Annotated in this window: 45 protein-coding genes (2 of these 45 only partly in view); 24 read left to right on the top strand and 21 right to left on the bottom strand. The window is 66.0% G+C overall.

Annotated elements, in window-relative coordinates; all coding sequences use genetic code 11:
• Positions 1 to 478 carry the beginning of a beta-glucosidase gene (locus tag AC0IYS_RS15845; protein WP_471706049.1) on the bottom strand. It extends 1,802 nt beyond the left edge of the window, so 478 of the gene's 2,280 nt are visible here — the first part of the coding sequence; its start codon is at positions 476 to 478; its stop codon lies off the left edge, out of view.
• A 277-nt stretch (positions 479 to 755) separates the two neighbouring features.
• Between AC0IYS_RS15845 and AC0IYS_RS15850 the strand changes: the two genes are divergently transcribed.
• On the top strand, positions 756 to 2,906 hold the full coding sequence (locus AC0IYS_RS15850) for a Sip1-related alpha-galactosidase (RefSeq protein WP_471706050.1): 2,151 nt from the start codon (positions 756 to 758) through the stop codon (positions 2,904 to 2,906).
• Positions 2,907 to 2,960: 54 nt separating this feature from the next.
• Here the strand turns inward: AC0IYS_RS15850 and AC0IYS_RS15855 are convergent, their stop codons facing one another.
• From AC0IYS_RS15855 to AC0IYS_RS15895, 9 genes are all read right to left on the bottom strand, one after another.
• A complete protein-coding gene (locus AC0IYS_RS15855) occupies positions 2,961 to 4,103 on the bottom strand; it encodes a cellulase family glycosylhydrolase (protein ID WP_471706051.1) in 1,143 nt (380 codons plus the stop codon).
• A 221-nt stretch (positions 4,104 to 4,324) separates the two neighbouring features.
• Positions 4,325 to 4,732 carry a type II toxin-antitoxin system VapC family toxin gene (locus tag AC0IYS_RS15860; protein WP_471708889.1) on the bottom strand — a complete coding sequence of 136 codons (408 nt, stop codon included), beginning with the start codon at positions 4,730 to 4,732 and terminating at the stop codon, positions 4,325 to 4,327.
• Positions 4,733 to 4,740: 8 nt separating this feature from the next.
• Positions 4,741 to 4,971: a type II toxin-antitoxin system VapB family antitoxin gene (gene vapB, locus AC0IYS_RS15865; protein WP_471706052.1), complete on the bottom strand. Its 231-nt coding sequence runs from the start codon at positions 4,969 to 4,971 to the stop codon at positions 4,741 to 4,743.
• Positions 4,972 to 5,212: 241 nt separating this feature from the next.
• Positions 5,213 to 5,860 carry a PEP-CTERM sorting domain-containing protein gene (locus AC0IYS_RS15870; RefSeq protein ID WP_471706053.1) on the bottom strand — a complete coding sequence of 216 codons (648 nt, stop codon included), beginning with the start codon at positions 5,858 to 5,860 and terminating at the stop codon, positions 5,213 to 5,215.
• 147 nt (positions 5,861 to 6,007) lie between these two features.
• A complete protein-coding gene (locus AC0IYS_RS15875; RefSeq protein ID WP_471706054.1) occupies positions 6,008 to 6,403 on the bottom strand; it encodes a hypothetical protein in 396 nt (131 codons plus the stop codon).
• 123 nt (positions 6,404 to 6,526) lie between these two features.
• Positions 6,527 to 11,962: a two-component regulator propeller domain-containing protein gene (locus tag AC0IYS_RS15880; RefSeq protein ID WP_471706055.1), complete on the bottom strand. Its 5,436-nt coding sequence runs from the start codon at positions 11,960 to 11,962 to the stop codon at positions 6,527 to 6,529.
• Positions 11,959 to 13,125, bottom strand: a complete 1,167-nt coding sequence (locus tag AC0IYS_RS15885; protein ID WP_471706056.1) for an ATP-binding response regulator — start codon at positions 13,123 to 13,125, stop codon at positions 11,959 to 11,961. The genes AC0IYS_RS15880 and AC0IYS_RS15885 overlap by 4 nt, the downstream gene beginning before the upstream one ends.
• 38 nt (positions 13,126 to 13,163) lie before the next feature.
• Positions 13,164 to 13,796, bottom strand: coding sequence for a response regulator transcription factor (locus AC0IYS_RS15890; protein WP_471706057.1), 633 nt, complete (start codon positions 13,794 to 13,796; stop codon positions 13,164 to 13,166).
• A 367-nt stretch (positions 13,797 to 14,163) separates the two neighbouring features.
• Positions 14,164 to 15,207, bottom strand: a complete 1,044-nt coding sequence (locus AC0IYS_RS15895) for an AraC family transcriptional regulator (RefSeq protein WP_471706058.1) — start codon at positions 15,205 to 15,207, stop codon at positions 14,164 to 14,166.
• Positions 15,208 to 15,415: 208 nt separating this feature from the next.
• On the opposite strand from AC0IYS_RS15895, the gene AC0IYS_RS15900 reads away from it, so the two are divergent.
• The 11 genes from AC0IYS_RS15900 (at position 15,416) to AC0IYS_RS15950 (ending at position 24,072) form a co-directional block, all read left to right on the top strand.
• Positions 15,416 to 16,093 carry an SDR family oxidoreductase gene (locus AC0IYS_RS15900; protein ID WP_471706059.1) on the top strand — a complete coding sequence of 226 codons (678 nt, stop codon included), beginning with the start codon at positions 15,416 to 15,418 and terminating at the stop codon, positions 16,091 to 16,093.
• On the top strand, positions 16,069 to 16,221 hold the full coding sequence (locus tag AC0IYS_RS15905; protein WP_471706060.1) for a hypothetical protein: 153 nt from the start codon (positions 16,069 to 16,071) through the stop codon (positions 16,219 to 16,221). Before AC0IYS_RS15900 ends, AC0IYS_RS15905 begins: the two co-directional genes overlap by 25 nt.
• 27 nt (positions 16,222 to 16,248) lie before the next feature.
• Positions 16,249 to 16,545, top strand: coding sequence for a YciI family protein (locus AC0IYS_RS15910; RefSeq protein ID WP_471706061.1), 297 nt, complete (start codon positions 16,249 to 16,251; stop codon positions 16,543 to 16,545).
• Between the two features lie 190 nt (positions 16,546 to 16,735).
• Positions 16,736 to 17,479, top strand: coding sequence for a GntR family transcriptional regulator (locus AC0IYS_RS15915; RefSeq protein ID WP_363495616.1), 744 nt, complete (start codon positions 16,736 to 16,738; stop codon positions 17,477 to 17,479).
• 34 nt (positions 17,480 to 17,513) lie between these two features.
• Entirely contained in the window at positions 17,514 to 19,250 is a 1,737-nt protein-coding gene (locus tag AC0IYS_RS15920; protein WP_471706062.1) for a fumarate reductase/succinate dehydrogenase flavoprotein subunit, read from the top strand.
• Between the two features lie 10 nt (positions 19,251 to 19,260).
• On the top strand, positions 19,261 to 19,494 hold the full coding sequence (locus AC0IYS_RS15925; protein WP_090318490.1) for a 4Fe-4S dicluster domain-containing protein: 234 nt from the start codon (positions 19,261 to 19,263) through the stop codon (positions 19,492 to 19,494).
• 17 nt (positions 19,495 to 19,511) lie between these two features.
• Complete coding sequence (locus AC0IYS_RS15930; RefSeq protein WP_471706063.1) at positions 19,512 to 20,924, top strand: ABC transporter substrate-binding protein; 1,413 nt, start codon at positions 19,512 to 19,514, stop codon at positions 20,922 to 20,924.
• Between the two features lie 10 nt (positions 20,925 to 20,934).
• Positions 20,935 to 21,801, top strand: a complete 867-nt coding sequence (locus AC0IYS_RS15935) for an ABC transporter permease (RefSeq protein WP_471706064.1) — start codon at positions 20,935 to 20,937, stop codon at positions 21,799 to 21,801.
• Positions 21,798 to 22,631: an ABC transporter ATP-binding protein gene (locus AC0IYS_RS15940; RefSeq protein ID WP_471706065.1), complete on the top strand. Its 834-nt coding sequence runs from the start codon at positions 21,798 to 21,800 to the stop codon at positions 22,629 to 22,631. Before AC0IYS_RS15935 ends, AC0IYS_RS15940 begins: the two co-directional genes overlap by 4 nt.
• Before the next feature lie 155 nt (positions 22,632 to 22,786).
• Positions 22,787 to 23,776, top strand: coding sequence for a HEAT repeat domain-containing protein (locus AC0IYS_RS15945; protein ID WP_471706066.1), 990 nt, complete (start codon positions 22,787 to 22,789; stop codon positions 23,774 to 23,776).
• The gene (locus AC0IYS_RS15950) at positions 23,776 to 24,072 is read left to right on the top strand and encodes a DUF971 domain-containing protein (RefSeq protein ID WP_471706067.1); all 297 of its coding nucleotides are present in this window, start codon (positions 23,776 to 23,778) and stop codon (positions 24,070 to 24,072) included. The genes AC0IYS_RS15945 and AC0IYS_RS15950 overlap by 1 nt, the downstream gene beginning before the upstream one ends.
• Here AC0IYS_RS15950 and AC0IYS_RS15955 read toward each other — a convergent pair.
• Both AC0IYS_RS15955 and AC0IYS_RS15960 read right to left on the bottom strand, forming a co-directional pair.
• Positions 24,069 to 25,244, bottom strand: a complete 1,176-nt coding sequence (locus AC0IYS_RS15955) for a hypothetical protein (RefSeq protein ID WP_471706068.1) — start codon at positions 25,242 to 25,244, stop codon at positions 24,069 to 24,071. The two genes, AC0IYS_RS15950 and AC0IYS_RS15955, sit on opposite strands and share 4 nt — an antisense overlap.
• A gap of 106 nt (positions 25,245 to 25,350) precedes the next feature.
• Positions 25,351 to 26,253, bottom strand: a complete 903-nt coding sequence (locus AC0IYS_RS15960; RefSeq protein WP_471706069.1) for an AraC family transcriptional regulator — start codon at positions 26,251 to 26,253, stop codon at positions 25,351 to 25,353.
• A 99-nt stretch (positions 26,254 to 26,352) separates the two neighbouring features.
• On the opposite strand from AC0IYS_RS15960, the gene AC0IYS_RS15965 reads away from it, so the two are divergent.
• From AC0IYS_RS15965 to AC0IYS_RS15985, 5 genes are all read left to right on the top strand, one after another.
• Positions 26,353 to 27,105, top strand: a complete 753-nt coding sequence (locus tag AC0IYS_RS15965) for an SDR family oxidoreductase (protein WP_471706070.1) — start codon at positions 26,353 to 26,355, stop codon at positions 27,103 to 27,105.
• Between the two features lie 344 nt (positions 27,106 to 27,449).
• Positions 27,450 to 30,671, top strand: coding sequence for a di-heme oxidoredictase family protein (locus AC0IYS_RS15970; RefSeq protein ID WP_471706071.1), 3,222 nt, complete (start codon positions 27,450 to 27,452; stop codon positions 30,669 to 30,671).
• Between the two features lie 205 nt (positions 30,672 to 30,876).
• Positions 30,877 to 34,758 carry a beta-galactosidase gene (locus AC0IYS_RS15975; protein WP_471706072.1) on the top strand — a complete coding sequence of 1,294 codons (3,882 nt, stop codon included), beginning with the start codon at positions 30,877 to 30,879 and terminating at the stop codon, positions 34,756 to 34,758.
• Positions 34,755 to 37,229: a glycosyl hydrolase 115 family protein gene (locus AC0IYS_RS15980; RefSeq protein WP_471706073.1), complete on the top strand. Its 2,475-nt coding sequence runs from the start codon at positions 34,755 to 34,757 to the stop codon at positions 37,227 to 37,229. Before AC0IYS_RS15975 ends, AC0IYS_RS15980 begins: the two co-directional genes overlap by 4 nt.
• 87 nt (positions 37,230 to 37,316) lie before the next feature.
• Positions 37,317 to 38,171: a class I SAM-dependent methyltransferase gene (locus AC0IYS_RS15985; protein WP_471706074.1), complete on the top strand. Its 855-nt coding sequence runs from the start codon at positions 37,317 to 37,319 to the stop codon at positions 38,169 to 38,171.
• 172 nt (positions 38,172 to 38,343) lie between these two features.
• On the opposite strand, the gene AC0IYS_RS15990 is transcribed toward AC0IYS_RS15985, so the two are convergent.
• The 9 genes from AC0IYS_RS15990 to AC0IYS_RS16030 form a co-directional block, all read right to left on the bottom strand.
• The gene (locus tag AC0IYS_RS15990; RefSeq protein WP_471706075.1) at positions 38,344 to 39,903 is read right to left on the bottom strand and encodes a TerC family protein; all 1,560 of its coding nucleotides are present in this window, start codon (positions 39,901 to 39,903) and stop codon (positions 38,344 to 38,346) included.
• 94 nt (positions 39,904 to 39,997) lie between these two features.
• The gene (gene paoC / locus AC0IYS_RS15995) at positions 39,998 to 42,199 is read right to left on the bottom strand and encodes an aldehyde oxidoreductase molybdenum-binding subunit PaoC (RefSeq protein ID WP_471706076.1); all 2,202 of its coding nucleotides are present in this window, start codon (positions 42,197 to 42,199) and stop codon (positions 39,998 to 40,000) included.
• A gap of 4 nt (positions 42,200 to 42,203) precedes the next feature.
• The gene (locus tag AC0IYS_RS16000) at positions 42,204 to 43,157 is read right to left on the bottom strand and encodes an FAD binding domain-containing protein (RefSeq protein WP_471706077.1); all 954 of its coding nucleotides are present in this window, start codon (positions 43,155 to 43,157) and stop codon (positions 42,204 to 42,206) included.
• The gene (gene paoA / locus AC0IYS_RS16005) at positions 43,154 to 43,807 is read right to left on the bottom strand and encodes an aldehyde dehydrogenase iron-sulfur subunit PaoA (RefSeq protein WP_471706078.1); all 654 of its coding nucleotides are present in this window, start codon (positions 43,805 to 43,807) and stop codon (positions 43,154 to 43,156) included. Before paoA ends, AC0IYS_RS16000 begins: the two co-directional genes overlap by 4 nt.
• A 152-nt stretch (positions 43,808 to 43,959) precedes the next feature.
• Entirely contained in the window at positions 43,960 to 44,784 is an 825-nt protein-coding gene (locus AC0IYS_RS16010; RefSeq protein WP_471706079.1) for a ferritin-like domain-containing protein, read from the bottom strand.
• Positions 44,785 to 44,835: 51 nt separating this feature from the next.
• Positions 44,836 to 45,900 carry a S66 peptidase family protein gene (locus AC0IYS_RS16015; protein WP_471706080.1) on the bottom strand — a complete coding sequence of 355 codons (1,065 nt, stop codon included), beginning with the start codon at positions 45,898 to 45,900 and terminating at the stop codon, positions 44,836 to 44,838.
• Entirely contained in the window at positions 45,900 to 48,665 is a 2,766-nt protein-coding gene (locus tag AC0IYS_RS16020; RefSeq protein WP_471706081.1) for a TonB-dependent receptor, read from the bottom strand. Before AC0IYS_RS16020 ends, AC0IYS_RS16015 begins: the two co-directional genes overlap by 1 nt.
• Positions 48,666 to 48,901: 236 nt before the next feature.
• On the bottom strand, positions 48,902 to 49,792 hold the full coding sequence (locus AC0IYS_RS16025) for a LysR family transcriptional regulator (RefSeq protein ID WP_471706082.1): 891 nt from the start codon (positions 49,790 to 49,792) through the stop codon (positions 48,902 to 48,904).
• Positions 49,793 to 49,821: 29 nt separating this feature from the next.
• Positions 49,822 to 50,706 (bottom strand): N-acetylmuramic acid 6-phosphate etherase, encoded by an 885-nt coding sequence (locus AC0IYS_RS16030; RefSeq protein WP_471706083.1) that lies wholly within the window; start codon positions 50,704 to 50,706, stop codon positions 49,822 to 49,824.
• A gap of 213 nt (positions 50,707 to 50,919) precedes the next feature.
• Here AC0IYS_RS16030 and AC0IYS_RS16035 point away from each other — a divergent pair, with 213 nt between their 5' ends.
• From AC0IYS_RS16035 to AC0IYS_RS16065, 7 genes are all read left to right on the top strand, one after another.
• Positions 50,920 to 52,155 carry a D-amino acid dehydrogenase gene (locus AC0IYS_RS16035; protein ID WP_471706084.1) on the top strand — a complete coding sequence of 412 codons (1,236 nt, stop codon included), beginning with the start codon at positions 50,920 to 50,922 and terminating at the stop codon, positions 52,153 to 52,155.
• A 225-nt stretch (positions 52,156 to 52,380) separates the two neighbouring features.
• Entirely contained in the window at positions 52,381 to 53,022 is a 642-nt protein-coding gene (locus tag AC0IYS_RS16040; protein ID WP_471706085.1) for a PRC-barrel domain-containing protein, read from the top strand.
• A gap of 200 nt (positions 53,023 to 53,222) precedes the next feature.
• Positions 53,223 to 54,653 (top strand): circularly permuted type 2 ATP-grasp protein, encoded by a 1,431-nt coding sequence (locus AC0IYS_RS16045; RefSeq protein ID WP_471706086.1) that lies wholly within the window; start codon positions 53,223 to 53,225, stop codon positions 54,651 to 54,653.
• Between the two features lie 9 nt (positions 54,654 to 54,662).
• Positions 54,663 to 55,616, top strand: a complete 954-nt coding sequence (locus tag AC0IYS_RS16050) for an alpha-E domain-containing protein (RefSeq protein WP_363495708.1) — start codon at positions 54,663 to 54,665, stop codon at positions 55,614 to 55,616.
• Positions 55,617 to 55,631: 15 nt separating this feature from the next.
• Positions 55,632 to 56,435 (top strand): transglutaminase family protein, encoded by an 804-nt coding sequence (locus tag AC0IYS_RS16055; protein WP_471706087.1) that lies wholly within the window; start codon positions 55,632 to 55,634, stop codon positions 56,433 to 56,435.
• A 46-nt stretch (positions 56,436 to 56,481) separates the two neighbouring features.
• Positions 56,482 to 57,354, top strand: coding sequence for a proteasome-type protease (locus tag AC0IYS_RS16060; protein ID WP_471706088.1), 873 nt, complete (start codon positions 56,482 to 56,484; stop codon positions 57,352 to 57,354).
• Between the two features lie 115 nt (positions 57,355 to 57,469).
• On the top strand, positions 57,470 to 57,671 hold the beginning of the coding sequence (locus tag AC0IYS_RS16065) for an Hpt domain-containing protein (protein ID WP_471706089.1). Its footprint extends 209 nt past the window's final position; only the first 202 of its 411 coding nucleotides appear in the window; the start codon lies at positions 57,470 to 57,472; the stop codon falls past the right edge of the window.

The raw sequence follows: 57,671 nt of genomic DNA on the forward strand, positions 1-57,671 counted from the left end.
CCTCCGCGCCGATCATCACGCCGCCGGCATACGCCTGGCGGCGGTCCCAGGTCGCGGCGGTGGCCAGGCCCGACGCCAGCGACGTGCGCTCGCGCGGCGTGCCGGTGGCCTGCGTCGCGACACCGAGCCCGCCATCGGTTTCGAACAGCCCGGGCAGGCCAAGGCGCGGCACGCCGGCGACATACCCGGCCGAAAACGGCAGCGCGTCCGGGTGCTTCTTGTACTTCGTGCCGAAGTCGGCGCCGCAGTGGCCCAGCACCCACAGCAGCTTTTCCTGCAAAGTCATCGCCTCCACCGCCAGCGAGGCGCGCTGGTCGGCGCTGAGCGCGATGTTCATCCAGGGGCGCGGTGGCGAACCGGCATCGGCGGCGAACACGGTGGCGCCGGCGGTCGCCAGCAGTGTCGCCACCGTGAGCCGCTTGACGGCGGTGAAAGAGGGTTGGGCGCTGCGGCGTGCGGCCGTGGTCCGGTGTGTCATGCGGTTGTCTCCAGCTCGGCGATACGGCCGCCGCTCACGCACCGACCGGTCGCCTGTTAATAATCCGCCGATTCTGCATGGCGAGGACGGCCGGGTCAAACCGCCGGCGTGCTTTTGGCAAGAGTTTAGCGACCGCCATTAAACACGCAGGCGCGTGTTGCGTGGATTCCCACTAAATAGCGGTGGAACGGGATTGTCCGTCATTGAGCACAGGCACGCCGGTGCTAGTATCGGCACCGCCTGCCAGAACCACCATTATAAGATTGGAGACTACAACATGTTACGCCGCTCGTTTCTTGCCACCCTGCCCGCCTTTGCGGTCTCGACAACCCTGGCGCCGGCGGCGCTGGCCGCCACCAAGGGCGATGCCGGCGCACCGGCGTTCGGCGGACGCAGCCGGATGGCGGCGCCCTCGGTATGGAGCGATCCGTCCGGTCCCGCGCTGCACGTCGTGAGCGCGCAGGGCAGGCGCGGCACGCGTATCTTCAGCCTCGAAGCGAGCGAGACGGTGGAACTGCCCGGCTCGGCGGCCTTCGGCCTGAGTTTCGCCGCCCTGCCCGGCTTCCGCCAAGGCGTGGCCTCGTTCCGCTACGCGCCGTGGAAGTCCTGGACCAAGCCGATGGCGATGCGCCACGCCGCAGACCTGCAAGCGGACGACGTCCAGTTCGCCTACTGGCAATACGACGATGGCGTCTACGGCGCCGCGTTGCCGCTCGGCGGCGGCGGCTTCCGCGCGACCATCGGCGCGCGCGCGGGTGCGTTCTCCACCGTCTGCCGCTCGCTGGGGCCGGCCAAAACCGACCGCGCGATGCCGCAGCTGGCCGTCGCCTTCGGCAAGGATTTGTACCAGACCATCGCCGCCCTGTTCGAGGATGCGCTGGCCGCACTCGGCAGGGAAGACAACCTGCGGCGCAAGAAAACCTTGCCGGAATCGCTTAGCTGGCTGGGCTGGAACACGTGGAACGCCTCCAACGAGGGCAAAGACTTGTCGGCGCAATGGGTCATCGCGCAGGTCGACCGCATCCGCGGCGCCGGCGCGCCGGTGCGCAGCGTGGTGCTCGACGACGGCCACTTCGACCAGCTCGACAGCGCGCTGCGCTCGCAGCAGCCGGACCCCGGAAAATTCCCCGGGGGCTTCAAGCCGGTGGTCGACGCGCTGCGGCAGGAACACGGCCTCAAGCACGTCGGCCTGTGGCACGCGTTCAACGGCCTGTGGAACGGCATTGCCGCCGGCTCCCCGCTGGGCAAGCGCTTCGACGGCAAGCTGTTCACCTGGACCCAGACCGCTGCCGCCGACGACCCGACCGGCAAACTGGTCACCTACAGCTTCCTCAAGCCGGAGCCGGCGCTGGTCGACAGCTATTTCGACGCCTACCACGCCGACCTGAAGGCGGCCGGTTTCACCATCCTCAAGGTCGACAACCAGCTGGTGGCCGAGCGCATGGCCAAGAACAATTACCCGATCTGGGATTTGTCGACCACTTTGCACAACGCCATCAACAGCGGCGCCGCCAAGCATTTCGATAACGCCCTGATCAATTGCATGGACATGACCAACGATGCCTTCCTCAATTTCGGCGCCACGGCCGTCGCGCGCTCGGTCGAGGACTACTTCCCGCACAAGGCCGGCGAGACCTACGATCTGCAACGCGGCAACGCCGCCGCCCACGTGCTGCAGGCCATGTACAACGCGCTCTACTTTGGCGAAATGGTGTTCCCCGACTTCGACATGTTCGAGAGCACCAACCCGAACGCGTGGCTGCACGCGGCCGTGCGGGCGGCGAACTGCGCGCCGATTTACGTCACCGACAAGGCCGGCGAGCACGACATCAAGCTGCTCACCGCGCTGGTCGATTACGACGGCCGCACGCTGCGCGCGGACACGCCGCTGCGTCCGGCGCCGGACAGTCTGTTCCAGGTTCAGCAGGCCAGGCTGTTCAAGGCGTGGTCGCGCGTCGGCCAAGGCGCGCTGCTGTTGCTGGCCAACCTGGCCGACGCGGAAGAAGTGTCCGGCACGTTCAGCCTCGGCGACGTGCCCGATCTGCCGCGCGGCGATTACGTCGTCTGGGCGCATTACGCGCGCACCCTGTCGCCATTGAAGCATTCCGCGAGCACCCCGGTCAGATTCAAGCGCTTCGGTCACGAGCTGATCCACGTCGCACCGGTTCGCCACGGCCGCGCCGTGATCGGCCTGGCCGATAAACTGAACGGCCTGGCATCGGTGCGCGACGTGGTCGATACGGCAGCCGGCCTGTCGTGCATCGCCCGCGATCAAGGCACCCTCGTGCTCTGGTGCCGAACGGCGCCGGCGACGGTGCGGGTCGACGGCAAGGAGGCGCCGTTCGCGTTCCGGGACGGCCGGCTGGACATCCGCCTCGACCAAGGCGCGCGCGAGTACACCGTGCAACTGCGCGACAACGTCGGCTAAACGCAAAACGCCCGCAAACGGCTGCCGGTTGGAAGCGGCAGCCGGCCTGCGCGATTAGTAGATCGTCGCCTTCTTCGCGGTGTTGCTGATGCCGTTCTGGTCGTACCATACCGTGTTGCCCCAGCTGGTGGTGCTGGACCAATTGCTCATCAGATCGAGCCAGGCGTTGCCGGAATCATTGCCCTGCGTCGACCACGCCACGTAGCCGACGCCGAACTGCTGGGCATACTGCATCAGCAAGGGCGCATTGACCTTGGAACCCAGGTTGTTGTTGCCGTTGTTGTAGTTGTAGCCGAACTCGCCGATCAACAACGGCAAGTTGTTGCTCTTGTAGTTGTTCATCATGTTGTAGATGTCGTTCGGGTTGTTGAAACGCAGGTAGGCGTGCACCGAGAACAGCAGGTTGTGCTTCGGGTCGTGGTTGAGCAGGTCCCAGCCGTACAACAAGCCGGCGCTGGCGTCCTGTCCCCAGGCGGGACTGTCGATGACGATGGTGGTGGTGAAGCCGGCGTTGCGGATGGTCGTGATCGGCTGCATGTAGGCGTTGCGCCACTGCAGCGGCGTCATATCGTTGTCGCCCCACTCGTTGGCGATGTTGATCATGGTGCTGCGCTCGTGTTTCTTGAGCACGGCGGCCACGTCGCTGCGGGCAAAGTAATTGGCCATGTTCTGCAGCAAGGTGGTGCTATTGCTGCCGGTGCCGTCATGCAGTTCGACGATCGATACCATCTTCTGCGCCTCGATGGCGGTCAGGATCTGGTCGAGGCGCGTGGCGGAGCCGCTCAAGGTCCACACCACGCGGATCAGATTGGTGTTGCGGGCCGCCAGATTGGGCAAGACGTTGTAGGCTTGGGTGTCGAACCAGGCGTGTGGATTGTTCACGCCACGGGCGATGAAGGTGTTGCCGTTGGCATCCTTCAGCACACTGCCGGACACCGTGAAGCCCTTCGATGCGGCGGCGACCACCATGCACGATTGATTGTTCTCCCAGCCCCAACCGTCGCCATCCGGGTCCGAGGCCGCGCTTGCGCACTTCGGCGCCACCTTGCAGGATTGGTTGTTCTCCCAGCCCCAGCCATCGCCGTCCGGATCGGACGCCGCGCTCGAACAAGTCGGCGTGGTCTGGGCGTGGGCCTGCCCGACCGCCGACAACACGATCGCGCCGGCGATCAACAGCTGCTTGATATATGTTTTCATCCATGATCTCCAGTATTGTTATTCAGGGGAAGCCCCTGGTTTTCATTATATGGAAGCACATGGTGTGAATTTTCGATGGGACGGTTTTTACAATCAGTTTAGCGTGGGGTGTGCTAAACGCCGGCTGGACCGGGGCGTACACTAAACGTGAGCACAGCAACCGCCTTACACCGGCTCACCACGTTACGCCCGACTGGCCTGGCGCCGGCTATGAAGCCTACTCATGTTGATGCCCCCCAATCCTCATACGACAGACCAGGTACGCGGCTGAATTCACGTACGTTATTTGTAACCACCACACAACCCGTAGAAATAGCGTGCCCGGCAATTGCGATGTCGTTCTCGCCAATGACCGATCCTGCCTTGGTTAGTTGGGTCTTCACCTCTATCGTCGCATCAACGGCGGCCTGATCCCATGGCAAGACCGCGTCCAGGCGCTTCACGAACTCATCAACCAGGTTTTTATGCTTGGGCGATGCCTTCTTGCCGATCTGCCCGTAGCGCATTTCGGCATAGGTAACTGCCGAAATTACGATCCGATTGTTCTGCGCCACCTTTTCGGTCAATCGTTGCAAAACAGACACTGGGTGCTCGCGCATAATGAACGAGCAGATGCAGGTATCCAGCATGTACGTGGTCACAGACCAAACCTGCCTTCGTCATTGACAACGGCCTGACGCTCTTGCAGAAAGTCGGCATCGGCCTTGGGCAATTCAGCCAGCGATGACCAACTCGGGCGAACAGGACGCAGTGTAATGGTGTCACCGCTGCGCGTGATTTCCAGCTCGCCGACACCCTCATAAGACATGTCGGCAGGGAGGCGGATTGCTTGATTCTTTCCGTTTTTGAAAATTGAGACAGTACGCATAAGGCAACTCCCAAATATATGGCGGACATCTTCTATATAGCAGCCGATCATAGCATAGGCAAGACATATGCCTCACCGGCCGCGCCGTGACGGCATGGCGCAGCTGCTCGATGCCGCTGCGGAAGGCGACCGCTGCGCCGCGCGAGAAGCCCATCACGCCGATGCGGGCGGGATCAATGCGGCCTGCGGGACCGCGACCCACCTTCTGGTGTTCGCTTCGATACCTGCGCTACCGTCCTGGTCAAATTGCCAGTCCGGACCCGCGGCGGGCGCTGCGGCGGCGCGCCACGGCGCCGACCAGGGCCATGCCCGCCAGCATCATCGCGTAGGTTTCCGGTTCGGGTATCGGGGCCGCGCCCATGGTCCAGGTGCCCGGCATGGTGGCGGCGCCGTTGAACGTCGTATAGGTTTCGTAGCCGCCCCATGCACGGTCGCCGGTATTGGAGACGAGCAGATTGCTGAGGTCTTCAAAGCCCGGCGGCGTGCGAAGCTGGCGCTGCAGGCTGATGTCGAACACCGTCGGCAGGCCGTTGGCATCGACGGCGCCGATGTTCATCGTCACCGTATAGTTGGGATTCCACACCGAGCCAGGCGGAAAGGTCGGGTCTGCGCTCGGGTCCGGGTAGATCAGGGCCTGCTGCGCGAAATTTTCACTGAAGCGGTACATGTGGATCTGGGTACCCGGCGCCCAGGTGGAGCCGGCGGTGAGCAGCGTCGGCGTAAAGACATGGGCGGTGATGACGCTGTACTGGATATACGTGAAGTCACCCCGAATGGAGGTGAACTCGACCGGGATGACCTCGCTGATATAGTTGTACTGGTACGCATGGGCGGCGCCGCCGAACAAGCTGGCGAGCGTAAAGCAAATAGCGAAGAACAAGTTGCGCATAGTGCCTCCTGTATTTTTCGAGCGCGCCAAATTGACGCAACGCGAGCTTAATACAGTTAGCAATTCTGCATGATAGTTTTTTTAATTAGAATCAGCGCGGTCCTAAGAATCGGGCAATCGAGCTTGGCCTTAGCCGGCGCAGGGGCGTCAGACGCCCTGCTTGAGCAAACGCTGGCAAGCCCCGTGGAACAGGCGCCCGGCCGGCGAAATCACGCCTTGCCGGCGCTGGCCGCACTCCTTTTCGGCATGCCCGCCTCCGCCGTTTTCCTCGTCCGCCAGCGTCAGCTTGTCGCAACATTCGTACACCAGCGCCGCCAGCACGACATCGACCTCCAAGCGCCCATGGGAGACCTCCGCCTGCATGCGTTCGGTGACCTGGACGAAGGCCGCCAGCGCGTCCCGGCCCAACAGATCGCGCCGCGCCCGCACCGCGCCGACCGGGTCCGCGCCCCGGCGCTCCAGTCCCTGGTCGATCAGTTGCAGGACCGTCCGGTACTCCCTGACGTACAGCTCGTAGTGCTCATATCGTGACGCCGTCCGCATTTTGACTCCTTGTGCCTTGGTCCAGACACAATGCCTCAAGGCCCGGCCCGGCACCATCAGGCGGGGACGAAAATGGGGTAGGGATTTCCCCACATTGGCGTAGGGCAAACCTGGCGGCCGGGCTTACAAGTCCAGCGCGTGCTTGTGCGCGACCCAGCGCAGCGCCGCCTGGGCGCCGTCGAAGTCCCGCTCGTCGAGGCTGCGCTGGATCGCTTCGGCGTCCCAGCTGCCGAAGCTGGCCGCGAAGTCGGCGGCGCCGGCGGCGAACAAGGCGATCGCCCCGGTGTCGCCGGCAAGCATGAGCTGGTCCAACCTGCGCAGCTCGGCCAGCCAGTCGCCGGGGGCGCGCACGGTGCCGGTGGCCGCTTCCGCCGCCGGCGGCAGGCGCCGGTCCAGTTCGGCGCACAAGGCGGACAGCGCGCCGTCGAGCGCGTCGAGCGCGGCGGCCACCGCAGACGCCGGCGGCCCCTCCTCCATCGGCTGCCGCGCCGCGCGCTCCAGATCGCCGGCGAGCCGCGCCACGCGCGCCGCCCCGATGCTTTCGGCCAGGCCGCGCAGCGAGTGCGCGTGGCGCTCGGCGTCCGCATGGTCGCCTTGCGCGAGCGCGGCACGGATGCGCCGGGCGCGGTCGCGTTCGTCGCGGCTGAACATGCGCAGCACCTTGCCCAGCAAGGCCTCGTCGCCGTCGACGCCCCGGCGCGCGGCGGCCAGGTCCAGGCCCGGCACGGCGCCGTCGAACACCGCCTGCTGTTCGCGCCGGCCGCCGGGGGCGCCGGCCGTCAGGTAGCCGGCCAGCAGCCGGTGCAGCTCGTCCGGTATCAGCGGCTTGCTCAGGTGGCCGTCGAAGCCTTCCTCACGACAGCGCTGCCGCTCGGCAGGCATGGTGTTGGCGGTCATGGCGATGATCGGCAGCGCGTCGAAACGGCTGTCTTGCCGCAGCCGCACGGTGGTGGCGTGGCCGTCGAGCTCTGGCATGTGCAAATCCATGAACACCAGCTGGTAGCGGCGCGCGGCGTCCACCGCGTGCAGCCGGTCGAGCGCCTCGGTGCCGTTGTTCGCCAGCTCGACCACCACCCCGCACGCCTCCAGCAGGCCGACGGCGATCTCCTGGTTGATTTCGTTGTCCTCGACCAGCAGCACGCGCGCGCCGTCGAAACGGGGCGGCGCCCGCCGCTGGTCCGGCGCGACCTGGCGCTGGTCCGGTGCGTACAGGCCCAGCAGCATGTCGACCATGGCGGCCCGCGTCACCGGCTTGACCAGGCAGGCGTCGACGCCGCCGTCGCACGGCGTGCGGTCCGGCTCGTCCCCTGCCACGTTGGTCAACAGCGCCACCTTGGACGGCGCGCCATGGGCCGCTTCCAGCTGCGCGCCCCACTCGCGGTCCAGTCCCGGCATGCCGGCGTCGACCAGCACCAGGTCGTAGCGCGCCGCGCCGGACAACAAGCGCGAGACTTCCTGCCGGCAGGCGGCGGCTGCGGCGTCCAGCCCCAGGCTGTCCAATGTTCCCAGCAGCCCGGCGCGCGCGGTGGCGCTGTCGTCGACCACCAGCACCCGCAGGCCGTCCAGGGCCGCCGGCAAGCCCGGGGCGGGCGCCAGCCCTTCGCCGGCGGGCTCGAGCGACACCACGACGACGAAGCGGCTGCCGACACCGGGTTCGCTGTCGACGGCGATCGTGCCGCCCATCAGATCGACCAGGTTCTTGCAGATGCTGAGCCCAAGACCGGTGCCGCCGAAGCGCCGCGTTGACGAATTGTCGGCTTGCGTGAACGCCTGGAACAACTTGCCCAGTTGCGGCGCCGACATGCCGATGCCGCTGTCGCGCACGCTGAACTCGAGTTGCACGCGCGCGTCCTGCCCATCGAGCGCGCGCACCGCCAGCGCGACCTCGCCGCTGGTCGTGAACTTGAGCGCGTTGTTGAGCAGGTTGATCAGCACCTGGCCGAGCCGCTGGGCGTCGCCGCGCAGGCGCCGCGGCACGGCCGCCGGCACGTCGAAGTTGCATTCGAGCGCCGGGCCGCGCGCGCCGCCGGCGATCGCGGCCACGTGGGCCAGCAGGTCGTCGAGGTCGAAGTCGGCGCTTTCCAGATCGAGCTTGCCGGCCTCGATCTTGGAAAAATCGAGGATGTCGCTGATGATGCCCACCAGCGAGTTGCCGGCATTGTGGATTTTTTGCAGGTAGTCGCGCTGGCGCGACGGCGAGCCGGTGCCCAGCGCCAGGTACGACAGGCCGATGACGGCATTCATCGGCGTGCGGATCTCGTGGCTCATGTTGGCCAGGAACATCGACTTGGCCTGCGTGGCCTCCTCGGCCCTGGCGCGGGCCGCCTCGGCCTGCTGGAACAGGCGGGCGTTTTGCAGCGCCGCGCCGAGGTGGGCGGCGATGGTGTCGAGCAGGCGCTGGTCGCTGGCCCGGTACGAGCCGGCGGCACCGACGGCGCGGCGCACCGACACGGCCCCGCGCACCACGCCGTTGGCGATGATGGGCACGTACAGGCACGATGGCGCCACCGGCGCTTCGCCACCGTCGGCAACGCCGCCCGTCCCGTGGCAGGCGGCGTCGCCCGGCCCGAGCCCGGCCAGCTCGCCGCGCCCGCTGGCGACGAGCCGGGCCAGCGCCGCCTGGTGCGCCTCGGCCAGGCTGCCGGCGTGCTCGGGGCCGTGGACATAGGCCACCCGCAACGTGCCATCGGTGTCGTCCAGCAGGTTGATGCAGGTGCGTTCGGACTGGAACAGGCGGTGCACCTGGTCGCCCACCAGCGCGATCAACTGGTCCAGTTCGAGCTTGCCGGCCAGGATCTGCGCCACCGCGTTGACCGCCGCCAGCTCGGCGTTGCGCTCGCTCGCGGCGCGGTGTTCGCGTTCGGCCTCGCCGCGCTGCTGGTCGGCCAGCGCCTTTTGCCGCAAAACCTCGGCCGTGCGCGCCGCCACCTCGCGCTCGAGCGCGCCGCGCTGGGCCGCCAGGCGCCAGATCCGCAGCCGGTAGGCGCCGTAGAGCGCCGCCAGGCCCAGCAGCGCTGCCGCGCCCTGGAACCACCAGGTTTGCCACCACCACGGCTGCACCCGCACCGGCAGCGCCAGCTCGTGCGCGCTCCAGACGCCGGCCCGGTTGGTGCCCCGTATCAGCAGCCGGTACTTGCCGGGCGGCAGGTTGGTGTAGGACGCGAGCCGGTGCCCGGCGTCGGCGTAGGTCCAGATGCGGTCGAAGCCGTCGAGGCGGTAGGCATATTGGTTGAGCTCGGGCGCGGTGAAATCGAGCGCGGCGAAGCCGACCGCGAAGCTGTTGGCCTCGGCCGGCACGTCCAGCGTGGCCGGACCGGGGCCGCCGGCGGCGTGGTTGTAGCGTCCCGGCGGCACCACCTTGCCGCCCAGGCGCACCTCGGTGACGGCCAGCGGCGCGGCCAGGCGCCACGGGCGGTAGCGCTCCGGACGCACGATGGTGACCCCGCCGGAGCCGCCGAACAGCAGCTCGCCGGCGGCGCTGGCGACGCCCGCGCGCGCCCAGTACGGCGAATACAGCGCGCCCTCGGCCGCGCCCAGCACGCCGACCGCATAGCTGTCCGGGTCGATGACGGCGATGCCGTCGTCGGTGCTGGCCCAGATCCGCCCCTGCGCGTCCTCGAGCAGCTGGCAGATGCTGGTGTTGGGCAGACCCTGGGTCCGGCCGAGGCGGTGGAAGCGGCGCTGGCCGCCGGCCAGGCGTTCCAGCACGTCAAGGCCGCCGTTGGTGCCGACCCATAGCCTGCCGCGACGGTCGGTGAGCAGGGTGTTGACGCTGGGATGGGACAGCGCCGCCGGATCGGCGCGGTCGCCGCCTATCCATTCGAGCACGGCGCCGCTGACCGCGTCGACCCGGTTCAAGCCGGCGGTGGTGCCGACCCACAGCGAGCCCTCCGGACCGGGCTGCAGGTCGCTGATCTCCATGCCGCCGAGGCCGGCGACCGCGCGCACCTTGACCAAGTCCAGCCCGCCGGCGCCGTGCGCGCGCGCCTGCAGCAGCCCGCTGGTCGCGGTGCCGATCCACAGACTGCCGGCGGCCTCGCTGAGGGTGCGCACATGCACCCGGTGGTCGAGCCAGGGCGCGCGCAGCGGCTTGGCGGCGCCGCCGTCGGCGTCGGCGCGGAACAGGCCCGACTCCGTGGCCAGCAACACCTTGCCGTCCCGCTGGGCATACAGCGCGGTGACGTTGGCGGCCGACGCCGTCGCCGGCGTGCCCGCGGGCGTGGACGACGGCGGCCAGTGCCCGACGCGCCGGCGCTGCGGGTCGACCACGTCCGCCCCCTGGCGCAGCAGGCCGACCCACACACTGTGGTCCGGCGCCTCGGCCACGCTGGTGGCGTCGTTGTCGCTAAGGCCGGGACGCGAGTTCTGGCGCGGCGCCAGCGACAGGGCCGCCTGGGCCGGCGCACGCTGGTTCAGTCCCTTGTCGGTGCCGATCCACAGCGCCCCGGCGCGGTCGGTGAACAAGGTGTGCACGACGCCGCTGGCCAGACCGCCCGGCACCAGCGCCTCGTAGGTCAGGTGGCGCGCGCGGCCGCTGGCGCGCTCGATCACGGCCACGCCATAGGAATAGGAACTGACCCACAGTTCGCCAGGCACCGGTTCGGCGAAGGCGGTGACGTTGACGTGCTTCATCAGCGCGGCGGCGGCGGCGCCGGCGGCGTGGCGCCCGATGCGGCCGGTGCGCGGGTCGAACACGAACACGCCGGCGCCGTTGGTGCCGATCCACACCATGCCGGCGTGATCGACGAACAGGGCCAGCACGGCCACGCCGCGGCCCTCGTACCCCGGCAGCGCCACCCTGGTGAAAGCGCCGCCGCCGGGCGCCCGCCAGGCCAGGCCGTCGTCCGTGCCGGCGAAGACGGTGCCGTCGGCGCCGACCGCCAGCGCGCCGACCAGGTCGGCCGGCAGGCTGGCCGGATCGGTTGCATGGTGAAGGTAGCGCGTGGCGCGCGCGCGGGCGGGATCCTCGGGAGCATCCAGGTGCAACAGCCCGCCGCTGGTGGCCAGCCACAAGCCGTCGCCGCCGTCGCCGGCGATCGCGTGAACGCCGCCGGCGGCCAGACCGGCGCTTTGGGGGTTGTAGGTGACGAAGCCGTCATCCTCCGGCACGTAGCGCGCCAGGCCGCCGTTGGCGGTACCCGCCCACAGCCGGCCCTTGCGGTCGGTGTACAGCGCGACGACGTAATTGTCCGGCAGCGAGCGCGGATCGTCGGGGTCGTTGGTGTAATTTTGGAAGCGGTAGCCGTCCCAGCGCGACAGGCCGCCGGCGGTGGCCACCCACAGGAAGCCGTGCGGGTCTTGGGCGATGGCCGACACCAGGACGTTGCCCAGACCCTGTGGGGCGCCGACCGCCTGGAACATCGGCAAGGTCAGCTCGGACCAGCGCTCGGGGGCCGTCGTGGCCGGTTTTGCCGTGCCGCCGGCCGGCGTCAGCCGCGCCGACGGCCCGGCCGCGCTTGCCCCGGCCACCGCCCCCGCGCAGCCAGCCAGCGCGGCGCCAAGCAGCAAGCGCGCCATTGCCCGGCGCGCGCGGGCGGCGCGGCGGCGCTCCGGCCTCATGCCGGGTCCGGCGGCAGTTGCACCACGATGCGGGTGCGGCCGCCCGGCCCGCTGGCGATGCTCAACCGGCCGTCCAGGCTGAGCACGCGCTCGCGGATGCCGAGCAGGCCGAACGAGTGCGGCCGCGCGCGCGCCGGGTCGAAGCCCCGGCCGTCGTCCTCGACCTCCAATTCGCAGCCCGTGGCCGCCAGGCGCAGCGAGACCGAAGTCTCGCTGGCGTCGGCGTGGCGGGCGACGTTGGTGAGCGACTCCTGCACGATGCGGAACACGGCCACGGCCTGGCGCTCGCTGAGCTGGCCGTCGCCCAACGCCAGGGCCAGGCTGCAATCGAGCCCGCTGTTGCGGCGGAACTCGTCGACCAGCCATTCGAGCGCCGCGCCGATGCCCAGGTCGAGCACGGTCGGGCGCAGGCAGGTGGCAACGTTGCGCACCACGCCGATGGTGCGGTCGACCAGTTCGGTCATGCCGCGCACCTGCTCGTTCAGGCCGGGGATGTCGGCGCCGAAGCGCACCCGCAGCAGCGCCGCCTGCATGCGCAGCGCCGTCAGCGATTGCCCCAGCTCGTCGTGCAGCTCGCGGGCGATGTGCTTGCGCTCGTCCTCGCGGGCGCATTCGCGGTGGGCGCTGAGCTCGCGCAGCTCGGCGGTGCGCTCGGCCACCTGCAATTCCAGGCTGTCGCGGTATTGCTGCAGCACCCGTTCGGCCGCGCGCCGTTCGCGGTTCTCGTCCTCCAGCTGGGCGTTCTGCGCGACCAGCTTGGTCCGCATGGCGGCCAGCCGCAGGTGGGTGGTCACGCGCGCGAGCACCTCCTCGGCCTGCAAGGGCTTGGTCACGTAGTCGACCGCGCCGGCGGCGAAGCCGGCCACCTTCTCGGCCGTGCCGGTGAGCGCGGTCATGAAGATCACCGGCACCGCCGCGCCCGGCCCGTCGCCGGCCTTGAGCCTGCGGCACACCTCGAAGCCGTCGATGTCGGGCAACATCACGTCCAGCAGGATCAGGTCGGGGGGCGCGAACGCCACCCGGCGCAGCGCCTCGCCGCCGCTGTGGGCCACCGCCAGGCGCAGCCCGTGGCGCTGCAGCATGGCCACCGCGACGGTCAGGTTGGCCGGCGTGTCGTCGACGATCAGGATGGTGCGCTCGCGCAGGTGCAGGTCAACCGGCATGGCGGTTCCCCGTGGCGGCGCGCGGCGGTATCGCCGGCCTACTGGCCGAGCGCGTGATCGATGCCATATCGCAGCATGTCGGCGTTGCTCTGGAAACCCATCTTTTGCATCAGGCGCGCCTTGTGGGTGCTGACCGTTTTGTTGCTGATGGCCAGCTCCTCGGCGATCTGGTTGACGCTTTTGCCGCCGACGAACAGGCGGAAGATGCTCAGCTCGCGGTTGGACAACTGCTCGTGGGGCCGCTCGGTCTGCCCGGCCTCGCCCTCGAACACCATTTGCTCGGCCAGCCCCGGATCGATGTAGCGCCCGCCGGCGGCGACCTTGCGCACGGCCAACAACAAGGTCTCGGGATCGCCGTCCTTGGTCATGTAGCCGTTGGCGCCGGCCTTGAGCGCGCGCCGCACCACCAGCGCCTCGTTGTGCATGCTCAGCACCAGGATCGGCAGGGTCGGCGCGTGGGCGCGGATGCGCCCGATCAGCTCGATGCCGCTGATGCCCGGCATCGACATGTCCAGCAACACCAGATCGCACGCCACACCGCGCAAGCTTTCGATCACCTGCCCGCCGTTGGTGGCCTGGGCGACCACCGTCACGTCGCCCGCGAGGGCGAACAGCTGCAGCAGGCCGCCGCGTACGATCGCATGGTCGTCGGCGATCAGGATTCTTATCATTGTAGGGTGCAACTCTCCAGAATAAATCGTATCAAAGATAGCGATCATGCTACCAGACAACACACCTGTCACGTCTTCCTGTTCCATTGTTACAACAACCCTTGCCGGACGGCGTGTGGTGGGGGGCGGCGTGTGTCTGCTGTGCTCATTGTCGTTCTCCTTGTCGGCATCGGCTGGCGCTAGCCGCAGCATGCCCGGATCCGCACGGGTTCGCCATCGGGCGCGCCTGATTGCGATGTAGGGAAATCCTTACACTGATGTTCCGGCGCTCGGGGTGCGCGGTCGCCGCCGCCACGGCGAGGCATGGCTTCCTGCGTTCGTCACGGTCCCGGCGCGCCACCCTCACGGCCGAAGGTGCCAGAATGACTTAGGCCCCCGTATCGAGCCGCACCGCCTGCGGCGTTTTGCCAGTCCACACATGGAAGGCGCGCGCGAAGGAGTTCGCATCCTCGAAACCCAATAGGAACGAAATCTCCGCGCCGGACAGCGCCGTGTTCCGCAAATAGTGGTGGGCCAGCGAATCGCGCAGGGCGTCAAGCGTTTGCTGGAAGGTGGTGCCCTCGTCCTGCAGCCGCCGTTGCAAGGTGCGCGTGCTGACTCCGAGCCGGCGGCACACCGCCTGCATCGACGCCTCGCCGGCCGGCAGGGTCTCGAGCAAGGTGCCGCGCACCCGTTCGGCCATGCCCGCGGTGCGGTCGAGGTCGGCGAGCCGCTGGCGCAGCGATGGCTCGAAGAACAGCCACATCTTGTGGTTCTCGGTCAGGAACGGACGCTCGGCGTCGACGGTGGCGAGCACCAGGGTGGCCGCCGCTGACGCCGTCACCGGCACCCCGAAGAAGGCGGCATAGGTCGACGCCTCCAGCCCCGGCACCGGCGCGGATGGCCAAGCCACCCGCATCGGCTGGATGGCGGTACGGGTGGCCAAACGCCCCAACTGCAGGAAGAAAACCAGCTTAAAGGCCAGAAATACCGGCGGTGGCGGCTTGCCGTCGCCGAGAAAGGCGATGCTGAAGGTCGTCTGGACCGGCCCGCGTTCGACCTTGATCGACATCGGCGCGATCAAACGAACGTACTTGCCGATGCGCTCCAAAGCGTCCGAGAGGTTGGCGCTGCACAGGGCGGCAAACAGCTCCGGGTCGAACCAGTCGGACGACATCACCTTGGCGATTCTCAACGGTGCCGGCAAATCGGCGTCGAGCGACAAGGCCTCGGCGTCGATGGCGTTCCACAGTTTGAAAAAGCTGTCCGGGTCCAGGCGCACGTTCTGGCGCGCGAACAGGTCGCCAGGCAACCGGGCGCGGCGCAGGATCGGCGACGTGGCCAGCCCGGCGTCCTGCATCAGCAAGCGCCAGCCGGGCCAGACCGCGTAGTCGAGCGCCGCGGCGCGTGAGGGTTTGTTTGCAGTATTCATCGACCTAGTCTAGCTCGCCGATCATGCCAGGACAATAGCCGATGGCGCCACGCCGTCGGCGCAGGGTTGGCGCAGGGTTGGCGCGTTGCGCATTCAAATTGGCGCGCTCGGCGAGTGCGCGGGGACCGTTTCGCGGGCAAAGTACGGCTATCCCATCCCCAGCCGTGCTTAGTCTGGGATCACTCAATCTCTCCAACAGGGTATTCAAATGAAAAAAACCATTCTGGTCACCGGCGCCTCCTCCGGCTTCGGGCTGTTGCTCGCGACGACTCTGCACCATCAGGGCCACACCGTCATCGGCACCAGCCGCAAGCCGGAAAAATACGCCGGCAAGCTGCCGTTCAAACTGCTGCGGTTGAATATCGACGACGACCAGTCCATCAAGGACTTCACCATCGAGCTGTTCGATTTCGCGCCGACGCTCGATGTACTGGTCAACAATGCCGGCTACATGGTCACCGGCATCGCCGAGGAAACGCCGATCGAACTGGGCCGCCAGCAGTTCGAAACCAACTTCTGGGGTACGGTCAAGCTCACCAACGCGCTGCTGCCACGCTTCCGCGCGCAGAAAAACGGGCAAATCATCACCGTCAGTTCCATCGTCGGCTTGATCGGGCCGCCGAACCTGTCGTACTACACGGCATCCAAGCACGCCGTCCAGGGCTACTTCAAGTCGCTGCGCTTCGAACTGAATGCTTTCAACATCAAGGTCAGCATGGTCGAGCCTGTGTGGTTCAAAACCAATCTCGGTCACAACGCCGTGTCCGCCAACGGCGGCGGCATCGCCGACTACGACGGTTACCGGCGCCAGGTGAAGGCGGCGACAAAAAAGGCATCGACGAGGCGGAGTCGCCGGATGCCGTGGTCAACACCATCACCAGATTGATCGGCACGTCCGAGCCAAAGTTCAGCAATCCGGTCGGCAAGATGACAGGCATGATCCTGTTCCTCCAACAGTACGCGCCCAAGATGTTTGAGGGATCGATCCTCAAAAGCGTGCAAACGGCCGCATAAACCCCGTCATCCGATCAGGAGCAAGCCATGAAGTACTATCTCTGCAAATATATCCCGCCGCGCGCCGATTTTCTGGCCACCATGTCCGCAGACGAAAAGAAGTGGATGGGGCAACACGGCGCCTATCTGAACCAGCTCCTCGAAGACGGCCTGATCGTTGCGCACGGTCCGGTGATGGATCCGGCCGGCGGCTATGGCGTGTCGCTCTACCGCATTGACGATGCCCAGGACATCGCGCTGCTGACCGCGCAAGATCCGATTGTGCAAAACGGTGCCGGCCACTACGAGCACCATCCCATGCCGCATCTGGCCACACGCGGCTGAGGCTACCTCTCAACCCGGGAGCGGGCGGCGCATCACGCTACCGCCCGCCCCGCCCGCCCTCCCGCTCCAAACCTTTTTGCATAAGCAAACGCACAATCATTCGTTCACACGCTGAATCGGCCTCGATAGACTGCAAGCTCTTTCGATAGTCATGACCTGTTATGACAGGTTATACCGACCAGGTGAACCGATGACCAATTTCCGTACCGTCGAGCTGTCCCCCGTCCCGCTCTATACGCAGGTGAAGGAAAACCTGCGCGAGCGCATCCTCGACGGCAGTTATCCCGCCCACGCCAAATTGCCCGCCGAGAGCGAGCTGAGCACGATATTCGGCGTCAGCCGCATCACCGTGCGCCAAGCGCTCAACGACCTGCAAAAGGAAGGCGTGATCTTCAAGATCCCCGGCAAGGGCACCTTCGTCTCCAAGCCCAAGGCGTTCCAGCAGCTGACCCAGCTCGAGGGCTTCGGCGAGGCCATGGGCCGCATGGGCTACGAGATCTACAACCAGGTCACCAGCCACAAGACCATCGCCGCGCCGGCCCATGTGGCGCAGCGGCTGGGTCTGGCGCCCGGCGCCGACGTGGCCGAGATCAAGCGCGTGCGCCACCTGAACCGCGAGCCGGTGTCGCTGGAGGTGACCTATCTGCCGCCCGACATCGGCGAGCGCCTGCGCCGCGAGGACCTGGCCGGGCGCGACATCTTCCTGATCCTGGAAAACGATTACGGCATCGCGCTGGGCCGGGCCGACCTGCAGATCGACGCCATGCTGGCCGACGACACGCTGGCCCACGCGCTGCGCATCGAGGCGGGCACGGCGTTGCTGCGCATCGAACGCCTGACCCACGCGGCCGACGGCACGCCGCTCGACTTCGAATACCTGTATTTCCGCGGCGACGCCTTCCAGTATCGCCTGCAGATCGCGCGCCGAGGCTGAGCGCCCCTGTCGTTTTCAACACGGAGTGAACACTATGCAAACCATCATCGAAACCGTCGACGTGCTGGTGATCGGCGGCGGCACCGCCGGCCCGATGGCCGCCGTCAAGGCCAAGGAAGCCGACCCGACGCTGCGCGTGCTGCTGCTGGAGAAGGCCCACGTCAAACGCAGCGGCGCCATCTCCATGGGCATGGACGGGCTCAACAACGCCGTCGTGCCGGGCTTTGCCACGCCCGAGCAATACGTGAAGGAGATCACCACCGCCAACGACGGCATCGTCAACCAGCGCACGGTGATGGCCTACGCTCAGAACAGCTATCCGATGATCGAGGAGCTGGACCGCTGGGGCGTCAAGTTCGAGAAGGACGAAACCGGCGATTACGCGATGCGCAAGGTGCACCACATGGGCACCTACGTGTTGCCGATGCCCGAGGGCCACGATATCAAAAAGGTCCTGTACCGCCGCCTCAAGCGCCAGCGCGTGGAGATCAGCAACCGGCTGGTGGCGACGCGGCTGCTGACGGCGGCCGACGGCAGCATCGCCGGCGCCATGTCCTTCGACTGCCGCACCGGCGACTTCCACGTGATCCGCGCCAAGGCCGTGGTGCTGGCCACCGGCGCCGCCGGCCGGCTGGGACTGCCGGCCTCGGGCTACCTGTTCGGCACCTACGAAAATCCGACCAACGCCGGCGACGGCTACAGCATGGCATATCACGCGGGCGCCGAACTGTCGGGCATCGAGTGCTTCCAGATCAATCCGCTGATCAAGGATTACAACGGGCCGGCGTGCGCCTATGTGACCGGTCCGTTCGGCGGCTTCACCACCAACAACAAGGGCGAGCGCTTCATCGAGTGCGATTACTGGAGCGGCCAGATGATGCAGGAGTTTTACAACGAACTGCAAGGCGGCAACGGCCCGGTGTTCCTCAAGCTGGATCATCTGGCCGAGGAGACCATCAGCACCATCGAAACCATCCTGCACACCAACGAGCGGCCAAGCCGCGGCCGTTTCCATGCCGGACGCGGCACCGACTACCGCGAGCAGATGGTGGAGATGCACATCTCGGAGATCGGCCTGTGCAGCGGCCATTCTGCCTCCGGTGTGTGGGTCAACGAGCACGCCGAGACCACGGTGGCCGGCCTGTACGCCGCCGGCGACCTGGCTTGCGTGCCGCACAACTACATGTTGGGCGCCTTCGTCTACGGCAAGCTCGCCGGCGAGAGCGCGGCGCGCCGTTGCGCAGATGTCGTACTGGCGCCGCTCGACGAGGCGCAGGTCGAGGCCGAACGGGCACGCGTCTGGGCGCCGCTCGACCGTCCGGACGGTTTGCCGCCGGCCCAGGTCGAATACAAGCTGCGCCGCATGGTCAACGACTACCTGCAGCCGCCCAAGGTCACCCGCAAGATGGAAATCGGGCTGACCCGGTTCGAGGCCATCCGCGCCGACCTGGATCGCTTGTCGGCCGCCGGTCCGCACGAGCTGATGCGCGCGCTGGAGGTGCACGCGATCCGCGATTGCGCCGAGATGGCCGCGCGCGCCTCGCTGTTCCGCACCGAGAGCCGCTGGGGGCTGTACCACAACCGGGTCGACCATCCCAAGCGCAACGACGCCGACTGGCTGTGCCATGTACAGCTGAAGAAGGTCGACGGCGAAATGACCTGTTTCAAGCGTCCGCTGGAGCCGTACATCGTCGCCCTCGACGAACAGGAAAAACAGGCCTATCAACGACTGCGGATTGCCACCCCGCAAGCCGAAGCGCTTGCCGTTTAAGGAGATCACCATGCCCATCGCACTCAACCCAAGCAGCGTGCCGGTCCGTGTCAACGAAGAGCTGTGCATCGCCGACAAGGGCTGCACCGTGTGCGTCGATGTCTGCCCGCTCGACGTGCTGGCCATCGACTTCACCAAAGGCAAGGCCTTTATGAAATTCGACGAATGCTGGTACTGCATGCCCTGCGAAAAAGATTGCCCGACCGGCGCCGTCACGGTCGATATTCCTTACCTGTTGCGCTGACCTTTCTGGAGAATGACATGTTCTTGCATCGCACTTCGACCACCCTGCTGTTGGCGGCCCTGGGCGCCGGCGCGGCCAACGCCGAGACCATCCGCATCGCCATCGGCACCCAGGACACCACCATCAACTGCGCCACCGGCGGCCTGCTGATCCGCGAACTGAAGCTGCTGGAGAAATACCTGCCGCGCGACGGCAAGTACAAGGACGCGCAATACGAGATCGTCTGGAAGAACTTCACATCTGGCGCGCCGCTGACCAACGAGATGGTCGCCGGCAAGCTCGACATCGGCTCGATGGCCGACTTCCCTGGTTCCTTCAACGGCGCCGCCTTCGAGAAGGCCGGCAAGAAAAGCCTGTTCATCAGCGTGCTGTCGGGCAGCGTGCAAGGCAGCGGCAACGGCATTGTCGTACCGAAGGCGTCGACGGTGCAGTCGCTAGCCGAGCTGAAAGGCAAGACCATCTCGGTGCCGTTCGCCTCCACCGCGCACGGCATGCTGCTGCGCGCCATCAAGGCGCAAGGCTGGGAACTGGACAAGGACATCACCGTCGTCACGCAGGCGCCGGAAGTGGCCGGCTCCGCGCTGCAAAGCAACAAGATCGACGCGCACGCCGATTTCGTGCCGTTCGCCGAACTGTTTCCGCACCGTGGCTACGCCCGCAAGATCTTCGACGGCTCGCAGGCCAAGTCCCCCACCCTGCACGGCAGCCTGGTCGACGCTTCCTACGCGGCCAGGTATCCGGAGATCGTCACCGCCTTCCTGCGCGCGGCCATCGAGGCCGACCGCCTGATCTCGGCCGAGCCGGAGAAATATAGCGAACTGATCGCCAAGGTGACCGGCATCGAGGCCGAGGTCGACTACCTGTTCCACGGCCCGCTGGGCTTGCAGACGCGCGACTTCAGCTGGAAACCGGAATACCGCCAGGCCGTCAAGACCTCGATCGACACGCTGCGTTTGATGAAGCGCACCGACAACGACCTCGACGTCAACACCTTCATCGACGACCGCTACCTCCGCGCCGCCTTCAAGCAGGCCGGCCTGGACTACGAGGCCCGGCTGAAGAACTACAACCGCCTGCCGCTGGTGGCCAAGGACGCGGCAACCGGCAAGCCGATCACCGACTTTTCGCGGCTGGTGCAGATCTGGGTCGATGGCGAGCCGCTGGTGCGCCATTACACCAGCGCCGACGCCGCCTTCACCGCCCTGCGCCGGCTCGAGAAGGATGGCAAGAAGGTACGCGTGGTCTACGCCCATGACCGCGACAGCGGCCTGAAGCTGTTCGCCCGCGACGCCTGGTTCGTCACCGCCAAGGGCGACACCAGCGCCTTCCTGACGCGCGCGGCGGCCGACGCCTGGGCGGCGCGCAACGGCGGTTCCGTCCTCGACTTCGCCGCGTTGCGGGGCAACACGCCCGCGCTCGCGGCAAAATAGGAGCGCGCCGATGGACAGCACACAGCAAGCGCCGGGCGGCAACGGCATCGGGGCCGCCGGTGCCTTGGGTCGCGGCATCGGCATTGGTGCCGGCCTGGGCTCGGGCGCCGCCCGCTGGAGCGCCGGCGCCACCTCCCTGGTGGTGTGCCTGCTGGCCTGGCAATGGGCCTCGGCCAGCCACCTGAACCTCGGCCTGGTGACGTTTCAAAACGTGCCGCCGCCGACCGAGGTCGCGCACGCCGGTTGGACCCTGCTGCAATCGCCGCAGTTGCTGGGCCACCTGAAGGCCAGCGTTGCGCGCGTGTTCAGCGGCTTCCTGGTCGCCGCGCTGCTCGGCATCCTGCTCGGCCTGGCCATCGGCCGCTCGCGCCGGCTGGAAAGCTGGCTGATGCCGCCGCTGGAAATGCTGCGGCCGATCCCGGCGGTCGCCTGGATACCGCTGGCGATCCTGATGTTCCCGTCGTCCGAGTTGTCGATGGTGTTCATCACCTTCACCGGCGCGCTGTTTCCGATCCTGCTCAACACCGTCCACGGCGTCGAGAACATCGATCCGCGCCTGGTCGCCTCGGCCCGCAGCCTGGGCGGCGGACGGCGCGCCATCTTCACCGAGGTGGTGCTGCCGGGCGCCGCGCCGAGCATCGTCACCGGCCTGTCGATCGGCATGGGCACCGCGTGGTTCTGCCTGGTCACGGCGGAGATGATCTCCGGCCAGTTCGGCATCGGCTACTACACCTGGGCCTCGTACACGATCCAGAACTACGCCGACATCGTCGTCGGCATGCTGGTCATCGGCCTGCTGGGCATGGGCAGCAGCGCGTTGGTCAAAACCATCGGCCAGGTCCTGATGCCCTGGCACCAACCGGAGGGCAAGCCATGAGCGTGGGCCAAATTGATATCGACAAGCTGCATCTGCGGGTGGGACACGGCGCCCAGGCGTTCGAGGCGGTGCAGGACGTCAGCCTGACGGTGGCCCCGGGCGAGTTTGTCTGCCTGCTCGGCCCTTCCGGCTGCGGCAAGTCGACCTTGCTCGGCGCGCTGGCCGGCCATCTGCGGCCAAGCCGTGGCGCCATCACCGTCGACGGCCGCGCCATCGACGGCCCGCACGCCGAACGGGGCCTGGTGTTCCAGCACCACACGCTATTCCCGTGGCGGAAAGTGGTCGACAACGTCGCCTTCGGCCTGAAGATGCAAGGCGTGCCGCGCGCCGAGCGCCGCCGCCGCGCGCTGGAGTTGCTGGCCCTGGTGGGACTGGAGGCGTTCGCCAGGCACTATCCGGCGCAGCTGTCGGGCGGCATGAAGCAGCGCGTCGAAATCGCGCGCGTGCTGATCAACCATCCGCGCGTGATGCTGATGGACGAGCCGTTCGGCGCGCTCGACGCGCAAACGCGGCTGATGATGCAGCAGCTGTTGCTGGACCTGTGGGCGCGCATCCGCACAACCATCGTCTTCATCACGCACGACATCGACGAGGCGCTGTTCCTGGCCGACCGCGTGCTGGTGATGAGCCCGCGTCCGGGACGCATCATCGAGCAGATCGCGGTGCCTTTTGCGCGCCCGCGCGACGCGTCGCTGGTGACATCGCCCGAGTTCACGACGCTCAAGCGGCGCTGCCTGCAACTGCTGCATCCGGCCAACGCCGAGTTGCCCTTGGAGCGACTAAGCCCATTGGGCGCGCCCACAGTGCGCCAACTACAATTCGCCATCTAAACCATGCTCACATCTAAAACACGTAGGGCGGATTAGGCGGAACGCCGTAATCCGCCATCTACGCGCCGCCGACGGAGCACGCATTGGCGGATTACGCTGCGCTAATCCGCCCTACGTGATTTCGAATCACGCATCAGCCATCGAACAAGGACAATATGAACACCACCGACAACGACATTGAACTGCGCGAGCGCCTGTCCAACTCCGACGCCACCGTCCGCCGCATCGCCTTGCTGGACCTGGCCGACTGGGCCGGCGACGAACACGCCGACCTGTTCATTCAAGCGCTGCGCGACGCCGACGCCACCGTGCGCGCCGAAGCCGCGCGCGCGCTGGAAGGCTTCGAAACGCCGGCCGGCGTGGCCGGCCTCGCCCTCCTCCTCGGCGACCAGGACCAAAGCGTTCGGCAAGCCGCAGCCCAAAGCCTGAGCGAAGTGAAGCAGCCAGACAGCGCCGAGGTGCTGCTGCCCCACCTCACACACGCCGATCCATTTGTGAAGACGGCCGTACTGCGCGCCTTACGCGAACTGCGTTCCCCGCACAGCTACGCACCGGCGCTGGCGGCGCTGGCCGACAGCGACGCAACGGTGCGCCGCGAAGCCGTGGCCGTGCTGGGCTACCTTAAACAACCCGCCGCGCTACCGGCGCTGACCGCGCTGGTCAGCCGCGACCCGGACGCCGAAGTGCGGCGCGCGGCGGTCGGCGCCGTCGGTTACGGCGCCGGCGCGGACACCGCCGCGGCCTTGCTCGACGCGCTGCGCGACCCCGTATGGCAAGTGCGCGAGGAAGCGGCGACGACCCTGGGCAAACTGGCCCTGGCCCGGGACGGCGCCGACGCGGTCAATCCAGCGGCCATCGGCACCGCCCTGATGGCGGCGCTGGACGACAGTTACTGGCAGATCAGGCTGCGCGCCGCGCGCAGCCTGGGCCGCTTGAAATACGCGGGCGCGCTGCCGGCGCTGCTGCCGGTGCTGACGCACGCGATCAGCAATCTGCGCAAGGAAGCCGCGCTGGCGTTGGGTGAACTGGGCGACGCCGCCGCGCTGCCGGCGCTCGAACCGGTAGCGGCCGATCCCGATCCGGAAGTGCGCAAGGCCGCGCGCCTGGCGCTGGAACAGATCCACGCGGCCACGAGGAGTCGTTGATGGACTACCCAAGCGAAATCAGCAACGACCGCGCCGGCCGCGTGCTGACCATCGTCTGGCAGGACGGCGCGCATCAGCAATGGCCGCACGCGCAACTGCGGGCGAGTTGCAAGTGCACGCAGTGCCAGTCTGGGCGCTTGCTGGGATTGGCGTCCGCCACTGCCGGCGACGACCTGCGGGTGGAGCGGCTGGAGGTGGTCGGCAACTACGGCCTGCAATTGATCTTTAACGACGGACATCAACGGGGAATCTATCCCTGGCCGTACCTGCGCGCGTTGCGCAATGAATGCGTTTAAATAACCGGCGAGGCCGCTTTCGCCAACATCCGGGCCCGCATTGTGCGCCGCACCCTCCTTGCCAGGCGCGACGCCACGGCCGAGAACGCATACGCGTACAGGCAGATCGCCACCATCGTAGCGCCGAACATCACGAACGCGAACGCGCCGGGCTGGCCGCCGATCGGCACGTCGAACCGCGCCGAGGCGACCGCGACGACAAACATCATGAAAGGAAAATGCGTCGTGAACAGCACGAAACTGGCGCCGCTGAACCAGCGGTTGAGCCGCCACGCGGTCCAGCGCAGCCACAAGATCGGCGCCTGCCTGGCGCCGGCAGTCAGCCAGGAGACGGTGAGCAGCGCGAAGCTGGCGCCGAACAACAAGTCGAGCGCCATCCTGACCGCCGGAATCATCGCTTCCGGCACGTGCTCGACATGCGCGCCACCCCAGCGCGACACCAGCAGGCCGAGCACAAAGACCGGCATGCCATAGCGGCGCTGGAAACGCACCTTGGTGTTATACCCGAGCCAGCCGACGCCGGTCCCCATGATCCACAACAGCAAATACCCGAGGAACTCCGGCGCCAGCACGCTGCCCGCCAAGGCGACCGCGATGGCGGCGCACCAGCCCAGCGCGCGGCGACGCTTTCCGAGCACGAACAACGCGGCCAGCGCGAAGTAGGCCCAGCACTCGTACGCCAGCAGATAGAGCATCGTGTTGCTGCCCAGTCCGGGGACGACGAAGCGCTGGAGCATCAACATGTTGCCGGCGAAAGCCTCCAGGCCCAGGCTGGGCGAGAACATGGTGAAATAGGCGTACACCTCGGGGCGCGCCAGCGCGCGGGTGCCGATGAAGTCCAACGCGCCGCCGAGCAATAGCGCCGGGGTCAGCAGACAATAAAACCACGTGGAGCGGCGCAGCAGATCGGCGCCGGGGTCGACGCCGTGGCGCCAGCGGCGGATCGACAGTCCGCCCAGGGCCACCCCGCTGATGAGCATGTACATGACGAACGCTTCGTGGCCCAGGCTGGTGATGAAGTAGAACAACGTCAGCACCAAGCTCTTTTCCGAGACCTCCGGGTAGCCGGCGAACAGCAGGAAGCGCACGTGATAGATGACCGCCATCCCTGCCGCCAGCAGCCGCATCAGATTGACGCGTGCCTGGAAACCACTGTTGACTTGCGCGTCCATGATGTCGCTCCATCGATGATAGCCAGTCTTGACCTTAGCGCAAAAGGCGGCCACGTCTTTGATCTATGTCGTGCCACGCCGGCCGGATCGCCGAAGCACCGGCCGCTCAGTCCGACTGCCCGCGCGCGTAGCGGGCCGGCGGCAAGCCGACGTGGCGGGCGAAGGCGACGCTGAACGCGCTGGCGGAACCGTAACCGACCCGCTGCGCCACGTCGGCCACGCCGCCCTCATTGCTCCGCAGCAGGTGCTTGGCCCAAGCCATGCGCCAGGCCAGCAAATATTCCATCGGCGCGACGCCCACCGCGCGGCTGAAGCGCTCGAAAAACGCCGAACGCGACATCGCCGATTCCTTCGCCAGCTGCGCCACCGTCCATGGCCGCGTCATGCCTTCGTGCATATGCCGGAGGGCGACGGCAAGACGGTCGTCGGCCAGCCCGCGCAACAGGCCCGGCGAGGCGGCCGTGTGCGCCGCCGAGCGCAGCGCTTCGATCATCAGCACCTCCAGCAGCCGCGCCAGGATGACAGCGCGCGCGGGCCGCCGGGCCCGCGATTCGTCACCGACCAGTTCGACGATGGTGGCCAGCCGCCGCTCGCCGCGCACATGCACCAGTTGCGGCAACAGCGAGACCAGCAACGCCGCGTCGGGCGAATCGAAGGCGCAGTGGCCGATCAACACCCGAACGTCCGCAGGGCCGTCTTGCCGGCCCAGCCGGAACTCGCCATCGGGCAGCGCCACCGGCTCGCTTTCGGCCTCGGCCGGGGTCATGGGCTCGCTGCTGTCCATCGTAAAGCGGTGGGCCGATGGAATCAGCACAAAGTCGCCCTGGCGCAACTGGATCGGTTGCTGTGCGCCGACGGTGAGCTGGCACGCGCCGTCCATCACCACGCAGTAAAAAGGCTGGCCGGATTCGGCGCGGCGCACGCGCCACTCCCCCGCCGCGGCCACGACTTTTGAAAAACGCGCCTGCGGCTGCAGCAGTGAAACGACTTCCGCCAGGGGATCGGTCATGTGTGGACTCTCACGAATGAAACTAAGACTTTTGATTATAGCAAGTCCTGCCGCTGCATTCTATAGTTCAACCCTACTTACCCACCACAGGAGTACTTCATGAAAACCGTTTTGATCACCGGCTGCTCGTCCGGCTTCGGCCTTGAAACCGCCCGCTACTTCCTCGACCGCGACTGGAACGTGGTCGCCACGATGCGTACGCCGGCGCCAGATATATTGCCGCGCTCCGACCGGCTGCGCGTGATCGCGCTCGATGTGACCGATCCCGACAGCATCCGGCACGCGGTCGAGGCCGCCGGACCGATCGACGTGCTGGTCAACAACGCCGGCCTCGGATTGATGGGCGCGCTGGAGGGCACAGCGATGGCCAGCGCCCGCCTCATCTTCGACACCAACACGCTCGGCACGATCGCGATGACGCAGGCTGTGCTGCCGCAGTTCAGGCAGCGCAAGGCCGGCGTCGTCATCAACGTCACTTCCGCCGTCACGCTGATGCCGCTCCCGTTGCTGTCGGTCTACACGGCAAGCAAGGCGGCGGTCAACGCCTTCACGGAATCGCTGGCACTGGAACTTGAACAATTCGGCGTGCGGGTGAATCTGGTGCTGCCGGGCCGCGCCCCGGATACCAGTTTCGGCAAAAACGCCCGGCCGCATATGGAAGGCGCCATTCCAGAGGCCTATGCCGGCATGGCGCAGCAAGTCTTCTCCGCATCGGCGGCGCAGACGGCGGTGACGCGGGCGCTGGACGTGGCGGAAGCGGTATGGCTGGCCGCTAACGATCCCTCAGCGCCACGGCGCATTCCGGCCGGCGCCGACGCGAGGGCAATGGCGGAAAACAGCGCGGGTTTGTAGCGCGATGAAGCCGCGTTCCCGCTGATTACCGCCTTTTCAGCTTAGGCCAATCCCGGTCATACCGACGAACCGGCGGCTGCCGTGGCGCAACCGGAAGTCGCCTGCGGCAGCCAAAAACAGCCTTTCATTTCTGCGACCCGTCTTGACAGGCGGGTCAACACCAGATATCTTCGACAACGTTGCTCAATCGAAAGTTTTTGTAACCGAGAAGTTCTGAGGCGCCGCCATCCGGCGCGTCGGGACGGGCCCGGATCGCACCGGGACCGTGCCCTCGGCAATCGCCAATGGAAACGTTCCCATAGTACGGATCGCCGCCACAGCCAACCACACAAAAAGGGAATGGAATGAATCGCTCGCCGCGTCGCCACCAACTCAGCCTGCGACGTTTGCGCAGGCTCCCGCTCCAAGGCTTGCCCCTGGCTTTGATCGCCTTGCTGACGGCTTGCGGAGGCGGCGGCGGCGAACAAGCCGCCCAGCCAGCCCTTCGCACCGCCAGCGCCATGCGGATACAGGGCGCGGCGCTCGCGGCGGAAGTGCCGCTGACGCCGGCCAACGTCACGGCCAGCTCCGTCGAGCGCGGCGACCTGTCGGCCGCCGCCGCCATCGATCACAACAACGGCACCCGCTGGGGCAGCGGCTTCGCCGACGACCAGCACCTGACCCTCGACTTCGGCAAGAGTGAAATCATCACCCGCGTGCGCATCGATTGGGAGAACGCCCACGCCACGCAGTATCTGCTGCAAGTGTCGGACGACAACGCGACTTGGACCACCATCAAGAGCGTCGACAACAGCGAGGGCGGCACCGAGGATTTGACGGGACTGAACGGCCAGGGCCGCTACCTGCGCATCAAAGGCGTCAAGCGCTCCACGCAATACGGGTACTCGATCATCGAGGTGCAGGCTTTCTCGGGCACGGCGGGCACGGCGCCGGCCGATCCCGCGCCGGCGCCGCCGCCGACCGATCCGAGCCAGCCCGGCGTGGCGATCAAACCGGTCGCGGCCACCTCCTCCAGGCTGGAAAATCCGGGCCAGTCGGCCGCCATGGCGATCGACGGCAAGACCAACACGCGCTGGGCCAGCGCGTTCGAGGATGGCGCCTGGCTGCAGTTCGACTTCGGCGCCAAAACGCCGATCGGCTACATGAAGCTGCTTTGGGAAAACTCCTACGGCAAGCAATACAACCTACTGGTGTCGGACGACGGCCAGAACTGGACCTTGCGGCGCGCCGTCGCCAACGGCCAGGGCGGCACCGAGGAATTCTTCAACCTCGGCATCGACGCCCGCTACGTCCGCCTGCAGGGCGTGGCGCGCGCCAGCCAGTACGGCTACTCGCTGTACGAGGTGGAATTCAAGACGCCGGGCAGCGACAACACGCTGGGCGGCGTGGCGACATCGCCGCTGAATTTCCCCGCCAGCGGCGCCGGCTGGACGCCCCTGCCCACGGCCGACCAGCCGCTCGAGACGCTGCAATTCTCGCTGGCCGACGGCACCCTGGTCACCCGCTTCGGCGCGCGCGGCCTGGCCCGCCACGGCCGCGAGCGCGGCGAGGACTGGAGCGAGATCGGTTACGGCCCCAACGAGACGATCGACGCCGTCACCGGCCTGCCGCGCGACAAGGGACCGGGCAATTACCTGACCTTCGTGCCGCAGTACTTCAAGAACCGCACCTGGGGCGTGGAGATCATCGACAACAGCCGGGTGGCCGGCGTCACCAAGCCCACGCTGACCGTCAACCAATACACTACGGTCGACTTCCTGAAGGGCGGCGTGGCCTTCTTCCGCGGCTTCGACCGTCCCGGCGTGACCGGCTACGGCTGGATGGCGCCGGGCCAGCTGGTGGACGACAATGTGGCCATCTGCAAGCCGGTGGCATACCCGCTCAACGGCAAGCTGACCAACGCCAACGGCATCAACAACGGCTGCACCATCCGCGTCGACAACTATCCGGGACACGCCGGACTGGGCGCCGATGGCCTCCCCGACGGCACCACCGTCAAAGGGCGCGCGCTGGTGGTCGGCGATGTCATCGAAGTGTCGCCGTCGATGTTCACCACTGTCGACGCGCTGGCCGCCAAGGGCGACAACGGCGGCATCCGTTATTACTCGTATGAGTGGGCGTATGTGGTCGGCGCCGGGCTTAAGCCGTGGTACGGCGTGCAACCGCGCCTGAACACGATCCCGCTGCCGGAAGAGACGCTGTCGGGCGGCGCCGGGTCGGTGTCCTACAACTACTCCGACAACGGCCTGTTCATGTTCCAGCAGCCGCACAACAACATCGGCATGCAGAATATGCAGCGCTTCGTCGAGGGCCGGCGCTTGGTGCACACCAACTTCAGCACCGGCGACCACAACGAGCCGGGCAACGACCGCTACGCGCAGGCGGTGGGGCTACAGGGAGCGCGGTTCAACCAGTCCGCCTGTATCGCCTGCCACGTCAACAACGGCCGCAGCCCGGCGCCGGCGGCGATCAACCAGCGGCTCGACAACATGTCGATCCGGGTCGCCACCGCCAACGCCAGCGGCCAGCAATTGCCGCATCCGCAGTACGGCACCGCGGTGCAGATGAACGCCATGTCGTCCACCGGCAAGCCGCAGAACTGGGGCAACGGCGTGCGGGTGGCGGGCTTCGAGACGCGCTCGGTCAAGCTGGCCGACGGCACGACGGTCGAACTGCGCAAGCCGACCCTGGCGTTCGAGGGCGCGACGCCCGATATCTTCTCGCTGCGCGCGGCCCAGCCGATGATCGGCGCCGGCTTGCTGGAAGCGATACCGGAGGCGAGCATCCTGGCGCTGGCGCGCTCGGCGCCGGACGCCGACGGCGTCAAGGGGGTGGCCAACTACGTCTACGATCCGGAAAGCGGCGCGGTGCGGGTGGGCCGCTTCGGCTGGAAGGCGGGCAAGGCGACGTTGCGCCAGCAGTCGGCCGAAGCGCTGCTGCTCGACATGGCGGTGACCTCGCCGGTCTACCGCAGCCGCGACTGCGTCAACGGGCCGGTCGCCTGCCGCGCCGGCGCTACCCAGGCCGGCATCTCCGAGGCCGATCTGCAATCGATCTCCAACTACTTGTCGCTGGTGGCGGTGCCGGCCCAGCGCAGCGTGGCCAGCGGTTTCCCGAAAGGCGTGGCGCCGCTCGACGAGCACCGCGTCGATTCGCAGCAAGTCGCCGCCGGCGCCAAGCTGTTCCAGGGCATGCGCTGCGTGGCCTGCCACACGGCCGAGATCAAGACCGGTCCGGGCCACCTGTTCGCCGAGCTGCGCAACCAGACCATCCGTCCCTACACCGATTTGCTGCTGCACGACATGGGCGCGGGCTTGGCCGACAAATTCGTCGAGGGCCAGGCCAAGGGCGCGATGTGGCGCACCGCGCCGCTGTGGGGCGTCGGTTATACGGACAAGGTGATGGGCGGCGGCGCCAAGGCCGGCTACCTGCACGACGGCCGTGCCCGCACGCTGACCGAGGCCGTCTTGTGGCACGGCGGCGAAGCGGACCGCTCGCGCCTGCGCTTCGAGGCGCTGTCGAAGGCTGACCGCGAGGCTGTGCTGGCGTTCCTGAAGTCGCTGTAGGATTTCATCATAAGCCGTCGACGGAGCATGGCGGATTACGCTGCGCTAATCCGCCCTACGTGGTTTAGAAGAGTTCGATTTCGCCGTATGTAAATTGGCCTTGGCAGGAATCGAATCAATCACTCAACTTGTTGATCGGGAGGCATGTTGCTCCGCTGGGATATGGACTTATGATGTGTGGTTCCTACCTCACTAAAACAGGTCCATGCTGAACTTCACACGCATCGCACGAAAAACCATCGCCGGCATCGGCGGCGCGACCCTGGCGCTGGGCTGCGCCGCCCAGGAACTGGGCATTCCGCAGGCGTCGGACGCGGACCGGTCCAGCAGCCAGGCGCGCGCCGGTGCGACCGAGGCCTCGGCGTTTTTGATGGCCAGCGTGAATCGCGCGTCGGACAATTGGCTCAGCCTGTTCTCGTCGACCGACGGCGTCACCTTCACGTCGCTCGCTTCCGACGCGTACAAGCCGCCAAGCCTGCTGATGCGCGAGCCGACGATCGTGCGCCACAGCGACGGCTATTATTACGTGCTCTATGCGACCGGCGCCAACAGCGCCGAGCTCGGCCTTACCCGCTCGCGGGACCTGAAGAGCTGGCAGTTCGTCCGCAACGTGCCGCTGGCACTGCCGGGCAGCGCGCAGGCCGTCGCGCCGGCATGGTTGCGCGACAAGGATGGATCGTTGAAGGCCATCGTCTCGCGCGGCGCCGGCGGCAGCTATGTGGTGACCCCGAACGCCGACTTCAGCGCCTGGTCGGCGCCGCAGCCTTTGCAGGGCTTGCCGGACAACTACGTCGACACCATCGTCGCGGTCACCGACGGCGGCTATACCGCCCTCGCCCGCAACGGCGCCACCGGCCTGATCGAGATGGCCGGCGCCAAGTCGCTGCAAGGCCCCTGGACGGTCGAAAAACAAGGCGATTGGGCACAATGGGGCGCCACCACCGGCGCCCACTCGCTGATCAAGCTGCCTGGCGGGCCATGGCGCCTGTACTTCGGCGACGCCGCCAGCGGCCGCCGCTGGTATTCCGACAGCGGCGACGGCTTGCGCACGTGGAGCGCGGCCAAACAATTGGGCGGCGTGTCCGGCGTCGTCGGCCAGGCCTCGGTGCTGGTCGAGGACCGCAAGGCGCTGGCGCAGGCCAACAAGCCGAAAGGCCAACCGAAAAAAGTCGGCTGGGACGAACACTCGATGCTGATCGACGGCAAGCGCGTGGTCGTGTGGTCCGGCGAAATCCACCCGTTCCGCCTGCCGAATCCGTCGCTGTGGCGGGACGTCATCCAGAAGATGAAGGCGCTCGGCTTCAACGGCGTGGCCTTCTATTTCGACTGGGGCTACCACTCCACCGCGCCCGGAGTCTACGACTTCTCCCATGTGCGCAACGTCGAACGCGCCCTCGAGATCGCCGAGGAGGAAGGCATGTACGTGATCGCCCGCACCGGTCCGTATGTGAACGCGGAGCTAACCGGCGGCGGCTATCCTGGCTGGATGTTCCGCAACCGCGCCGAGGCCCGCACCGACGATCCGGTCTACCTGACCGCCGTCGACGAATGGATGACGCAAATTAATGCCATCATCGCGCGCCACCAGATCACCACCGGCGGCGGCAACGTCATCGCCTACCAGCTTGAGAATGAGCTGGGCAAGGTCGAGCCCAAGCACGTGCGCCACATGGACCACCTGGCGAAAAAGGCGCGCGCGGACGGCATCAGCGTGCCGTTCTTCCACAACGCCGCCGGACGCCTGCCGGACTGGACACCGAAGGGCTCGACCGCGCCGTGGGCCAATCCCGGCCCGACCGACATGTACGCGTTCGACGGCTACCCCGGCGGCACCTGCAACGTGCACGCCGATCCCGCCGGCCCCAACAAGGCGCCGGACTGGGGCATCTACGGCACCAACTCGCCGAAGATCGGCGCGCTGTCGTCGCCCAAGACGCCGGGCTTCGCCGCCGAACTGGGCGGCGGCTGGTTCGACTACTGGGGCTCGAACGGCACCTACAACTGCACCGCGGAGCGCCAGGGCACGGGGTATCAACGGGTGTTCTACGGCACCAACCTGATCAACCGCATCACCATCCACAATATTTACATGACGTTCGGCGGCACCTCGTGGGGCTGGCTTGCCGGTCCGGTGGTGTACACCTCCTACGATTACGGCGCGCCGATCTCGGAGGACCGTGGCTTGCGCGCCAAGGCGTACGGCCTGAAACAGCAAGGCATGCTGGTCCAGGCGGCCGAGCAGGCGCTGGCGAAGATGGACAAAGGGCCGCCGATCAAGACCTCGTCCGACAAGGTCAAGGTCTATCACAACATTAACCCGGACCTGGACACGCATATCCTGTTCGCGGTCCATAGCCCTTCGGACCTGCTGACCAACGACAGCTTCACCTTCGATCTGACGACCAGCGATGGCACGTACAAGGTGCCGCTGCGCCTGAACGGCCAGGACGCCAAGATGCTGTTGGCCGATTACAAGCTGGAACGGCATCACTTGGTCTACTCGACGTCGGAACTCCAGACGCACTTCGCCAACGGCGAGCGCGATATCGCGCTGCTGCACGGCCGCGCCGGCGAGCCGGGCGAGACGCTGCTGCGCTACGCCAGTGCGCCCAAGGTCGAAGTCATCGAGGGAAAAGTGACATCGCGCTATGAGAACGGCGTGCTGAAGCTGGAATATGTGCACGACGGCCTGGCGCGCGTGCGCATCTCGGGTGGCGGGCGCACGCCGCTGCTGCTGTTGCTGGCCGACGAGAAGAACAGCATCGCGTTCTGGAGCCAGAAAACGCCGGCGGGCCAGGTTCTCCAGCTCAGCCAGGCGATGGTGCGCTCGGCCGCGCTGGCCGGCGGCAAACTGGCGTTGACCGGGGACACGACGGCCGCCAGCGAGATGCAGATCTGGGGACCGTCCATCGCGGCGGTCACCTTCAACGGCGAAAATGTTGCAGTCACCACCCAGCCGGACGGCAGCCTGCGCACCGCCGCGCTCAAGGGACCGGACGCGGTGAAGCTGCCCGACCTCGGCGCGCTGGGCTGGACGCGGCGCGTGGACAGCCCCGAGGCGCAGCCGAAGTTCGACGACTCCGGCTGGATCAAGACCGACAACCGCGCCTCGGCGGCGCAGACCTGGACCATGCCGGAGCGCGGCCAGCCGACCTTGTCGATGAGCGACTACGGCTTCCACCACGGCGATGTCTGGTATCGCGGCCGTTTCGACCTTGCCGACGCCAAGACCAATCAGCTGGAGCTGTTCTATGGTGCCGGCGGCGCGGGCATGCTACAGGCGTGGGTTGACGGCAAATTCGTCGGCCAGCATGAGCTCGACGTCGGCCGCTCCTTCCCAGAGACGACGGACAGCGTCAAGTTCCCGCTCGGCGACAAGCTGGCCAAGGGACCGCACGTGATCGCCGTCATGGTGCGCAACAATTCGCACAACTGGAACCTGATGGCCGACGACTATCACCGCGAGGCGCGCGGCTTGATTTCGGCGTCGCTGACGTCGCGCGGCGGTCAGCGCTTTGCCGTACCGATCGAGTGGCGCATCCAGGGCACCCAGGGCGGCGAGAAGATCGTCGAAGTCGTCCGCGGTCCGATGAACAATGGCGGCCTGTATGGCGAGCGCCAGGGCTGGTACTTGCCGGCGGCCGATAGCAAGAGCTCCAACGCGGGCTGGGCCAGGGCCAAGACCGGCGACGCCCCGCCAGCGCCAGGCACCTACTGGCTGCGGACGTTGTTCGATCTAAATTTGCCGAAGGGCCACGATATCCAGCTTGGCCTGGCGTTCGGCGACACCACCAAGCCGCGTTCGGAGCGCGAAAACCGCGCGCTGATCTTCGTCAACGGCTGGAACATGGGACAGTTCATCGCCCACATCGGTCCGCAGCGCACGTTCGTGATCCCGCCGGGCATCCTGAACCCGAACGGCGCCAACACCATCGCATTGGCGGTCACCACCGACGGCAAGCCCGGCAACGCGCTGGAACCTGTCAGGCTGGTCAACTTGCGCACCGTGCGCGGCGGCGTGCCGCTGGAGATCATGCCGGGTTCGGGAACGCCTCCCGCCCCCGCTCCGGCCAGCGCGCAGCGATGAGGCTGGCCGGACCGCTCGTCTGCTGGGCGGTGCTCGCCTTCGTCCGGCATGCCGGCGCCGGGGAGTTGGCCTTGTACGAACAAGGCGGCCCGGTCGCCGCCATCGTTCACGAAGACCAGAAGACCTACGCCCTGGCGGCGCAATTGCTGGGCCGCGACTTGCAGGCGCTGAGCGGCCAGGCGCCGCGCATCTCGACGCGCTTGCGGGATTGCGGCAAGACCTGCGTGATCGTCGGCGCTGTCGATACGCCGCTGTTGCGCCAGGTGGCCAAGCGCGACGGCCTGGATCTGGCCGCCTTGCGCGGCGCGTGGGAACGGCACAAACGGCTGGTTGTTCGCTCCAGAAAGCAGAGCTATGTCTTGATCGCCGGGTCGGATGTCCGGGGCACCGTCTACGGCGTGGTGGACCTGACGCGCGAACTTGGCGTGTCAGCATGGGAATGGTGGGCGGACGTGACGCCGCGGCGGCAGGCCCGCGTGGCCATCGGCGACGCTACGGTGTTCGCGCGCGCGCCATCGGTGCAGTATCGCGGCATCTTCCTGAACGACGAGGACTGGGGTTTGCAACCATGGGCGGCGAAGACCTACGACACCAAGACCGCTGACATCGGTCCCGCCACCTACGCGCGGATCTACGAGCTGATGTGGCGCCTGAAGGCCAACACGCTGTGGCCGGCGATGCACGACTCCACCAAACCTTTCTACCAGATCGCCGGCAATCCGGAGATGGCGCGCGACTACGCCATCGTGGTCGGCACCTCCCACGCCGAGCCGATGATGCGCAACAACGTGCGCGAATGGGATCCGAAGACGAGCGGACCGTTCAACTTCTTTACCAACCGCGACCGCATGATCGCCTACTGGGACGAGCGGGTCCAGCAAGTGAAAGGCTTTGAAACCCTGATGTCGGTCGGATTGCGCGGCGTTCACGACAGCGCAATGGAAGGCGCGAAAACCATGACGGAGGCGCGCAGTGGCGTCGAACAGGTCATCGATATCCAGCGCGGCTTGCTGTCCAAGGCGCAGGGGCTTCCACCTGAACGGATTCCGCAGGTGCTCACCTTGTACAAGGAAGTGCTCGACATCTACAAAGCCGGCCTGAAGGTGCCGGAGGATATCAGCCTGATCTGGCCGGACGATAATTACGGCTATATCGGCCAGCTCGGCACGGCCGCCGAAGCGAAGCGCGCCGGCGGCGCGGGACTTTACTATCATTTGTCTTACTGGGGACGCCCGCACGATTACCTGTGGCTGGGAACCACCCATCCCGCGCTGGTGCGCGAGCAGCTGGAGCGGGCCAGCCACACCCGCGCCCGCAAGCTGTGGGTGGCCAATGTCGGCGATATCAAGCCGCTGGAATACCTGAGCCAGTACTTCCTCGATCTGGCCTTCGACCACACGTTGCTGGAACAGGCGCCCAGCAAGCACTTGCGCGCGTGGCTGGCGCGCCAGTTCGGCGCGGAGCACGCGCTGCAGATCACCGACATCATGATGGAATACTACGCGCTGGCGTGGGAGCGCCGGCCGGAATTCATGGGCTTTGGCCAGACCGAGCCGACCACGCCGAACAAGCCGACCACTTACCTGCGGTCGGGCGGCGACGAGGCGCGGCGGCGCCTGGACCGGTATGCGGCCATCACCGCGCGCGCCGAGGCGTTGGCGCAAGCCATGCCGGCCGACCGCCGCGACGCGTTCCACGAGTTGGTGCTGTATCCGGTGCGCGCAAGCGCCAACCTGAACGCGCGCATCCTGAAGCTGGAGCTGGCCGGTTTGCCTGACAACACCGGTGACCGCGCCGAGCAGCTCGTGACGGAGGCAAAGGCGGCGCATCGGGCCATCGTGGCCGACACTGCGGAATACAACGCTTTGGCCAACGGCAAATGGCGGCACATGATGGACCTGGCGCCGCGCCGCCTGCCGGTGTTCGCCGAACCTGCCTGGCCCGTATCGTCGGACGGCGCCGTTGCGGCCGCCACGCCGCCGCGTCGGCCGCGCCCGGTGTCGATTGCCGCATCCAGCGCGGCGCCGCATTCGCAATGGCACAAGATCGAGGAGCTCGGCAGCATGGGCACGGTGCTGCGCTCGTCGCTTGCCTTGCCTTCCATCGAAGCCGGCCACGCCGGCACGGTGGCGCCGCTGGAAATCGAGTTCCACACCGATGGCGCCGATCCGGTCGGCGTCAACATCGTCGCCCTCCCCACGCATCCGCTGACGTCGGAAAACCAGCTCAGGCTGGGCTACCGGATCGATGACGGACCGCTGGCGATACTCGACTTCCGCACCCATGGCCGCAGCAGCGAATGGAAGCTCAACGTGCTGAGCAATACGGCGGTCAGGTCGCTGGCGCCGCAGCGGTTCGCGCCGGGCAAGCACCGGCTGCGCTTGTACGCCATGGACCCCGGCTTCATCCTTGACCGGGTCGATATCATCCCCGATGGTGCGGCGCGTTACTACGGTCCGACACCGCGATAGCACGTTTGGCGCACGTCATCGTTGTGCAATATGGCCATGCTAGTCTTGATCGGCACGCTCCCGCAACCGACCAGCAGGCATCAGCCCATGACTATCGCCGCACGACTGAGAATTTCTCCACTCCGCGCCCAGGGTGGCGACGAAATCGACTTGCCCTATGCGCCCTGGCCTTGGCGGCTTAAACAATGCAAGCAGACCGGTATAGTGTTCCTGGCCAACCCTCCCGCTTACGAGGAGCTGTCACAGGATTTCGCTTATGAGGTGACGTTCGAGAAGGAAACGCAGGCGCGCAAGCAAGCCGAGCCCTTTCGTTATGCGATCAGCACCGCGCTCAAGCGTTTTCGTGGCGGCATCCTGAAGCGCAACAAGAGTCTGACCTTGGTGCAACGGTTGATCCGGGAGGCGCGCGGCGGGCGCATCAATGTGCTCGACGTCGGCTGTGGCTGGGGTTCGTTGCTGGATGATTTGTTCAAGTCGCTGCCGGCGGATTTGCGCGGCAAAAGCGTGCCGCACGGCATAGAGATATCGCAGGAGTTGTCGAGGATCTCGGATGGCAAGCTGCGCAAGGCCGGCGGCCGGTGTGTGCACGCCTCGGCGATGGATGGGCTGGAGCATTTCGAGGACGGATATTTCGACGTCATCATCATGGCGTCTTTTCTCGAGCACGACATCAATCCGCTGGCGGTGCTGGAGCGCTCGGCGAAGCGCCTCAAGCCGGGTGGATCGATCCTGGTCAAGGTACCCAATTACAATTGCCTCAACCGGTATTTGCGCGGGCCACGCTGGTGCGGCTTCCGCTGGCCGGATCATGTGAATTATTTCACGCCGGAGACGTTGAAGGCGACCGCGAAGCTGGCCGGGTTGGATGTGGTGCGGATGTCGCTGCTGGATCGCAGTCCGCTCAGCGACAATATGTACGCGATCTTGCGGCGTGCGGGGTGATCGGCTATTTTTGCGCCGCTGGTGACGCACACATGGCGGATTACGCTACGCTAATCCGCCCTACGTGTCTCCGTGGCGATGGATACTGCGCGTGGCTAATTCAGGAGTCACGTAGGGCGGATTAGGCGGAACGCCGTAATCCGCCATCTATCCGCCGCCAACGGCGCACGTATTACTCGTCTTCTGGCGTGGATGGTTCGACGCGGGTCACCATCACGGCCGCGATGCGGCGCTCCACCACTTCGATCACCTCGAACCGCAGACCGTCCACCTCGACCGCCTCGCCCACCGTCGGCAGGTTGCCGAGGCGCTCCAGCATGAAGCCGGCCAGCGACGTGTAGTCGTCGTTCTCACTGATCAGTTCGTCCGTCTCCAGCACCTGCTCCAGATAATGCAGATCGGCCGTGCCGGCGACGCGCCAGCAATTCGGTCCCTGCTCCTGCACATCAGGCTGCTCGTCCTCGTCTGGGAACTCGCCGGCGATCGCCTCCAGAATATCGATCGGCGTCACCACGCCCTGGATGGTGCCGTACTCGTCGGCAATCAGCACCAGTTGACCACGCGAACGTTTCAACGTTTCCATCACCTTCAGCACGCCGCTGGCCTCGGGCATGATGATCGGCTCGCGGATATGTTCCGGAGGAATCGGTACGCCGCGCGCCAAATTGGCCATCAACTCCTTGGCGCGAACGACACCGATGATGTTGTCCAGCTGCCCCCGGCTGACGGGGAAGAAGCTGTGCGGCGTTTCCAGGATCTGGCCCTGGATGGTGGCCGTGTCCGCATCCAGATCGATCCACGAGATGTTCGAACGCACGGTCATGATCGAGCGCACCGAGCGCTGGGACAAGCTGAGCACGCCGCTGACCATGTTGCGCTCCTCTTGCTCGAACGCTTCCGGGGCCACGGTGGTCGTGGTGTCCTCTTCCTCGCCGCCGGCGGCAAAGCGCTTCTTGCTGCCCAACAGGCGCAACACGGCATCGGCGGTACGGTCGCGCAACGGAACACGCGACTCGCGGCTGACGAAATTACGGCGCGCCAACTGGTTCAGCGCCTCGATCACCACCGAGAAGCCGATGGCGGCGTACAGGTAGCCTTTCGGAATGTGGAAGCCGAAACCTTCTGCAATCAGGCTCAGGCCGATCATCAGCAGGAAACTCAGGCACAGCACCACCACGGTCGGATGGGCGTTGACGAAGCGCGTCAGCGGCTTGGAGGCGAGCAGCATCACGCCCATCGAAATGATAACGGCGGCCATCATCACGCCAAGCTCGTCCACCATGCCGACGGCCGTGATGACGGCGTCGAGTGAAAACACCGCGTCCAGCACGATGATCTGGGCGACGACCGCGCCGAAACCGGCATAGACCCTGGAGCCACCTTGGGTTTCGTGCACCTTGCCTTCGACCCGCTCATGGAGCTCGATCGTGGCCTTGAATAGCAGGAAGAAGCCGCCCAGCAGCAGGATCAAATCCCGTCCGGAGAAGCTTAGCGAGGCAATCGAGAACAGCGGTTCGGTCAGGGTGACCAGCCAGGACATTACGCTCAACAAGCCCAGGCGCATCAGCATCGCCAGACTCAGGCCAACGAGCCTCGCCTTGTCGCGCTGCTCCGGCGCCAGTTTATCGGCGAGGATCGCGATGAAGATGAGATTGTCGACGCCAAGTACGATTTCGAGAACGATTAATGCAAACAGACCGACCCAAATGTTTGGGTCGAATAGCCATTCCATGCGCTGCTTTCAGTGTTGAGAAGCATGCATTGTAATGCATGCCGGCGCCCCGTTCGATAGGCGGGGCGCCGACATGATGGCATTTTGCCAACGCTTAAGCCGTCAGCGGCATCTTTTCGATCAGCTTGTCGAGCGTGATCGGGTAATCGCGCACGCGCACGCCAGTGGCGTTGTAGACCGCGTTGGCGATGGCCGCGCCGACGCCGCAAATACCCAGTTCGCCCACGCCCTTGGCTTTCATCGGCGACGAGATCGGATCGGTCTCGTCCAGGAAAATGACTTCCTGATGTGGAATGTCGGCGTGCACCGGCACTTCATACCCGGCCAGATCGTGGTTGACGAAGAAACCGCCACGCTTGTCGACGACCAGGTGCTCCATCAACGCGGCGCCGGCGCCCATCGTCATCGCGCCGATCACTTGGCTGCGCGCCGACTTGGGATTGAGGATACGCCCTGCCGCGCACACGGCCAGCATGCGGCGGATGCGCGTTTCGCCGGTGTAGGCATCCACGGCCACCTCGACGAAGTGCGCGCCGAACGTCGATTGCTGGTATTTCTTGTCGAGGTCACCGTACTCCATGGTGTCCTCGGCAACAATCTCGCCATCCTGCGCGGCCTGCTGCAACGTCACGGACTTGCCGCCGGCGCGCACCGAGCCGCCGGTGAATTCGGCCTCGGCGGCGTTCAGGCCAGCCTTCTGCGCGATCGCCTCGCGCAACTTGACGCAGGCGGCATACACCCCCGCCGTCGAGCTGTTGGCGCCCCACTGCCCGCCCGAGCCGGCCGAAACCGGGAAATCGGAGTCGCCCAGTTTGACCACTACCTTGTCGATAGGCAGGCCCATCATCTCGGCGGCGGTCTGCGCGATGATGGTGTAGGTGCCGGTGCCGATATCGGTCATGTCGGTCTCGACCGTGACAACGCCCTTGCTGTCCAGGCGCACGCGGGCAGCGGACTTCATCACGATGTTGTTGCGGAATGCCGCAGCGACACCCATGCCCACCAGCCAGCGGCCGTCGCGCACCTTGCCCGGCTCGACGCTGCGCGCGCTCCAGCCGAAGCGCTCGGCGCCGTTGCGCAGGCATTCAACCAGCCGGCGCTGCGAAAACTTGCGTTCGCGCTTGGCCGGATCGTGCGTGACATCGTTAATGATGCGGAACGTCACCGGGTCCATCTTCAGTTTTTCCGCCAGCTCGTCGACGGCGATTTCCAGCGCCATCAGGCCCGGCGCCTCGCCCGGGGCGCGCATGGCGTTGCCTTCTGGCAGGTCGAGCACGGACAGGCGCATCTTGGTCATGCGGTTGGCGCCCGCGTACAGCAGCTTGGTCTGGTTGACCGCCGTTTCCGGTTGACCGTCCGGCAGGTCGCCCGACCAGCTCTCGTGGCCGATGGCGGTGATCTTTCCCTCGCGGCTGGCGCCGATGCGGATGCGCTGGATCGTCGCCGGCCGGTGCGTGGTGTTGTTGAACATCAGCGGCCGCTGCAAGGTGACCTTGACCGGCCGGTTGGCCGCCTTGGCGCCCAGCGCGGCCAGCACCGCCTCGGCGCGCACGAACAGCTTGCCGCCGAAGCCGCCGCCGATGTACGGCGACACCAGGCGGACCTTTTCCTTGGGAATGCCGAGCGTCTTGGCGACGTCGCCCTGGCCCCAGGCGATCATCTGGTTGGAGGTCCACACGGTGACCTTGTCGCCTTCCCATTTGGCGATGGACGCGTGCGGTTCCATCATCGCGTGCGACTGGTCGGGCGTGGTGTAAGTGGCGTCGAGGCGCACCGGCGCCGAGGCGAACGCGCTGGCGAAGTCGCCGACCTTGGAGTCGGCGTTCTCCTTGTCCTTGTGCGGCTGGCCCTTGTCCTTTTCCTTGGCCAGGTCGTAGGCGCCCTTGGCGGCCGCGTACTTGACCTGGACCAACTGCGCCGCCGCGCGCGCCTGCTCGAAGGTGTCGGCCACCACCAGCGCGACCGCCTGGTGGTAGTGCTGGATCTCCGGTCCGCCGAGCAGCTTGGCGGTGTTCATCTTGCCCTTGCCCAGCTTGCCGGCGTTGTCGGCGGTGACGATGGCGATGACGCCGGGCGCGCGCTTGGCGGCGGCCAGATCCATCGAGACGATGCGTCCCTTGGCGATGGCGGCGCCGACCACATAGCCGTAGGCGGCGTTGGGCGCCGCCTCGTGCTGTTCATAGGCGTACGGCGCGGTGCCGGTGGTCTTGAACGGGCCGTCGATGCGGTCCAGGGGTTTGCCGACGAGCTTGAGCTGGTCGATCGGATTGGTGGTGGCTGGAGTGGTGAATTTCATGGCGTCAGGCTTTCTTCGCTTCCGCCAGCACAGATTCTATCGTGCGCTGAACCAGGGTGATCTTAAAGGCGTTCTCTTGGGTGGTCTTGGCGCCGGCCAGCAACTGGGCGGCCACGGCTTTGCCGCCGCGCGCCATGCTGTCGTCGGCGCCCGGCATGCGCCAGGGCTTGTGGGCGACGCCGCCCAGCGCCACCCGGCCGGTGCCGTCCGGCAACACCACGGCCGCCACCGAGATCAGTGCGAAGGCGTAGGACGAGCGGTCGCGCACCTTGCGGTAGTAATGCTTGCCGCCCAGCGGCTTGGGCAAGGTCACGGCAGTGATCATCTCGCCTGCGGTCAGCGTGGTTTCGATATGCGGCGTCTTGCCCGGCAGCCGGTGGAACTCCGCCATTGGGATGCTGCGGGTCGAACCGTCGGGACGTACCGTCTCGACCACCGCGTCCAGCAGTTGCATGGCGACGGCCATGTCGCTCGGATGGGTGGCGATGCACTCGTCGCTGACGCCGACGATGGCGTGGTTGCGGCTGTGGCCGGCGATGGCCGAACAACCGCTGCCCGGCGCGCGCTTGTTGCAGGCCTGGTTGGTGTCGTAGAAATAAGGGCAACGGGTACGCTGCAACAAGTTGCCGGCGGTGGTGGCCTTGTTGCGCAGCTGCGCCGAGGCGCCGGACAGCAAGGCGCGCGAGAGCACGCTATAATCGCGGCGGATGCGTTCGTCGGCGGCCAGGTCGGTGTTGCGCACCATGGCGCCGATGCGCAAGCCGCCCTGCGGCGTGCTTTCGATCTTGTCGAGGCCGACGGCATTGACGTCGATCAGGTGGCCCGGGGTTTCGATCTCCAGCTTCATCAGGTCCAGCAGATTGGTGCCGCCGGCGATGAACTTGGCGTTCGGCGTGCGTGCGGCAAGCGCGGCAGCTTCTGCCGGTGTCGACGCGCGCTGGTAGGTAAAGGCTCTCATGCGGCGCTCCCGGCGACTTCGCTGATCGCGTCGATGATGTTGGAATAGGCGCCGCAGCGGCAGATGTTGCCGCTCATGCGTTCGCGCAATTCGGTGGCGTTGAGCAGCGGACGCGCGGTCAGATCCGGGCTGACGTGGCTCGGAATGCCCTGCTTGATCTCTTCAAGGGCGGACACGGCCGAACAGATTTGCCCCGGGGTACAGTAGCCGCACTGGTAGCCGTCGTGCTTGACGAAGGCGGCTTGCATCGGATGCAGCTTGGCGGGCGTGCCCAGTCCCTCGATGGTGGTGACCTTGGCGCCTTCGTGCATCACGGCAAGGGTGAGGCAGGAATTGATGCGGCGGCCGTCGACGATTACCGTGCAGGCGCCGCACTGGCCATGGTCGCAACCTTTCTTGGTCCCGGTCAGGTGCAGGTTTTCGCGCAGGGCGTCGAGCAAGGTCGTGCGGGTATCGAGCTCGAGCTTGCGGACTTCGCCGTTGACCTGGAACGTGACCTTCGCGCTCACCGGCGCGGCGGCGGTTTGCGCTGCGGCCGCGTTGCCGGTCTGGGCGGCGGCGATCGACGGTACGGCGCTGGCAGTTGCCGACAGCGCGCCGGCGATCAATAGTTCCCGCCTGGAGAGTGTAACTTGGCTAAGGTCGTTCATGGCTTGGCGTCCTAATGGCTAATGATTTAAAGGCCTCCTCTGGATGAGGTAGTCTTAATTATATTAAGCGCATTCGGAGCGGTTGATTCGCACTGTTGGATCAGGCAATGGACCCGGTGGTTTAGGCAATCGGCGTGTGTAGTTTTGCTCCGCTAGCCACCCATCGCGCGGATTTCATCCATCGTGAAACCGGCCTGCACGCGGGCCTCGACGTTGAACGGGCCGCGCAACGCCGGGGCGCGATAGCGCAATGCCAGCTCGGCATACGCCGCGCCCGGCTCCAGCCCATGCCGATCGCACAGATACCTGTACCAGCGGTTGCCGATCTCCACATGACCGATCTCGTCGCGCAGGATGATGTCGAGGATGTGGGCTGCCGGCATGTCGCCGGCCTGCGCCAGCTTGGCGCGCAGCGGCGGATTCGCGTCCAGGCCGCGTGCCTCCAAGGTGCGCGGCACCAGCGCCATGCGGGCCAACACGTCGCCCGTGGTCCTCTCGACCATCTCCCACAAACTGTCGTGGGCGGTGAAATCGCCGTATGTGTGACCTAACGCACCCAAGTGCTCAACAAGCAGGGAAAAATGCAACGCTTCTTCGTCGGCGACGCGCAACCAGTCGGTGTAGTAGCTTGGCGGCAAGCCCGGGAAGCGCCACAGCGCGTCCAGGGCGAGGTTGATGGCGTTGAATTCGATGTGGGCCAGCGCGTGGATCAGCATGGCGCGCCCTTCGAGCGTGTTCATCGAGCGGCGCCCCACTTCGCGCGGCGGCACCAGGTCGGGTTTTTGCGGGCGCCCAGGGATGGCGGCCGTGGCTTGCAGAATGACAGCCGGATTCGGCGGGCACAAGCCTGCTGCGGAGGCGGCGGCCATGGCGGCGACGGCGCCGACCTTCCTGGTCGGATCGGCTTCCAGCAGGCAATGCAGCGCATAGGCGCGCAGCTCGGTCGGCGCGGATTCTTGGGTGGGGGATGGGTGCACGGGATCTGGTGGGGCTTGCAGGAAAGGCGGCAGTGTAACACCCGGCCCGCCCTAGACGACGCCGGGCTCCAGCAACGTCAGCGTCTGCTGCCCGGTATCGAGCCGCGCCTTGATGCCGACCGGCATGGTGAATTGATGGCGGATGTGGCCGAAGGAGTAACCGGTGACCGCCGGCAGGGTCAGCGGCAACAGGTGCTGGTCGACCGTTTCGTCCAGCGATAGCGCGCTTTCGCCGTCGATCCCCTCGCAATTTTCGAAAATGCCCAACATGACGGCCGCGGCCTTCCGATACCCCTGGCTGAGCTGCAACTGCGTCATCATGCGGTCGATACGGTAGGGCTCCTCGTTGACGTCTTCCAGATACAGGATGGCGTCGGTGAAGTCGGCCGCGTACGGCGTGCCGGCCAGCGCGCTGACCAGCGACAGGTTACCGCCAATCAACCGTCCCGTGGCGACGCCCGCGTGGATCGTGCGAAGCTTGTAGTTGGCGTGGGTCTCGCCTGCCAGCGCGTTCTCCGCCGACATCGCGATCGTATAGTTGTCGTGCGGCGTCATCAGCACGTTTTGCATCTGGGTGACGGCATACTCAGAGAACGTGGACGATGCCACCGGCCCGTGGAAAGTTACCAGCCCGGCGTGCGTAAGAAACGCCAGATGCAGGCTGGTGATGTCCGAATAGCCGATCAACACTTTCGGATGGGCGCGTATCAGCCGGTAATCGATGTGTTCCAGTAGCGAGATGCAGCCCGAGCCGCCGCGTATCGCCCACACCGCCTTGATTTCGGGGTCGAGGAACATGCCGTGCAAATCGTCGAGCCGCTGCTGGACGGTGCCGGCGTAGTTGCCGTAGACATAGTGTATGTTGTTGCCGACACGCGCGCGCAAGCCCAGAGACTCGATATTGCCGACCGCCTTCGCCAGCGCTTCCTCATTGGTATGGCCACCCGGCGCGATGATGCCGACCAGGTCGCCCGGCATCAGCCTCGCGGGTTTGATCAGGCGCATGTTTTTCCTCCGCCTGGACGATGGCGCGGCCGCTTGCGCCGCCGCGCTTGTGCCGATTGCGGCGGCGGCCAGCAGCTTGCCGAAATGCCGCCGGCCGAATCCGCCCGACATTACAGGAACTTGTACTTCAGCAAGACGCTGAGCGAGCGGCCGCGCGGATCGGCCACCCGCGGGTCCCAGCCGGCGCCCACCACCTCGTCGACGTTGTGCGCCGTGAACGGCGGATCGGTGTCGAGGACGTTCTGGATGCCCACGGTGATCGTGGTGTTGCGGATGCCGCTGTACGTGGCCGACAAGTCGTACTTGGTATACGCCTTGACGTTGGGATTGAACCCCGGCGGCGGCGTCGACTTGCCGTTGTTCGGCAACTGGTCCTTGTAGCCGGTGCTGTAGTTCTGGATCAGCATGGCGCTCCAGTCTCCCTTGGCCAGGCTGATGCTGGCGTTGTGCTTCCAGCGCAGATACAGGTCGCGGGTGTAGAAGTTGCCGACGTACTCCTTGTACTCCTGCCCTTCGAACTCGGCGAATTTGAAGCTGTTGGTGTAGGTGCCGTCGAGGCTGAAGTTCCAGTTATAGTTGCTGACTTTGCCTTCGCCGCGCAGGCTCAAGTCGGCGCCGCGCGTCTTGGCGCCGGCGGCGTTGATCCAGCCGGCTTGGACGTAGGCGATGGTGTTGTCCGGGTTGCGCACGATGTTCTCGGACAGCGCCGCCGCGTTGGCCAGCACCACTTGCGGCGTGCGGTTCAGGATGCGGTTGAGGGTGTTGATGGCCCAGTAGTCCAGCGAGGCCGAATAGCCCTTGACCGGCTCGAAGACAACGCCGAGGCTGCCCTGCTTGGAGGTTTCCGGCTTCAGCCTGGTGTTGCCGCCGGTGAGATACTCCAGGCGCGGAATGGCGCAGAAGGCCGGATTGCCCGGATTGGCCGGGCAGCCGATCGGGTCGATGATGCCGTTCGGCAGTTCCTGCAGCAGGCTGCCGGAATACAGTTGCGTGAAGCTCGGCGCCAGGAAGCCTTTGTTGGCCGAGCCGCGGAACAGCAGCGAACTGTTGGGCTGGTAGCGGAACGAGACCTTGGGGTTGGTGGTATCGCCGAACACGCTGTAATGGTCGCGCCGCAGGGCCAGTTGCAGCTCCAGTTCCTTGGTGACGGGCACCAGCAGCTCGGTGTAGAAGGCCTTGATGTCGCGCGTGGCCTCGTTCAACGCCGCGTTGCCGGGCGCCAGCAGGATTTGCGTGGCGTCGACGTCCTGGGCGAAGCTGTAGCCTTCGCGGCGCAGGTCGAAGCCGACCGCCATCGACATCGCTCCCGCCGGCAGCTGCATCACTTCGCCGGAAAGGTTGCCGTCGATCTGGGTCAGTTTGGTCTTGCCGTGCTGCAGCGGGCCACGATAGCGGGTGGAATCGATCAGCGCGATCGCCTCCGGCGTCTGGGTCTGGCCTGGCGTCAGCCACGGATTGATCAGGCCGGTGCCGAGCGCCGCGTAGATCTTGCTTGTGTAGCCGTAGCCGTCCAGCAAGCGGGTCTTGGTCTTGCTTTCGCCGTGGGACACGCCGGCGCGGTAGTCCCACTTGCCCAGCAGGACGCCTTCGGCGCCGAGCAGCAGGCGGGCGTTGTCGGTGACGTTCTCTTGCTTGCGATAGCCCCAGTCGTTGGCGCGCCATTTGTACGAGATCGGCTTGGTCTTGTCGAAAGTGGAAATATACGGCGACAGGTCCTGGTAATAGGCGCCGCCGGCCGGATAGACGCCGCCGTTGGCGACCGTGGCCGAGATCTGCACCGGCGTCAGCTCCGACAGCGCCTTGTTGTGGCCGTACAAGGCCTCGACGAACACCTTGTGGTCCGGGTTGATTTGCAAGGTACCGCGCGAGACGGCGTTCAGGCGCTCGACCGGGAAGCTGATGATGTAGTCGGCGCCGTAATCATAGGCGCACGAATAGGTGCTGCGGGTGGCGGCGGTGACGTCCTTCCATAGCGCCGTCTGGTATTGCGACATGCCGGGAATCGTGTCGCACTTGCCCTGGAAGCTCAGCGGGTTCGCCTGCAGATAGGTGGTGCTGTCGCCGGGCATCTTGAAGCCGGCGCCGAGGGCCGTGCCCGGACCGTTCAGTTGATTGGCGAACGGCGTGCCGGTGGTGTCCGGCGACAGGCCGCGCGCCGGCTGGAAGCCGTTGGCGAACGAGCGCTCGCGGGAACTCAGCTTTTCGTCGTTGTCGTAGGTGACGCTGCCCATCAGGTTGTAGCCGTCGGTTTGCAGCGAGCCGGTGCCGCCGAGCAGCGACAGGCGGCGCTTGGCGCCGCCGCCCTCCTCGGTGAAATTGCCGGTATAGGATAGCTCCAGGCCGCGATAATCGGTGCGCAGGATGAAGTTGATGACGCCGCCGATGGCGTCGGTGCCGTAGATGGCCGAGGCGCCGTCCTTGAGGATCTCGACGCGGGCGATGGCGCCCAGCGGAATCGCGTTGAGGTCGACCGACTTGCCGCTGGCGCCGTAGGTGGCGATGCGGCGGCCGTTGAGCAGCACCAGGGTGCTGTTGGGGCCGAGTCCGCGCAGCGACGCGTAAGAGGCGCCGCCGCTGACGCGGTCGGCGTCGGCGCCGAAGACGTTATTACCGGACGTCATGTTGTCGGCGCCGGTGCCGTTGGCCGACAAGGTGCGGATCAGTTGCTCGGTGCTGGTGATGCCCTGCTTTTCGATGGTGTCGTAGTTGATCACCTGCACCGGCAGCGCGCCCTCCTTGGCCACCCGCTTGATGCTGCTGCCGGTGATTTCGACCCGCTGCATGCTCGCTTCGCCGCTTTGCGCCAGCGCCGGTCCCGACGCCGGGGCCACAACACCTATCAGCGCAATCATGTGCGCCAGTTTCTTAACCTTCACGGCCTCTCCCTTTGATGTGCCTGCGATCTATCGCGACTGGCGGCTGGCGGCGTCGTTGCGCCGCGCTGTCCCGCCAACCCAGATTAGCCGCTCGACTTTGTCGCCATCCAATGAAAATAGCTTTTGAGGTTATAACTTTTAGTCATAAAGTGAGCGGCGCAGGAGGAGGATGCCAGCCGGGCTCCATTTGCGGAATGGCATTTGTATCATTTTTGCCACGGAGTAAAGAATAAAGTCTATTCGAGCAGCGTCCTCGCGGCCGTCGCAATGCTGTCAGCCAAGCGGCGCGCGCCGTGCGACAGCGGCGCATGGGCTGGCGTCAATAGATACAGCGGGATCGGAATGGCGGGCGACCAGGGACGGCTTTGCAGCCGGCCGCGTCCCGAGGCGGCGGTGAACGGGTCGACCACCGCCATGCCGCCGCCCGCCTCGACCAGCGAGCGGGCGATCTGGTAGGTTTGCACCACGGTGTGGACCGAGGGCGCGATGCCTTGCGCCTCGCAGGCGGCCTCCACTTGCGCGCCCAGCGGATCGTTGTCGGTGTAGCCGATCAGCTCGCCTTTCAGGCCGCAGGCCAACAGCGGCTCGCCCTCTTCCGTCGCCGACCAGGTGCCCGGCGGCGCGATCACCGTCATTACCCCTTGCGCGATCGGTTCGGCGATGATGCCGGGATGGCGCGGGTCCTGCAACGACAGGCCAAGATCGGCCTCGCCGAGGCGCAGCGTGTTGATGATCTCGCTGGTATGGTGCGTCGCCAGCTCGCAGCGGGTGTCGGCGAAGGCGCGGCGCCATGCGCTCATCGCCTGCGGCAAGACGCTGACGGCGATCGTCGGCGTGGCCACCAGGCGGATGGTCTCCACGGTGCGGCTTTTGAGGCTGGCGGCGAGGCGGCGGATGCCTTGCAGTTCGTGGTGCAGCTTTTCGGTTTCGGCGAACAGGCGGTGCGCCTCCGGCTTCGGATACAGCTTGCCGCGCACCCGCTCGAACAGCGGCATGCCCAGTTGCAGCTCGCAATGTTGCAGCACCTTGGTGACGGCCGGCTGGGAAATGTGCAGCACTTGCGCCGCGCCGCTGATGGTGCCGACTTGCATGATCGCGTGGAAAACTTCTATGTGCCGTAACCGCATGGTCCCTCTTTCAATAACGCATCTTCGCGTTACTGTAGCAGGAGTGCGGCGCGTACACTGCCCGCGCTGCGGTCGAGCAAGGCCTGCGCCTGCGGTATCGATAGTTCCTTGAGCAAGGCCACGATGGCGACTTTGACGTGGAAGCCGCATTGGGCCAGGGCCGCCCGGGCGCGGGCCTCGTCGGCGCCGGTGGCATGCATCGTCAGCGCCACGGCGCGCTGGACCAGCTTGGAGTTGCTCGGCTTCATATCGACCATCAGGTTGCCGTAGACCTTATGCAGCCGGACCATGATGGCGCTGGAAATGGTGTTGAGCACGATTTTCTGTGAGGTGCCGGCCTTTAGACGCGTGCTGCCGGAGATGATTTCCGGGCCGGTATCGAGCGTGATGCCGATTCCGGCGCGCAGGACCAGCGGCGCGTCCGGATTGTTGGCGATGCCGACGGTGAGCGCCTCACTGGCGCGGGCGGCCTCCAGCGCGCCGAGCACGTACGGCGTGGCGCCCGAGGCGGCCAGCAGCAGCACCACATCCTTCGGTCCCGGCCGCAGCGCCGCGAGATCCGCGCCACCCTGGCCGGCGTCATCCTCGGCGCCCTCGACCGCCCGGAACATGGCGCCCTTGCCGCCGGCCAGCAGCGACAGCGCGCGCTCGTGCGGCCAAGAAAAGGTCGGGTGCAGTTCGACGCCGTCGAGCACGCCGAGCCGGCCCGAGGTGCCGGCGCCCACGTAGATCAGGCGCCCGCCGGAGGCGATGCGGGGCACGGCTGCCTCGACGACGGCACAGATCTGCCCCGCCGCCTGGCGGACCGCAGCGATGGCATTGAGCTGGTCGGCAATCAGCGTGTCGACCAGGTCGGGCACCGGATACTGGTCCAGGCCGGCATGTTCCTGGCTGGGAATTTCGGTTCTGAGCATCGTCATGCCTCGATGGGTTCGATACCGTGAGTGTAATCGCCAAACGCGGGCTTGAGGCATGAAACGTTGCCGGACGCGCATTCCATAAGGTTATGGAGCCAGCGCCGGTTTTCATTGGCAGCGGCCGGCGGGCCGCGCTATTCTGGGGCGCATCCGGTCCGGCTTGCGGCCGGCTATCAGAATAATGTTGTTGTCATCGGGAGACAGTGAACGATGAGCGAGATCGTCGTCATCGGCGGTGGCGTGGTCGGCCTGACGTCGGCCTGGTGGTTGGCCGAGGCCGGCTTTCAGGTGCGCCTGGTCGAGCGCGAGGCGCAAGTCGGCAGCATGGCCAGCTACCGCAATGGCGGTCAGCTCAGCTATCGCTACGTGGCGCCGCTGGCCGACGCCGGGGTGCCGCTGAAGGCGCTGCAGTGGCTGTTCCAGCCGGACGGGCCGCTACGGCTCCGTCTGGAGGCCGACCCGAGACAATGGCGCTGGTTCCTGCAATTCCTGGGCAACTGCAATGCCGACGCCAACCGCCGCACCACCGCCACCTTGCTGCAATTGGGCGAACTGAGCCGCAATGCGATGGCCGAATTGTCGCCGGTGCTGCCGCCTTCCGAGTTCGCCTGGCGCGACGCCGGCAAGCTGGTCGTCTATCGCAGCCGCCATCTGTTCGAGCGCGCGGCCGGCGTGGCCGCCGCCGATGCCGAGGTCTTGTCGCCGGCCGCCGCCGTGGCGCGCGAACCGGCGCTGGCGGCGTTGCAAAGCGTGCTGGCGGGCGGCATCTTCAACCCGGGCGAGGCGGTGGCCGACTGCCACGCGTTCTGCCTGGCGCTGGAGCTGCGCCTGCGGGCACACCCGAACTTCCTCGGCGTCACGCATGCCGATGTGCACGCCTTGACGGTCGACGGCGGCCGGGTGTCCGGACTCGACACCTCGATCGGCCCCATCGGCGGCGATCATTATGTGCTCGCGGCCGGCATCGACAGCCGCGACCTGGCGAGCCGCGCCGGCATCTATTTACCCCTGTATCCACTGAAAGGCTACAGCCTGACGGCGCCGATACGCGCGGTCGACCACGCGCCGGAAATCAGCGTGACCGACTTCGAGCGCAAGGTGCTGTACGCGCGCATCGGCGGGCGCCTGCGGGTGGCGGCCATGGTCGATCTGGTCGGCGCCAGGCTCGCCATCGAGGAGCGCCGCGTGCAGGGCCTGATGCGGCTGGCGAAGGAAGCCATGCCGGGCGCTGCCGACTACGGCAACGTCGAAACGTGGGCCGGCCTGCGTCCGGCCACGCCTAGCGGCGCGCCCATCATCGGCGCCACGCGCTACGGCAACTTGTGGCTCAACGTCGGCCACGGCCCGCTCGGTTTCACGTTCGCCTGCGGCAGCGCCAAACTGCTGGCGGGCGCGCTGCGCGGCGAAGACGCACCGTTCCCTCTCGATGGCCTCGGTTCCACGTAGGGCGGATTAGGCGCAGCCGTAATCCGCCAATGCATGAGCCGTCGAAACGCATGCATGGCGGATTACGCTGCGCTAATCCGTAGTCCTTATGTTCGCCAGTAACTCATCCCCGTCCTACATCGACACCGCACGCGCACCTATACCTCTACCGTCGCGCTGGACGCATGATGAGCTTTGTTCCCGCGGCATGAATGACGGGATTTGTTCAACCACTTGGAGACCATCATGAGCTACCTAGACCGCGACACTTATGGCATTTACAACGACCTCGATAACGACCTCGACGTCAACAGCGGCCCCGGCCCCCGCCTGATGGGCGCAGACACGCTGATCGGCGAGGATGTCTACAACCGCCAGGAAGAAGACTTGGGCGATATCAAGGAAATCATGCTCGACATGCGCCAAGGCAAAGTCGCCTACGCGGTGCTGTCCTTCGGCGGCTGGCTGGGCATGGGCGACAAGCTGTTCGCCGTGCCTTGGGAAGCCCTGCAACTGGACACCGTCAACAAACGCTTCCTGCTGGACGTGTCGAAAGACCACCTGAAAAACGCGCCGGGCTTCGACAAGGATAACTGGCCCGACATGGCCAGCGCCGAGTTCAGCACCCAGCTGCACAACTTCTACGGCACCCAGCAAGGCGCCCTCGGCACCCGCACCGCCAGCGGCAGCGTGATGGGCGCTGGAAGCTCCAGCCTGCAGAGCGATCCCGGCTACGGCAGCCAGAGTGGCCTTGGCAGCGAAACCGGCATCGGCAGCCAATCGCAAACCGGCCTCGGCGGCCAAACCCAGACCGGCCTCGGCAGCCAGACCGGCAACCAGACCGGTTCCGGCTACGGTAGCACCGGCTCGGGCAGCGGCAACCTGTAATTGTTGAGGGGACAGCACGATTGCATTCTGTCCAACACAATTCCCAGCGCCAAGGTATGCTTCGTAGCGTGCCTTGGCGTTTTGCGTCCTTATTCTCCATCGTGTAGTTATCCCAAGTGTGTAAACGCACCAATATCGGGCATTTCCTCTGGCACACTTCTTGATAGAAGATAAAGGCACTCCACAGAGGAACGTTCGATATGGCAAAATTTTTCAACGAAATGACCGCTGATGGCCTGGCACACCACGCCAGCGCCGAGGTACGTGAACACTATCGCGAGTTTTGCGGCTGGCTCCAGCGCCAGTCGGCCGAAACCATCGAGCGCAAGCGGGCCGAGGCCGATTTGACCTTCCGCCGCGTCGGTATCACCTTCGCCGTGTATGGCGACGACGCCGGCACCGAGCGGTTGATCCCCTTCGACACCATTCCCCGCATCATCCCCGCCGCCGAGTGGAAAAAGATGGAAGCCGGCCTGGTTCAGCGCGTCAAGGCGCTGAACATGTTCATTCACGATATCTATCACGACCAGAACATCATCAAGGCCGGCCTGATTCCCGCCGAGCAGATCTACAAAAACGCCCAGTACCGCCCGGAGATGCAAGGCATCAACGTGGCGTCGGACATTTACGCGCACATCGCCGGGGTCGACATCGTGCGTGCCGGCGCGGGCGAGTTTTACGTGCTGGAGGACAATCTGCGCGTGCCTTCGGGCGTCTCCTATATGCTGGAAGACCGCAAAATGATGATGCGGCTGTTCCCGGAATTGTTCGCGCGCAACAAAATCGCACCGGTCGACCACTATCCGGACATGCTGCTCGACAATCTGCGCTCGGTGGCGCCGATGGGCATCAACGATCCGACGGTGGTGGTGATGACGCCGGGCATGTACAACTCGGCCTATTTCGAGCACGCCTTCCTGGCCCAGCAAATGGGCGTGGAGCTGGTCGAGGGCAAGGATTTGTTCGTCAGCGATAACACCGTGTTCATGCGCACCACGCGGGGACCGAAGCGTGTCGACGTGATTTACCGCCGCCTCGACGATGATTTCCTTGATCCGCTGGCGTTCCGTCCCGATTCCTCGCTCGGCGTGCCGGGCCTGCTGTCGGTGTACCGCGCCGGCCGCGTGACCCTGGCCAACGCCATCGGCACCGGGGTGGCGGACGACAAGTCGATCTACCCTTTCGTGCCGGACATGATCAAGTTCTACCTGTCCGAGGAGCCTGTGCTCAACAACGTGCCGACCTACCAGTGCCGCAAAAAAGAGGATCTGGACTATACGCTGGCCAATCTGGCCGAGCTGGTGGTCAAGGAGGTGCACGGCGCCGGCGGCTACGGCATGCTGGTCGGTCCGGCATCGACCAAGGCGCAGATCGAGGACTTCCGCCAGCGCCTGCTGGCCAAGCCGGACGGCTACATCGCCCAACCGACCCTGGCGCTGTCGGCCTGCCCCACCTATGTCGAGAACGGCATCGCGCCGCGCCACATCGACCTGCGTCCATTCGTGCTGTCCGGCAAGACCATTTCGATGGTGCCCGGCGGCTTGACCCGGGTCGCATTGCAAGAAGGTTCGCTGGTGGTGAACTCGTCGCAAGGCGGCGGCACCAAAGACACCTGGATACTGGAACGCTAAGGAGACACCATGTTAAGCCGTACCGCAGATCACCTGTTCTGGATGGCGCGCTATACTGAGCGCGCCGAAAACACCGCCCGCATGCTCGACGTCAACGTGCAGACGTCGATGCTGCCGCAGTCCGACGAGGACAACGCCCACGGCTGGCGCGCCATGCTCGGCATTTCCGAGCTGCAAGCCGCCTACGACGCCAAGCACAAGACGCTGGAGGCGCGCGAGGTCATCGATTTCATGGTGCGCGACCCGGACAACTCCTCGTCGATCGTCGCCTGCCTGACCGAGGCGCGCGAGAACGCCCGCGCCGTGCGCGGCACCTTGACCACCGAGGTGTGGGAAATCCAGAACCAGACCTGGCTCGACATGCAAAAGCGCCTCGACAGCGATCTGCTGGAGGACGATCCGAGCAAGTTCTTCGAATGGGTCAAGTTCCGCTCGCACCTGTCGCGCGGGGTGACCGTCGGCACCATGCTGCGCGACGAGGCAGTCCATTTCATCCGTCTCGGCACCTTCCTCGAGCGGGCCGACAACACGGCGCGCATCCTGGATGTCAAGTTCCACGGCGGCGGCGCCGAGGCCACCCGCAGCGAGGCGATGAGCCAGCACGATTTCTACTACTGGGGCGCCCTGCTGCGCTCGGTATCGGGCTTCGAGATCTACCGCAAGGTGTACCGCGACGTGATCACGCCGGCCCGCATCGCCGAGCTGCTGATGCTGCGCGGCGACATGCCGCGCTCGCTGCTGGCCTGTATGGACGAAGTGGTGCAAAACCTGGCAGAGGTGCGCAACGATGTGTCGGCCGATACCGAACGGCTGGCCGGCCGGCTGCGCGCGGCGCTGCAGTTCAGCAATATCGACGATATCCTGGAGGCCGGCCTGCACGAGACGCTGACACGCTTCCTGGCCGACATCAACCAACTGGGCGACCGCGTCAGCCGCGATTTCCTGGTGCCGCTGGCGGCTTGAGGGAGCGACTGATCCATGCAACTGAATATTCGGCATGAAACGCGCTACACCTACACCACGCCCCTGGCCTACACCATCCAGCAACTGCACCTGACGCCGCGCAAGGAGCCGCAGCAGCACGTGATGTCGTGGAATATCGCGATGCCCGGCCATGTGCACGCCTACACGGACGCCTACGGCAACCTGTCGCACATGATGACGATGGCCACGCCGCATCACGGCCTGACCATCACCGCCGCCGGCGTGATCCAGACCGAGATGCCGCTCAAGGGACGGGTGCCGAACGGCGACACGCTGTCGCCGCTGATTTTCACGGTGCCCACGCGCCTGACCGAGGCCACGCCGGGCATCCTGGAACTGGCCGCCTCCTGCCTGCCGGACGGCCGGGCCCAGAGCAAGGACCTGCTTTCGCTGGCCGAGCACATCTTTGGTGCGGTCCGGTATCAAAGCGGTGCGACCGTCGTCACCACCACCGCCAGCGACGCGTTGGCGTTGGGCCAGGGCGTGTGCCAGGACCATGCCCACCTGTTCCTGGCCTGTTGCCATGCGCACGGCATTCCGGCGCGCTACGTGTCGGGCTATATCGATCCCGAAGACACCGGCCACGCGGCCAGCCATGCCTGGGTCGACGCCTGGGCCGAGGACAAGGATTATGTGGGCTGGATCAGCATCGACGTCACGCACGCGCGCCTGATGACCGACGCCTATTGCCGCCTGGCTATCGGGCGCGATTACGATGCGGCGGCGCCGGTGCGCGGCGTGCGGCGCGGCGGCGGCCAGGAATCGATGGAAGTCGACGTGAAAATTGGTGCCAGGTAATTACCACGTGTAAAATAGTCGTACTTATATTCAATACTTTACGACGATGACTTATTGTGTGGGCATGCGCCTCGACGCCGGGCTGGTGTTTTTATCGGACTCGCGCACCAACGCCGGGGTGGACCAGGTCGGCACGTTCCGCAAGATGAGCGTGTTCGAGGTGCCCGGCGACCGCATGATGGTCATGATGACCGCCGGGAACTTGTCGATTTCACAATCGATACGCCAGCTGGTGTCGGAGCGTGCCACCGCCGACGGTCACAGCCTGTGGGACGCGCCCAATATGTACGAGGCCGCGCGCATCCTCGGCGACGCGGTGCGCCAGGTGCACGAGCGCGACGCCAAGTCCCTGGCCGGCTTTGGCATCGACTTCAACGTCAGCATTATTTTCGGCGGGCAGATCAAGGGCGAGCGCTGCCGCCTGTTCCAGATTTACTCGGCCGGCAATTTCATCGAGTCGCACGATGAAAACACCTATTTCCAGATCGGCGAGGCCAAGTACGGAAAACCGATCATCGACCGCGTGGTCACGCCGGCCACCAGCCTGGACGATGCTGCAAAATGCGCGCTCATTTCGATGGATTCGACCTTGCGCTCCAACGTCTCGGTCGGCCTGCCGCTCGATCTGCTGGTCTATGATACCGACGCGCTGGCCGTCACGCATTTCGTCACCATCGACGAGCGCAACCAGTATTTCCAGATGATCCGCAACACCTGGGGCGACCAGCTTAAACGTGTGTTCGAAGGCCTCGACAATCCGGTGTGGAACGCGGCGCCCGAAGCTACCAGCAACGTGCTGCACGCAACCAAGACCGGCGGCAAACCGGTGCGCGTCGCGCCGCCGGCCGGCACCGCGCTGGTTGCGCCGGCGGCGCCGTTACAGACGCTGGCGCAGCAATTTAACAACGGACAACAATAGCGTGTTGATCTGACTTAAATGTCGTTTGAATAAGCCAAGCCAAGTTCGGGTAATGTGTCAGGCAACATTATCCCTCAGTGTATTATTAGGCAATTAGTTCGTTTTGGAGTGCCACATGTCTGAAATCAGTACGTCAGGACCCGAAGAGAATGTATTCTCGGTCGCCACGCTGCTCAAATACATGGGCAACGACGATAAGGCGCTGGCGATTGTCTCCAAAATCGTGCGCGACGCCTGCGCGCCGGGTCTGGCCCCGTTCGACCAGGCGCGCGCGGCGCTCCAGGAAGAGCGTCTGGTCGACGCCGGCAAGATTTTCC

Source organism: Duganella sp. AC237 (genome assembly GCF_979254035.1).

Coding starts and splice junctions, on each gene's coding strand:
- AC0IYS_RS15990 (WP_471706075.1), bottom strand. CDS start 39,903: ATGGAATGGCTATTCGACCCAAACATTTGGGTCGGTCTGTTTGCATTA.
- AC0IYS_RS15870 (WP_471706053.1), bottom strand. CDS start 5,860: ATGCGCAACTTGTTCTTCGCTATTTGCTTTACGCTCGCCAGCTTGTTC.
- AC0IYS_RS16000 (WP_471706077.1), bottom strand. CDS start 43,157: ATGAGAGCCTTTACCTACCAGCGCGCGTCGACACCGGCAGAAGCTGCC.
- AC0IYS_RS15850 (WP_471706050.1), top strand. CDS start 756: ATGTTACGCCGCTCGTTTCTTGCCACCCTGCCCGCCTTTGCGGTCTCG.
- AC0IYS_RS16025 (WP_471706082.1), bottom strand. CDS start 49,792: ATGCGGTTACGGCACATAGAAGTTTTCCACGCGATCATGCAAGTCGGC.
- AC0IYS_RS15940 (WP_471706065.1), top strand. CDS start 21,798: ATGAGCGTGGGCCAAATTGATATCGACAAGCTGCATCTGCGGGTGGGA.
- AC0IYS_RS15975 (WP_471706072.1), top strand. CDS start 30,877: ATGCTGAACTTCACACGCATCGCACGAAAAACCATCGCCGGCATCGGC.
- AC0IYS_RS16045 (WP_471706086.1), top strand. CDS start 53,223: ATGGCAAAATTTTTCAACGAAATGACCGCTGATGGCCTGGCACACCAC.
- AC0IYS_RS16015 (WP_471706080.1), bottom strand. CDS start 45,900: ATGTCGGGCGGATTCGGCCGGCGGCATTTCGGCAAGCTGCTGGCCGCC.
- AC0IYS_RS15895 (WP_471706058.1), bottom strand. CDS start 15,207: ATGAATACTGCAAACAAACCCTCACGCGCCGCGGCGCTCGACTACGCG.
- AC0IYS_RS16035 (WP_471706084.1), top strand. CDS start 50,920: ATGAGCGAGATCGTCGTCATCGGCGGTGGCGTGGTCGGCCTGACGTCG.
- AC0IYS_RS15890 (WP_471706057.1), bottom strand. CDS start 13,796: ATGATAAGAATCCTGATCGCCGACGACCATGCGATCGTACGCGGCGGC.
- AC0IYS_RS15920 (WP_471706062.1), top strand. CDS start 17,514: ATGCAAACCATCATCGAAACCGTCGACGTGCTGGTGATCGGCGGCGGC.
- paoC (WP_471706076.1), bottom strand. CDS start 42,199: ATGAAATTCACCACTCCAGCCACCACCAATCCGATCGACCAGCTCAAG.
- AC0IYS_RS15950 (WP_471706067.1), top strand. CDS start 23,776: ATGGACTACCCAAGCGAAATCAGCAACGACCGCGCCGGCCGCGTGCTG.
- AC0IYS_RS15900 (WP_471706059.1), top strand. CDS start 15,416: ATGAAAAAAACCATTCTGGTCACCGGCGCCTCCTCCGGCTTCGGGCTG.
- AC0IYS_RS15935 (WP_471706064.1), top strand. CDS start 20,935: ATGGACAGCACACAGCAAGCGCCGGGCGGCAACGGCATCGGGGCCGCC.
- AC0IYS_RS15980 (WP_471706073.1), top strand. CDS start 34,755: ATGAGGCTGGCCGGACCGCTCGTCTGCTGGGCGGTGCTCGCCTTCGTC.
- AC0IYS_RS15955 (WP_471706068.1), bottom strand. CDS start 25,244: ATGGACGCGCAAGTCAACAGTGGTTTCCAGGCACGCGTCAATCTGATG.
- AC0IYS_RS15970 (WP_471706071.1), top strand. CDS start 27,450: ATGAATCGCTCGCCGCGTCGCCACCAACTCAGCCTGCGACGTTTGCGC.
- AC0IYS_RS15880 (WP_471706055.1), bottom strand. CDS start 11,962: ATGAGGCCGGAGCGCCGCCGCGCCGCCCGCGCGCGCCGGGCAATGGCG.
- AC0IYS_RS15960 (WP_471706069.1), bottom strand. CDS start 26,253: ATGACCGATCCCCTGGCGGAAGTCGTTTCACTGCTGCAGCCGCAGGCG.
- AC0IYS_RS15925 (WP_090318490.1), top strand. CDS start 19,261: ATGCCCATCGCACTCAACCCAAGCAGCGTGCCGGTCCGTGTCAACGAA.
- vapB (WP_471706052.1), bottom strand. CDS start 4,971: ATGCGTACTGTCTCAATTTTCAAAAACGGAAAGAATCAAGCAATCCGC.
- paoA (WP_471706078.1), bottom strand. CDS start 43,807: ATGAACGACCTTAGCCAAGTTACACTCTCCAGGCGGGAACTATTGATC.
- AC0IYS_RS15885 (WP_471706056.1), bottom strand. CDS start 13,125: ATGCCGGTTGACCTGCACCTGCGCGAGCGCACCATCCTGATCGTCGAC.
- AC0IYS_RS15860 (WP_471708889.1), bottom strand. CDS start 4,732: ATGCTGGATACCTGCATCTGCTCGTTCATTATGCGCGAGCACCCAGTG.
- AC0IYS_RS15985 (WP_471706074.1), top strand. CDS start 37,317: ATGACTATCGCCGCACGACTGAGAATTTCTCCACTCCGCGCCCAGGGT.
- AC0IYS_RS16050 (WP_363495708.1), top strand. CDS start 54,663: ATGTTAAGCCGTACCGCAGATCACCTGTTCTGGATGGCGCGCTATACT.
- AC0IYS_RS15945 (WP_471706066.1), top strand. CDS start 22,787: ATGAACACCACCGACAACGACATTGAACTGCGCGAGCGCCTGTCCAAC.
- AC0IYS_RS15855 (WP_471706051.1), bottom strand. CDS start 4,103: ATGAAAACATATATCAAGCAGCTGTTGATCGCCGGCGCGATCGTGTTG.
- AC0IYS_RS16040 (WP_471706085.1), top strand. CDS start 52,381: ATGAGCTACCTAGACCGCGACACTTATGGCATTTACAACGACCTCGAT.
- AC0IYS_RS15930 (WP_471706063.1), top strand. CDS start 19,512: ATGTTCTTGCATCGCACTTCGACCACCCTGCTGTTGGCGGCCCTGGGC.
- AC0IYS_RS15875 (WP_471706054.1), bottom strand. CDS start 6,403: ATGCGGACGGCGTCACGATATGAGCACTACGAGCTGTACGTCAGGGAG.
- AC0IYS_RS16030 (WP_471706083.1), bottom strand. CDS start 50,706: ATGCTCAGAACCGAAATTCCCAGCCAGGAACATGCCGGCCTGGACCAG.
- AC0IYS_RS16060 (WP_471706088.1), top strand. CDS start 56,482: ATGACTTATTGTGTGGGCATGCGCCTCGACGCCGGGCTGGTGTTTTTA.
- AC0IYS_RS15910 (WP_471706061.1), top strand. CDS start 16,249: ATGAAGTACTATCTCTGCAAATATATCCCGCCGCGCGCCGATTTTCTG.
- AC0IYS_RS16055 (WP_471706087.1), top strand. CDS start 55,632: ATGCAACTGAATATTCGGCATGAAACGCGCTACACCTACACCACGCCC.
- AC0IYS_RS15965 (WP_471706070.1), top strand. CDS start 26,353: ATGAAAACCGTTTTGATCACCGGCTGCTCGTCCGGCTTCGGCCTTGAA.
- AC0IYS_RS15915 (WP_363495616.1), top strand. CDS start 16,736: ATGACCAATTTCCGTACCGTCGAGCTGTCCCCCGTCCCGCTCTATACG.